Here is a 57,671-nt window from a genome sequence, read left to right on the forward strand (position 1 = left end):
CTTCGTCGAGCGCGAGCAGGCATATCTCAAAAGCGGCGGCAAGCTCGTCTTCCCCATGCCGACGCTCACCACCGTGACCGCCTGACCGGGCACCGGACACACCTCCGAGGGAAAGGGCCCCCGTGTCGATCGACACCTCGACCGCCGTCCCCAGTCTGGACAGCGATCTCTTCCACATCGACCAGTACGAGACCTACGCCGCCCTGCGCGAGCAGGGGCCGGTGAGCCGGGTCAGTTTCATCGGCCGGGAAGCGTACCTGATCACCCGTCACGCCGAGGCCAAGGCCGCCCTCGGTGACCTGCGGCTGAGCAACGACCAGAAGAAGCAGCCGCCCGAGGTGGAGCTGCCGACCTACCACGGCATCCCCGAGGACGTCCGGCCCTACTTCGCCAACAACATGGGCAGCAACGACCCCCCGGCCCACACCCGCCTGCGCGGGCTCGTCGCCCGGGAGTTCACCGCGCGCCGCGTGGAGTCGATGCGCCCCCGGATCGAGGAACTCGCCGAGCAGCTCCTCGACGGCCTCACCGGCAGGGACGAGGCCGACCTCGTCGAGTCCTTCGCCTACCCGCTGCCGATCACCGTGATCAGTGAGCTGCTGGGCGTCGAGGAGCGCTACCAGGGCGACTTCGGCCGCTGGAGCAACGAGTTCCTGGTCATCGACGCCGACCGCGTCGAGCAGCGCGAGCAGGCGGCCCGCGCACTGGTCGGCTTCATCCTCGACCTGATCGAGCGCCGGCGTGCCGACCCCGGCCCCGACCTCCTCTCGGCACTGATCAATGTGCACGAGGAGGACCAGGACCGGCTCAGCACCGATGAACTGGCCTCCGTGGTCCTGATCCTGCTCATCGCGGGCTTCGAGACCTCGGTCAGTCTCATCGCCATGGCCACCTACCTGCTGCTCACCCACCCCGGGGAGCTCGCCAAGGTCCGCCGTGACCCGGCGGTCCTGCCGAACGCCGTGGACGAGTCGCTGCGCTTCCTGGGCCCCGCCGAGATCACCACGCGCGGCTCGCTGGAGGACCTGGAGATCGGCGGCGTCCACATCCCGGCGCACAGCACCGTGCTCATCGCGGGCGCCGCGGCCAACCGCGACCCCCGCAAGTTCCCCGACCCGGAGCGGTTCGACGTCTCGCGCGACACCGCCGGGCACCTGTCCTTCGGGCACGGCATCCACTTCTGCGTGGGCGGCCCGCTGGCCCGCCTGGAGGGCGAGATCGCACTGCGCGCCCTGCTGCGCCGCTTCCCCGACCTGTCCCTGGCCATCGAGCCGCAGCAGGTGAGCTGGCGCCGGTCCTTCCTGCGCGGCATCGACAGCCTTCCCGTGAGGCTGGGCGGGTGACCTCCCATGGCCCCCTGGCACAGGCCTGGCTGCGGCGGCTGGGACCGCCGGTCGAGGGGGCGCTGCGGCTCGTCTGCTTCCCGCACGCCGGTGGTGGCGCGAGCAGCTTCCACCCGCTCGCCCGTGCCCTGGGCCCGCAGGTGGAGGTACTGGCGGTGCAGTACCCGGGACGGCAGGACCGGCGGCACGAACCGCCGCTGCCGCGGCTGAGCGAGCTGGCCGAGGGGGCCGCCGACGCGCTGCTCGCCTCACCCGGCGGGACGCCGTACGCCCTGTTCGGCCACAGCCTCGGGGCGCTCGTCGCCTACGAGAGCGCCCGGCGTCTGGACCGGGCCGGCGCCACCGCGCACCGGCTCTTCGTGTCCGCCCGCTGCGCGCCCACGACCGGGCCGGGGCCCACCGACCAACTGGCCGGTGACGCCGCGCTGCTGGCCGAGGTCCGCAGGCTCGGCGGCGGCGACGCGCTCGACGACCCCGAGGTGCAGACCCTGGCGCTGCCCGCGCTGCGCGCCGACTACCAGGCCCTGCGGTCCTACACCTGGCGGGACGGGCCGGGCCTGCGCTGCCCGGTCACGGCGATGACCGGCACCCAGGACCCCCTGTGCGCGCCCGGACAAGTGACCGACTGGCTGCGCCTCTCGGTCGTCCCCGGCCGCTCGCGGGTCTTCCCGGGAGGCCACTTCTATCTGCAGGACCGCGTCAGCGAGGTGGCCCGGGCCGTCCTGACGGACCTGGGACTCAGCACGTCGCACGCCGCCTTGGCCCACGCGACCGCCACCTGAGAAAGGGAAGCCCCGTGCGATTGCTCGTCACCGGCGCCGCCGGATTCATCGGGTCCACCTATGTGCGCCACCTGCTCGCCGGAGCGTACGGCGACCCCGGCGACGTGCGGATCACGGCCCTGGACAAACTCACCTACGCGGGCAACACCGCCAACCTCACCGACGTCGCGGGCCATCCGGGCCTGACCTTCGTCAGGGGCGACATCTGCGACGTGGCACTCCTCGCCGACCTCCTGCCGGGACACGACGCGGTGGTCAACTTCGCCGCGGAGAGCCATGTGGACCGCTCGATCGCCGGCGCGGACGACTTCGTGCGCACCAACGTCCTGGGCACCCAGACCCTGCTGTCGGCGGCGCGAGCGGCCCGGGTGCCCCGGTTCGTCCACATCTCCACCGACGAGGTGTACGGGTCGATCGAGACGGGCTCCTGGACCGAGGACTGCGCCCTGATGGCGAACTCGCCCTACGCCGCCTCGAAGGCCGGCGCCGACATCCTGGCGCGCTCCTACGCCCGTACGTACGGGATGGACGTGAGCGTGACCCGCTGCAGCAACAACTACGGGTCTCACCAGTACCCCGAGAAACTCATCCCGCTCTTCGTGACCAATCTGCTGGAGGGCAGGGACGTCCCGCTGTACGGCGACGGCCTGTGCGTCCGCGACTGGCTGCACGTCGACGACCACTGCCGGGGCGTACAGCTGGTCCTGGAGAAGGGCCGGCCCGGCGAGGCCTACAACATCGGCGGCGGCGAGGAGCTGACCAACGTCGCCCTCACCCATCAGCTGCTGCGGGCCTGCGGGGCGGGGCCCGAACGGATCACCTACGTGCCCGACCGGCCGGGCCACGACCGCCGCTACTCCGTCGACGACCGCAAGATCCGGGAGCTCGGGTACGCCCCGCGCGTCTCCTTCGCGGGCGGCCTGGCCCGGACCGTCGACTGGTACCGCGACAACCCGCAGTGGTGGAAGCCGCTGCGCCAGGAGCTGTCGGCCGCGGCCTGAGCAGCCGCATCGGAAGGCAACGCGAAACGGCCCGGGCAGAATCTGCCCGGGCCGTTTCGCGTGGGTCAACGGTCGCGACGGAGGCTGCGTCAGCGGCCGTCGAGGGTGAAGCGGTAGAGCTTGTTGTTGTGGCCGCTCAGGCCTTCGCCCACATTGGAGATGTAGTAGCCGGAGCCCCAGTAGACGCTGCCGTCGACCACGGCCGCCCCGCCCCAGACGGAACCGCCGCTGGCGAAGTCCCAGAGGATCTTGCCGGTCTTTCCGTCGAGCGCGTACATGTTGGTGCCGCTGGGCGCCGAGGAACCCCCGTACATGACGCCGTTGGCGCTGGTGATGAAGGAGCTGTCAAGCCACTTGCCCTCCTTGCCCTGCGGGTCGGCGGTCTGCCACTCGATCTTGCCGGTGGCGGCGTCGACCGCCGCGAAGAACCCGCTCTCGACCGTGGACTTGGTGCCGTCGGCCGCGGTGATCTTCCAGGGCAGGTGATCACCGTTGCTGATGCCGACGTAGATGCGCTTCCCGTCGGTGGCACTGCCCCACTGGATGCCGCCCAGCGCACCGCCGGGGCCGACCTGCGTCTCCCACACGACCTTGCCGGTGGCCGGTTCGAGGGCGTAGTAGACGCCGCTCTTCTGACCTATGCCGAGCAGGTCCTTCGGCTTGCCGTCGATCTTGGTGGTGTAGAGGTTGGGAGCGGAGCCGAAGTCGAAGTCCGGGGCCTGGTTCTGCATGTACATCATCCAGGTGTCGGCCGTCAGCGTGTGGTGGGCCCACTTGATCTTGCCGGTCTTCAGGTCCATGGCGATGACGCTGTCGAAGTGGTTGTCCTTGGACGGCGGCTCGCAGTCGGTCTGCTTCGGGTTGACGCAGACGCCCTCAGGCGAGGTGTAGTTGTTGCCCGAGCCCACGAACACCAGGCCGGTCTTGTGGTCGACCACGGGCTGGCTGCCCCACACGGCGGCGCCGGTGTAGCCCTTGGGGATGGTGTGGGTCTTCCACAGGATCTTGCCGGTGCGGGCGTCGATCGCCAGGACCGCGCCGCGGAACTTCGGCTTGTCGTGCAGGGTCGACGCCTTGGAGGACGTCCCCACGTAGATGATCCCGTTGTCCACGGTGGGGGAGGAGGTGATGACGGTCGTCGGGTCCTCGTCGACCTTGGTCATCCACTTCTTGTCGCCGGTCTTGGCGTCGACGGAGATGATGTAGGCGCTCTTCAGCGCGGTCGTCGTCAGTGTGCCGGTGCCGATGAAGAGGTCGCCCTTCCAGTACGCCGGGCTGGTGCGGGACATGTGCCCCTCGACGCCGTCGTAACTGGTGATGCTGCGCGACCAGACCTTCTTGCCGCTGTCGGCGTCGACGGCCCACAGCTTGCCGCCCCAGTCCGGCGCGTACACCGTGCCGCCCACGACGGTGGGGGTGGCGGAGACGTCACCGTCGGTGGTGAAGGTCCACTTCGGCGCCAGCTTGCCCACGTTCTTCGTGCCGATGGTGCGCTCGGTGGCGGCATGGCGCGTGTTGTGGTTGTTCTGGCCCGCGCTGACCCACTCGGGCTTCACGGGAACGCTTGGCGCCTTGGCGGACTCGGCGTGGCTCGCCGCCGGGGCGCCGGTCTCGGCGGACGCGACGGTGGCCAGCATGAGGGCGGCGCAGCCGGCGGCAGCGACGGACAGCCGCCCCCACAGCCTTCGGCCGCGCATGGGCCGTCGTCCCGTACTGGGGTTCATGGAGTTTCCCTCGTTCCTGTGTGGGGGCCGGCTGGAACACCGGCCACGTGTGGTGTGGTGCGACCGGGCGTGGTTACGGCGCGGCCACCGCGGGCGCCTCGGTCCAGTCGGCGACCGCCAGGCCGATGACGCCGGGGTCGTCGTCGGCGCCGATGACGCCGCCGGAGATCTCCGCGAGGAACTGGCGCGCGGGCGCGTTGCGCGGGGTGGGCCGGTAGGGCAGCCGCAGGGTGCGGCAGCCGGCCGCCGCGGCCCGGGCGCCGAGCATCCGCAGCATCCGCGTCTCCACCCGGCGGTTGAGGACCCGGCAGCTGAGCAGGAAGACCGGGACGTTCAGTACGTCACCGTCAATCTGGGCGAGGATGAGGCCGACGGTGCCGTAGTCGCCGAAGACGTCGCGGACCCGCACCGTCCAGCCGCGGCCGCCCTCGTCGAGCAGCCGCCGCAGCTGGGGCACCGTGAAGGCGGTGCCCGCCAGGGTGAACTGCGTGGTGCGGGAGGTCAGTTGGGCCGCCCGGTCCAGGGCGGAGTCCGAAAGCTCCTCCATCGAGACGTCGATGGCGCAGCGGGCCAGGAACTCCTCGTAGTCCACGAGGGACTGCTCCAGGGCCCGGCGCTCCGGCTCGGAGCTGTACCAGTCGGCCCGCAGCCGGTCCTCGTCCGTCACCGTGAGCTGGTCGAAGGCGGCCTCGTGGGCCAGCTGCCGCGGCGCCGCGTCCGCGTCCCGGGTCAGTTCCACCACGGCGACCTCGGGCAACGCCGCGCGCACCGAGGCGCATTCCACGGCGTCGTCGTCCACGAAGACGAACGAGTTGAGCGCGAGCCCCAGCTCCCGGGAGAGCTCGGCCAGATACTGGGCCTTGGGCTGCCAGCCGATCCGGTGGGCGGTGACGTCCTGCAGGGTGAGCACCATGGCGGGGTTCTCGGCGAACACGGCCCGCACGTCCGCCTCTTCGTTGCGGCTGCACAGGCACAGCAGCTTTCCCTGCGCCCGCTGGTCGCGCATGAACTCCTGGACCGCGCGCCGCCCCGGGCCGATCTCCACCCCGAGCGGCCCGTCCTCGCCGCACACCCCGGCCCACAGGGTGTTGTCGCAGTCCAGGACCACGACCTTGCGGGGCTTGTGCCACGTCGTGGTGGCCAGGCGCACCAGCCAGTCGGCCAGTGCGTCGAAGTACGCGTCGGTGTAGGGGAGATGAGCGATGCGGTCGGCGTACTCGTCGTGCGTCTCCGCCACCTCGTAGCGGCCGGTGAGGTCGTCCAGCGCCACGAGGTGCATGCCCGGCAGCGGGGCGACGGTCTCTTCGACCCGCCGGGCGGCGGCTTCGACCCACCGTGCGCGGGCGGGGTCGGCGAGGGTCCGCGGCGACGGCGGTGTCAGGGCCACCAGCCAGGTGGCCGCGGAGCGGTTGGGGGCGGCGGACAGCGCCGAGAGCAGCTCGTCGAGGAGCCGGTCACCGGCCGACGGGTCCGCGCCGCCGCGGAACAGGTCCTCGGCCCGCAGCAGCACGACATTCACCCCGGCATGGGTCAGCAGCACGCTGCCGGGGTCCAGCAGCGGCTCCAGCAACTGCCCGTAGGGCGCCGCCGCCAGCTCGCGCCCGGCATCCCGCAGCCGCCGTGCCATGGCGTCCGCGAGCCCGTCCGAGGTGAAGCTCGCGGCGACGGCGATGCCCGGCTCCTTCGCGTCGCTCATGCGGCCCGGCCGTCCAGGTGCGCGCCGATGGCCGCGGCGAGTTCGGCGGCGGTCGTGTCGTTGCCGAGCGCGTGCACGGGCAGCTCCACGTCCAGTTCGCGCCAGAGCCGCGACAGCACGCGCACGGCCCGCATCGAGTCCCCGCCCAGCGCGGCGAAGGGGACGTCCGGGTCGACCGCGTCCAGGCCCAGGATCTCGCGGAACACCTCGAGAACCGTGCTTTCCACGGATATGGCCTTTAGTTCGTTCGCTTCCATCTGGAGAACACCCTCGTTTCGGCCGAGAACGGCCAACGCATATGGCTGAAAAGGTGAACAGGGCCAGGCGGCCTTCACCGTGCGGGGAAAACGATGGATTCGGCAGCGTACCTGTTCAGGTTCTTACCGACAGCGTGCTCCCCGCCGGTCAGGCGGCACTCAAGCCGCACTCAAGTCCAGGTGCTGCAAGGGGAGTTGGTGCGTTACGATACCGCCCGCGGTCGTTGCACCCCCCACCGATCTACCGGGAGAAATACCCATGCGCAAAAGCGGGTTGGCCAGTCTCATCCCTCTTTACTTCATCATCCTGATCGACAACTTGAGCGTCAGCCTTATCATCCCGGTCCTGATTCCCATCTCCTATGACGCCGATATCGGCGTCATGAGCAGCGGCGGAACCAGTACCCGCGACCTGTTCTACGGAGTCGCGATCGGCAGTTATTCGCTGGCGATGTTCCTCGGCGCCCCGCTGCTCGGCGCGCTGTCCGACCACTTCCAGCGCAAGAAGACGCTGACCCTGTGTCTGCTGGGCCTGGCACTCGGCTACGCGCTGACCATCTGGGGGCTGGTGAGCCGGGACGTCGCCCTGTTCGTCGCCGGGCGTGTGGTCGGTGGTCTGTTCTCCGGCAGCCTGCCGGTCGCCCAGGCCGCGATCCTGGACGTCACGCCGAAGGAACGCCGCGTGAACTCCATCGGCGTGATCATGTTCTGTGTCTCGACCGGTTACGTCGTGGGCCCGCTCATCGGCGGCTACCTCAGCGACTCCACCCTGGTCTCCTGGTTCAGCCTGAAGACGCCCTTCATCTTCGTCGCGGGCATCACGCTGCTGAACCTGCTGGTGCTGCTGGTCTCCTTCCGCGAGACCCCGGCTCCCAGGCCCGCGGGGCGCATGGCCTTCCCCAACCCGGTCAAGCACCTCATGGAGTCCTTCACCTTCTCCGGGGTCAGGGTGCTCTCCGCGGCCCTGCTCCTGATGTCCCTGGGCTGGACGGCCTTCTTCCAGTTCATCGGCCTGTATCTGACGGCCAACGAAGGCTTCGACCAGCGCGGGGTCACCAACCTCATCTCCGTGGTCGGTGTGGGCCTCGCGGCGTCCTTCCTCTCCCTGGTGCCGCTCTCGATGAAGTACCTCAAGCCGCAGATCGCGGTGGCCGGCGCGCTGGCGGTGATGACCGTGTGCATCGCAGGCACCGCGCTGACCGGCTCGAGGATCGCGCTGTACGCCCTGTGCCTGGTCGGCGCGGCCACCTACGGCATCTCCTACAGCGGTCTGGTGGGCATGATGTCCGCCGCCGTGGACGACAGCCACCAGGGTTCCGTCATGGGCACGGCCGGTGCCATCGCCGCCATCTCCGCGGGCCTGTCCGGCGTCGTGTTCGGCATCATCGACGGCTCCAGCGCGCTGCCCATCTTCTCCGCGGCGGTCTTCGTCCTCCTCGGATTCCTGGTGTTCGCCGCGGCGCGGCCGGGCGCCGCCACCTCCCATGAGGAGCCGCAGGAGAGCGTGGAGAGGACCTCCGCGGTCTGAAGACGGACCTCAGCGGTCTGAACACAGACCTCAGCGGCCTGCGAGCCGCTCCTGGGCGCAGGCGCCCGACCGCGAGCAATTCCCGGGCCCGGTGACCGACTTCGGCACCGGGCCCTCCTCATGCCGGGCCCTTCTTCACACCCGCCCGGCCGGGGACGCCCCGACGAGCTCCTCCTCGCCGATCAGGTGCGCCACTCCGTCGGCGGGCGCGGGCTCCAGCAACCGGCTCACCAGCCGCGCCGCCACCGGCTCCACCGGCCCGGCCGTCTCCCGCGCGCCGGGCGAGTTCGTCTGCTCGGTCCACAGCATCCCCGGCCGCGCGAGGTGGAACGCCACACCGGGGCGGTGCCGGGCGGCCCAGTGGACCAGGCCCTCCACGGCGGACTTCGCCGCGACGTAGTGCGGCCAGTCGCGCGGCGGTTCGCCCAGGGCGGCCGAGGAGATCACCAGGCACTGGCCCCGCCCCGGCTCCAGGAGCGGGAGCAGCCCGGTCATCGGCGCGCTGACCAGCCGCAGCGAACCGGTGAGGAACGCGTCCATGCGCTCCAGGTCGGTGGCGGCCAGGCCCAGCGTGCGCAGGGGCGGGGCCGCGCTGCACACCAGGAAGCCGAGCCGGCCGTGCTCGCGCTCGACGCGGGCGCTCAGTTCGGCGCTCCAGCGCGGGTCCGCGGCATCGCCGGGCACGGAGTGCAGTCGCCCCGGCAGCCCTTCGGCCTCGGCGCACAGGGCCCTGGGCAGCGTGTCACGGTGCCCGACGAAGACCTCGGCGCCTTGCGACGCCAGGGCCAGCGACAGGGCCGCACCCAGGCCGCGGCTGCCGCCGACGACGACGGCCGATGCGCCCCGCAGCCGGGTGGAGGGACTCAGGTGCTCGCCCAGCGCGGCCGAGGTGGCCGGCGGCGCGGGCGTACGCACCATCGCCTCGATCTCGGCCTCGGCGACGACCTCGCCGTCCGCCGTGATCTGCCCGACGATCGACACCAGTCCAAAACGCCGGTCGGTGTGGACCACGCGGGCGCTGTACGACAGCCGCGCGGGCCCCCGCGCGGCGACCGGCAGGAAGCGCAGGCCCACCCGGCCGAGCAGGCAGTTCTCTCCCGGCAGGCTCATCCCGGCCACATAGCTCGACCACAGCAAGCAGGCCAGCGGCGTGCGCCCGAGCAGCCGGGCGGCGGCCGGGAACCGCCCCCGCAGCGCGTCGATCTCCTCCGGGCCGTACCGTCCGGACACCGCGGTGCCCGGCGGCAGGTCCGCGACCGAGTGCCGGGGCGCCGACCGGGCGGGCGGCACGGGCAGCGGATCCAGGTCCGGCGGGGTGCCGGGGCGCACGCGCAGGGTCAGGCAGGTGCGGTCCCCGTCGAGCAGCCGGTAGCCGATGCCGGTCCGGGTCTCGCCCAGCGCCTCGGAGCGGTAACGCACCCCAGGGAACACCGGGTTGCCGAAGTCGGCCTCGACCGCCGTGGCGCCCGCCCAGTCGTCCGCCGCCTGTTCGTCCAGCGTCGCCAGGGCCGCGAGGACGCCGTGGGCGACGGTCCGGCCGAAGGGGGTGCGGCGGGCATGGTCGGGCGAGCAGTGCAGCGCGTTCCGATCGCCGCTGACCCGCGCGAACAGCGCCACGTCGTCTTCCGAGAGCAGCACGTGTGAACCTCCGATGAGGGCGTCGAGTTGGGAGCGGCGGTGTCCAATTGCGGTTCGGAAGCAGTTGAACACCCGACAGCACAATGAGCCCCGTACACGCTGGTGACAAGAGATTCCCGCACGGGGCCACGGGCGCGCCGGAGCGCTGTCCTGCGGAGTCGACCGCAATTCGAGTGCAGGTGGACCGCAGCGGTGTACCAATTATGACGGTGTCCTGGGCGGTTGAAAGGTCTGTGAGCATGACGGAGCGTCAGGCAAGCGCCTATGAGCGCTTTCAGTGGAATCGGCATCAACAGAATCCCGATGACCCGGGACTTACCGTCGGCTATGTGTACGCGCTGACCGGAGACGTGGACACCGACCGTCTCGACGGCGCACTCCGGGAAGTGGTGTCCACCGTATTCCCGCGGCTTCTCAGCTATTTCACCGAAAGAGGCGCGGACCTGGTGGCGAAAAGCCGCCCCGTGCCCCGGCGGGTGCTGCGGCGCTGCGAGCGGCAGGACGACCTCCTCGACGCCGGCGGCATCGACCCCACCGGCCAGGAACTCTTCCGCTTCCGCTACTGGCGCGCGTCCGGCACGAAGCTGCTGCTGCGCCTGGAATTCAGCCATGTGGTGTTCGACGGCGGCTGCTACGCGCCGTTCCTCGCCGCCCTCGGTGCCTGCTGGCGGGGCGAAACCCCGGTCCTCGAAAGGTCGTTCGCCGCGGCGCCCCGGCCCGACGCCGCTCAGGACTCGGCGGCCTACTGGCGATCGGCGCTCGCGGGCCGCCCACTGCACCAGCCGCTCCCCTTCTCGGCCCCGGCGCCCCACGGGCAGGGCCGCCGGATCGCGGTCAAGGAGACGGTCACCGGCGACCAGGCGAAGGACATCCACCGGTTCCTGCGCCACCACGAGCTGAGCCTGCTCCAGTTCGTGGTGGGCGTCACCGGCGCCCTCGTGCATGCCTGCGGTGACGACGACCGCGACGTCGTGGTCGCGCACACCGTGGACACGCGCACGTACGGAGCTCCGTACGGCTGCCACACCAATCTGCTGCCGCTGTGGCTGGACGTCGCCGCACAGCCGTCCGCGCTGGCGTTGTTCGACCAGGTGCGCACGCAGCGCGAGGCGTTGCGCGACCACCAGGGCTTCCCGGCCCTCGACCTGCTCACCCTGGCCGCGGCCGAGCGGAGTGGCGCCGCGGACCGCGGCGGCAGCGTGCTCAACCTCGTGGTGAACTCCTCCTCCGCGATGCTGCCCACCGCGCTGCCGGACCTCGCGGGGGTGGACGCCTCCTGGATCCGCAAGCCCGACACCGGAAGTTCGAGCGAGCTGAGCGTCAACTTCAGCTCCGACGAGCAGGGCATCCACCTCTCCTTCGACTCCTCCACACACGTGCTGTCCCCCCAGGCCCTGTCGGCACTGGCGACCAACTTCCTGCGCCTGGCCCATTTCGTGACGGCCGAGCCGCACCGCCCGCCCGCGCAGTGCGACCTGTCGCGCCCGCTGGAACCGGTGGCCGAGGGGGCCGCCGGGACCGCCGGGTCCGGCAACGGCCTGGGCGCGGCCCTCGTCGAGGCCGCGGGAGCGGATCCCGGCCGGGTGGCCGTCGTGGACGACCACCGCTCGCTCACCTACGGCGAACTGCTGGGCGCCGCACACCGGCTCGGTCACGCCCTGGCCCCCGACGACACGCGGCCGGTCGGCGTCTTCCTGGAGCGGTCGGCCGCGATCCCCGTCGCGTACCTGACCGCGCTGGCCCTGCGCCGCACGTTCGTGCCGCTGGACCCCCGGCTGCCGGACAGCCGCCTCACGTACATGGCCGAGACCGCCGGCCTGGGCGTCGTCCTGGTGGACGCGGCGACCCGTGACCGGGCGGCCGAGCTGTTCCCCGGCATACCCACGCGGGAGGTGGACGGCGCGCCGCCCGCCTCCCCGCGGCACCAGCACGGCTGGCCTGCGGGCCCGGCCGATGCCGACCGCACCGCGTACGTGCTGTTCACCTCGGGATCGACCGGCACCCCCAAAGGCGTCGCGGTCAGCGAGGGCAACCTCGTCAACTTCCTGCACTCCGTGCGCCAGGACCCCGGGATGGGCCCGGACGACCGCATCGTCGCCCTGACCCCGATCGGCTTCGACATCTCTCTCCTGGAGATCCTGCTGCCGCTGCTGTGCGGTGCGACCGTCCAGGTGCTGTCCGAGGAGGCCAGGGCCAGCGCGACGCTGCTGGCCGAGCGCATCGACGCCGGCGGCGCGACCGTCGTCCAGGCCACGCCGTCCACCTGGCGCATCCTGGAGTCCGCGGGCTGGCGGGCCCGGCGGCCCATGACCCTGCTGTGCGGCGGGGAGGCACTGGACCACGACCTCGCGCGGTACCTGCTGAGCCAGAGCGCCGCCGTCTACAACATGTACGGCCCGACCGAGGCCACCATCTGGGCGAGCTGGCAGCGCGTGACCGACGCCGGGCGCATCCACCTGGGCGAGCCCGCGCTGGGCACCCGGTACTACGTGGTGGACGCCGACGGGCGGTCCGTCGCCCCGGGCATGCGCGGCGAGTTGATGATCGCCGGAGACTGCGTGGCCCAGGGGTACCTGAACGCCCCGGCGACCGTCTTCGGCCGTCTGCCCGACGGCACGCCCTCCTACCGGACCGGCGACCTGGTCCGCTACGACGGGACGCCGCACCTCACCTACGTCTCCCGCAAGGACGGCCAGCGCAAGGTCAACGGCCACCGGATCGAACTCGGCGAGGTGGCCGCCGCGGTGGCCACCCAGGCCCCCTCCGCGACCGTGATCGCCGTCGTGCGGCCGGAGCCCGAGCCGCACCTGCGCTGCTTCGTGCGGCTGGACGCCACCGAGCCCTTCGACGCCGACGCGGTGCGCGAGCGGTGCCGCGACACCCTGCCGTACTACATGGTGCCGCAGGCCGTGCACCGGCTGACCGAGATCCCGCTGACGCCCAACGGCAAGACCGACGTCAAGAAGCTCAGCGAGGCCCCGCTGTCCGCGCTCGACCTGTACCCGCAGGACGAGCCGCCCGCGCCGGCGCCCGACGGGCAGCAGGCAGCGGCGGACAGCGACGAGGGCGGACAGGACCTCATCGCCGAGCTGCGGCAGCTCGTCGCCGGTGAACTGGGCCTGCCCCGGCCGGACATCGACCGGCCCCTGGGCTACCAGGGCGTCACCTCGCTCGGCTACAACATCCTCGCCGCACGCATCAGCGAGCGGTACGGCGTCGTCGTCCACGCGCACGACTTCTACCGCATGAACACCCTGCGCACCGTCGCCGAGACCGTCGCGCGGCTCTCGAACGGCCGCGCCGGCCGCGCTGGCGGGCCCCAGAAGCAGCAGGGCGCCCGGCCGGAGGCCGCGCCGCGCCCCGCCGCGGCGCCGCAACGGCCCGGCAGCGACGGCCGCCTGGCCGTGGTCGGCCTCGCGGCGGTGCTGCCCGGCGGCCCGGATCCCGAGACGTTCTGGCAGACCCTGCTCGACGGCAGGGACTGCGTCGGGCCGGCCGGCAGCGAGCGTGAACTGCCCGGCGAGATGGCCGGATTCCTCCCCGGGATCAAGGGGTTCGACGCCCGGTTCTTCTCCATCTCGCCCCGGGAGGCGAGCTGGATGGACCCGCGCCAGCGGCTGCTGCTGCAATCCGTGTGGCACACGCTTGAGGACGCCGGGTACGCGCCTTCCGAGCTGAGCGGCTCACGCACCGGCTGCTACATGGCGGCCACCGGCAACGACTACGCGCTGCTCCAGGCCAGGGCCGGCGCACGGCAGATCCCGTACTCACTGGTGGGGCACTCCATGAGCCTCATCGCCAACCGCATCTCTTCCTGGTTCGACTGGCAGGGCCCCTCCACGGTCCTCGACACCGCCTGCTCGGGATCCCTGGTGGCGCTGGTCAAGGCGTGCCGCGACCTGCGCGCCGGGGTCTGTGACGCGGCCGTGGTCGGCGGCGTCAACCTCATCCTCGACTCCCAGATCAACGAAGGGCTCCACGCAGCGCGGTTCCTCTCCCCGGACCACCGGTGCGCGGCCTTCGACGCCGCGGCCAACGGCTACGTCCGCGGGGAGGGGTACGGAAGCCTCCTGGTCAAGCGACTGGAGGACGCCCTCGCCGACGGCGACGACATCCGAGCGGTCGTCGAGAGCGTGGCGGAGAACCACGGCGGCCGCGCCAACTCGCTCACCGCCCCGAACCCCAACGCCCAGTACGGCCTCCTCCTGGACGCCTACACGCCCGAACTCGCCGCCCGCACCGGCTACATCGAGACCCACGGGACCGGCACGGTACTGGGCGACGCGATCGAGATCGACGCGCTCAAGCGGGCCTGGGAGCAGCTGGTGCCGGAGCCCGCGGGGCGCCGTGTCCGGCTCGGCGCGGTCAAGTCCCACATCGGGCACCTGGAGCCCGCCGCGGGCATCGCCTCCGTGACCAAGGTGATCAAGGCGTTCGAGCACCGGACCCTGCCGGGCAACCTGCACTTCCAGGAACTCAACCCTGGCATCACCCTGGAGGGCACCCCCTTCGAGGTGGTGCACAAGACACGTCCCTGGGACGACGACGAACTCGTCGCCGGGATCAGCTCCTTCGGCTTCGGCGGCACCAACGCGCACGTCGTGCTCTCCGCGCCGCCGACACCTCCCGTCCGGCGCGCCACCCCCGCCCAGGCCCGCCTCGTACCGCTGTCGGCGCGCACCCCACGCGCGCTGCGCCGCCTGACGGCCGGGCTGCTCGACCACATCGAGCGGCGGGGGCCGCTGTCGGACGAGGACCTGCGCGACCTCTCCTACACCCTGTGCCGACGCGAGCACCTGGCCTACCGGCTCGCGTGGTGCCCGTCCTCCGGCGACGAACTGCTCCAGGCGCTGCGCATGGCGGGCGAACCGGTGCAGACACAGGCGCGGGACCAGGCGGGGGACGAGGGACAGCCGACCCCGGAGTCGGCCCGCGAGGCGTACCTGTCCGGTCGGCCGGTCGACTGGCAGGCCCTGTTCGCGCCGCACAGACCGCACCGGCTGCGGCTGCCCGGCTACCCGTTCGACGAGACGGAACTCTGGTTCACCGATGAGGGGCGTACGGCATGACGACCGAAGCCGACAGGACGGCCGGCCCCGCCGCGGTGGAGCCCATCCGGCTGCTCGCCACCGACGAGCCGGGCACCTTCCGGGCGCGCATCGACCCCGGCCACACCTACCTGAAGGAGCACCTGGTCGGCGGCCGCCGCGTCCTGCCCGGTGTCGCCTGCCTGGAGATGGCACTGCACGGAGCCGCTCGACTCCGCCCCGACGCCACGACGTTCGCCGTCAGGGACGCCGCCTGGCTGCGGCCGATCTCCGGTGAAGAGCCGCTGGACGAACTCGTCGTGGCCCTGCGCCCGGCACCCGGCGCGACGACGGTGGACTACACCGTCAGCAATCGCGGTGCGCTCTGCGGCATGGGCACGCTCCTCTTCGAGAAGCTGGACCGGGCCCCCGCGGTGGGCCTGGAGGTGCGTGACGAGATCTGCGCGAACACCACGTCCCACCTCACCCGACGAGAGCTCTACGAAGAGTTCTCGAACATGGGCATCGACTACGGCCCGTACTTCCGCCGCAATACCTATGTCCAGCGGTACGGACAGCGGTCCTTGGCCTGGCTCTCGCACAACGACGGAACGCGTATGGGGGTGGTGAACCTCCTCGACTGTTCCTTCCAATCAGGCATGGCGATCTCCATCGGAGAACACCGTGACAGCTTGATGCCTTTCTCCATGGGGCATATGATCTTTCACGCTCCGGCGCGATTTCCCGCCGACTCTGCTTTTGTCCTGACGGAGAAATTGTCTCCCTTCAGGACCAACTTCACGGTATTCGACGAGGATTACGGACCGCTTCTCTCGGTCATCGACCTCGGTGTGAAACCCGCTCTTTGAACCCGGCGTCCTAGACATAGGGGATTGTGTTGAGTCGCAACGAATGGCGAAGCGGGAATTCCGCGTCCGGTACAGCGCGCCCTGATGTCTCGCTGGTCCGCCGTGCCGCCGTGGACTCGATGGTGTTCGCACCGCAGTGGACGCACGGCCGACTGGACCCGCCGGGCCGCGCCGACCACGGCCCGCGGACCTTCCTGGTGCCGCCCGGACAGGCCGGCCTGTACCAGGAACTGACGGAGGGGTTTCCCGGCAGCAGGGTGCTGCGCCTGGACGCCGAGGCGGTGACCGCACTCGCGACTGCGCCCGCCGCCGACGAACACCTGGTGTTCGTCAGCCGCACCTCATGGGCCGACGGCATCCGCGACGCGGACCTCACGGCCTTCCTCGACCTCGTCCACGCCCTCGACCGGTGGCCGTCGGTCCGCCTCGACGTCTTCACCGACAAGGCGGTGCACAGCCCGCTGTTCACCGCCGCCACTCACCCCGTGGACGGTGTGTACGTCGGCCTGGCCCAGGCCCTGGCCAAGGAGCGGCCCGACTGGTCGGTGCGCTGCTTCTGCCTCGCCGACCTCACCGCGACGTCGCTGGCCGGCGCCCTGGACCGGACCCTGCCGTCCGTCGCGGGCGCGCCCGTCTGCGTCCGCGGCGACGAGTACGCCGTCGCGTCGATGGAGCCTGCGGCCCTCGCGGCGTGGCCGGACCGCTCGGCGTTCCGGGCCGGAGGCACCTACGTCATCCTCGGCGGCACCGGCGGACTCGGCGGCCTGCTCGCCGAGCACCTGGCCGCCACGTACCGGGCCGAGGTGGTCGTCATCGGCCGCCGTCCACCCGAGGACTTCGCCCAAAGGGCGGACAGCCTGCGGGAGTTGGGGGCCCGCGCGGTCCACTACCACCAGGTCGACCTGGCCGACGGTCCGGCACTGAGGCGCGCGCTCGACGCCCACGACGTCATCAACGGCGTCGTGCACTCGGCGCTCGTGCTCCAGGACGCCACCCTCGCCACCATGAGCGAGCGCGTGCTCGCCGACGTACTGCGACCCAAGCTGCACGGCACCCACCACCTGGTGGACGCGCTGCGCGGCAGGGACCTCGACTTCTGTCTCTTCTTCTCCTCCGTGCAGGCCCATATCGCCAGCGCCGGACAGGGCAACTACGCCGCCGCGTGCGTGGCCAAGGACGCCTACGCGGACCTCCTCCACCAGGCCCTGCTGATCGACGCCAAGGTCGTCAACTGGGGCTACTGGGGCGAGATCGGGGTGGTGGCGAAGCCGGAGTACCGGGAGCGGATGCAAGGGCTGGGGATCGGTTCGATCGAACCGGCCGAAGGGCTGGCGGTCATCGAGCGGTTCCTCGCGGCCGACGACCGACGGATCACATGTGTGAAAGGAACGGAAGAGGCGTTGGAACGCATGGGAATCACGCCGCACAAATCCGCAGCCCCCGCGGCGTCGCCCGCGGGCTCCCCGGGAGTCCTCGACGACGTGGTGCCGGCCTTGCGTGACGACGACGCCGACGTCGCCCGCAACCGGGACCTCTCCGAGCGGCTGGAGGCCTACACCCGGTGGCGGCTGCGCCAGGTGCCGCTGCCGGCGACGGCGATCGACAAGTACGCGCTGCTGACCGACGCCATCGGCGCGATGCCGCCGGCGCAGTCGCAGTCGCGGGCCGAACTCCTGCGGGAATACCCGGAGTTGACCGGCCACATCAGGCTCCTCGACCGGTGCCTGGACCATCTGCCCGACGTCCTGAGCGGCGCCACCGACGCGGTGGAGGTGCTCTTCCCGGACGGCTCCTTCGACCTCGTCGCCCCCGTCTACCAGAGCAATCCCATCGCCGACTACTTCAACCGGATCTGCGCGCAGGTGGTGTCCAACTACCAGCGCCGCACGGCGGGCCGCCCGCTGCGCGTCCTGGAGATCGGGGCCGGGACCGGCAGCACCACCAAGTTCGTGCTGCCGCTGCTCGACCCGAACGACGTGAGCTACCACTTCACCGACCTGTCGTACGCGTTCCTGCACAAGGCCCGTGACGCCTTCGGCGGCGATCACCCGTACGTCTCCTACGAGATCTGCAACATCGAGAACCCGCCGCAGGAGTACACCGGGTCCTTCGACATCGTCGTGGCCACCAACGTCCTGCACGCGACGTCGAACGTTCCCGGCACGCTCCGCAACGTGCGCAAGGTCCTGCGGGAGGGCGGAATCCTCGTCCTCAACGAGATCACCACCCGGCAGGACTACGCCACGCTCACCTTCGGCCTCACCGACGGCTGGTGGCTCAGCAACGACCCGTACCGCATCGAGCACAGCCCTCTGCTCAGCAGTGACCAGTGGCAACGGCTCATGCACGAGGCGGGCTTCGGCGCCGTGCGGACCCACGGCGGCGAGGGCCAGCAGGTCCTGGTCGCGCTGGCGGGATCGGCTGCCGAGACCGCTGACGTTCCTGACGTTCCTGGCGTTCCTGGCGTTCCCGATGTTCGGGGGCAGGTGGAGCTGTTTGTCCGTGAGGTGATTGCGGAGACGATGCGGCTGGATGTGTCGGAGGTCGAGCTGGATCGTCCGTTCAGGGACATGGGGATCGATTCGCTGATTTCCATGGAGTTGTTGCGGCCGTTGCGTGAGCGGGTGGGGTATGTGCCCGCGACGGTGTGGTTCGAGTATCCGACGGTGGCTCGGTTGGTGGAGTTCCTGGTCGTCGAGCACGCCGACACGGTGGCCCAGGCGTTCCCGGCCCCGTCTGCCGCTGCCACTGCTGTCGCCCCGGCCGTCGAGACCGCTGACGTTCCTGACGTTTCTGATGTTCCCGATGTTCGGGGGCAGGTGGAGCTGTTTGTCCGTGAGGTGATTGCGGAGACGATGCGGCTGGATGTGTCGGAGGTCGAGCTGGATCGTCCGTTCAGGGACATGGGGATCGATTCGCTGATTTCCATGGAGTTGTTGCGGCCGTTGCGTGAGCGGGTGGGGTATGTGCCCGCGACGGTGTGGTTCGAGTATCCGACGGTGGCGCGGCTGGTGGAGTTCCTGGTCGTCGAGCACGCCGACACGGTGGCCCAGGCGTTCCCCGCTCCGGCCGCTGTCGCCGCTGCCGCCGCTGTCGCCCCGGCCGCCGAGACCGCTGACGTTCCTGACGTTCCTGACGTTCCTGATGTCCGGGGTCAGACGGACCGCACCGAGCGCACCGAGCAAGTCGCCCCGCACACAGCCGAGTTCGTGCCCCGCCCCGACGACATAGCCGTCGTCGGTGTCTCTGCCCGGCTGCCCCGGGCGTCGAACGCCCAGGAGTTCTGGGACAACCTGTTCGAGGGTCTGGACTGCACGTCCACCGTGCCCCCGGAGCGCTTCAGCACGCGCCTCGCGCAGGGCCCCGAGCCCGTCTCGTACACCGACCGCGGCGCCTTCATCGACGGCATCGACGCGTTCGACCACACCTTCTTCAACATCACGCCCCGCGAAGCGGCGCGCATGGACCCCCAGGAACGCCTCGTCCTTGAGCAGACCTATCTGGCGATCCTGGACGCCGGTCACAGCCGCGCCAAGCTCGCAGGCAGCGACACGGGCGTGTTCGTCGGCGTCATGAACGGCGGATACGCCTGGCACACGACCACCGAACCCGGTGCCGAGCCGCCCACCTCGACGTTCTGGTCGATGGCCAACCGCGCCTCGTACCACTTCGACTGGCACGGCCCGAGCATGGCCGTCGACACCGCCTGCTCGGCGTCCCTGACCGCACTGCACCTCGCCTGCCAGTCCCTGCGCACGGGGGAGTGCGACCGCGCGGTCGTCAACGGCGTCAACCTCATCACGCACCCGCGCCAGTACCAGCTCCTGAGCGGCCTGGAGATGCTGTCGCGCACCGGCGAGTGCCGGCCGTTCGGCGCGGGCGCCGACGGCTTCGTGGACGGCGAGGGCGTCATCAGCCTGGTGCTCAGGCCCGCCGAGGACGCCCTGCGCGACGGCGACCGCGTCTACGCGGTCATCAGCGGCTCCGCGATCAACGCCGGCGGCCGGGCCAACGGCTACACCGCGCCCAACCCCGAGGCCCAGTACAGCCTCGTCACCAAGGCCCTCGCGGCGGCCGGAACCGCCCCCGAGGACGTGGGCTACGTCGAGGCCCACGGCACCGGCACCGCCCTGGGCGACCCCATCGAACTGCGGGCCCTGACCAAGGCGTACGCAGCGGCCGGCACCCAGCGGATCCGGCTCGGCTCGGTGAAGTCCAACATCGGCCACCTCGAGTCCGCGGCCGGCCTGAGCGGCGTGCTCAAGGCGGTGCTCCAGATGCGCCACGGCCACCTGGTGCCCTCGCTGCACGCGGAGCGCACCAACCCGCACCTGGACTTCGAGAACACCCCGTTCAAGCTCAGCACGCGGCGCGAGCGGTGGCCCGCGGGCCTTCCCCTGGTGTCCGCCGTCAGCTCCTTCGGCGCGGGCGGCGCCAACGCCCACGTGGTGCTGCGCGGCGTGCCCGAGCAGACGGCGGCCGCAGGACGCCCGCAGCGCGACACCTACGTCATCCCGCTCTCCCACCACACGGGCGCCGGGCTGCAGCTGGCCATGGACGAGCTGGCGCAGTGGCTGCGCGGGCGCAGGGTGGACATGGACGCGCTGGCCCATACGCTCGCGTGCCGCCGCGACAGCTTCACGCACCGCGTGGCGATCGTCTGCCGCGACCAGGACGAGCTCCTGCGCGGCCTCGAACAGGACCTGGGCCGCCGCCCCGCGCCGCGGGCCACGACGGCGGCCGCGGTGCAGGAACTGACCGCCCGCACCGCCCAGGACATCGCGGCCCTGTACGAGTCCGGGGGCTCCCCGCTCTGGGAGAGCTACTACCCGAGGACCAGCCCCGTCGAGCTGCCCGCCTACCCGTTCCTGCGCCACCGCCACTGGATCGAGTCCGCGGAATCCGGCTTCCACTCCCTGGACTCGCTGGTGTCCGCCCACCGCATCGACGGCGCGACCATGGCCCCTGGGGCCTGGGCGCTCGCGGTCCTCGCCGAGCGGGCAGCAGGCCGCGCCCTGGGCAACGTGCTGTGGCAGAAGCCGATCACCGAGCCCGACGCCGTCGAGGTCCGGGAGTTCGGCGCCGAACTGTCCCTGGTCGACCGCGCCACCGGCGTCGTGCACTGCACGGCAGAGGTGACGGCGCCGGCCGCGGTCGGCAGCCCGCCCGCCCCGCCCGCCGGTGCCCGCAGGCACCACAGGCGGGAGATCTACGACACCTTCCGGCGGCTCGGATACGACTACGGCGAGCCGCTGCGCGGCGTGCGCTGGGCCGAGGTCGGGCCCGACGCGGTACGGGCCTTCCTCCACGTCGACCGCGACTGGGGGTACGGCCTGTCGCCCGCGCTGCTCGACTGCGGGATGCAGCTGTCCATCCTGATGGCGGCCGAAGAAGCGCCGGGCGCACCGGTGTTCGTCCCCTATCACCTGGGACGGCTGACCGTCGTCCGGGCCCCGCGGGACGAGGCGGTGTACTGCCACTGCGTGGCCCGGCCCGGCGGCTCCCGGCGGACCCGTACGTACGACTTCTTCTTCACCGACGAGCGCGGTGAGGTCCTGGTGGCCCTGGAGGAAGTCGTGTCCGTGGCCGTCGACGGCAGCGCACCGGCGGCGCAGGCGGCCCCGGCCCCCGCGCCCGCCGCCGCGCCGTTCACCGTCTTCGAGCTGAACTGACGGGGGCGACGATGGCCAGCGATGTCCTGATGTTCCCCGGGCAGGGCTCACAGCGCCTGGGCATGGGCCGGGACGTGTTCGACGCCTATCCCGAGCTCTGCGAGAGGGCCGACGACGTGGTCGGCCACTCCCTGCGCGAGCTGTGTCTGAAGGATCCGCACGGACTGCTCAACGAGACCTCGTACACCCAGCAGGCGATCTACTTCGTCAGCTGCCTGATGTACCTGGCCCACGTCGAGGAGCACGGGGATGAGCCGGTGCGGTGCGTGACGGGCCACAGCCTGGGGCTGTACCCGGCGCTGTTCGCGGCCGGCGTCTTCGACCTCTTCGAGGGGCTGGAGATCGTCTCCAGGCGCGGCGCCCTGATGCAGGAGGCGCGGGGCGGTGCGATGGTCGCGGTCCTCGGGCCGCAGGCGCACGACATCGACGAACACCTCGTGCAACTGGAGGTCTTCGACGTGGACGTGGCCAACTACAACAGCCCGGACCAGGTCGTCCTCAGCGCGGCGAAACCGCGCCTGGAGGAGCTGGTGCCGCGCCTCGAGGAGATCGGCCACCGCTGTGTGTGGCTGCCGGTCAGCGGGGCCTTCCACTCCCGGCACATGGAGCAGGCCCGGCGCGCGTTCGCGGTGTTCCTGCAAGGCCGGGAGTTCGCGCCGCCCACCAAGGCCGTCGTCTCCACGACGAGCGGCCGGACGCTGGGCGCCGAACACCTGCTGGAGGAAATGGTCTTCCAGCTGGTGAAGCCGGTGCGGTGGTGGCAGACCGCGACGTATCTGGCCCGTACGGGACACAAGACCTTTCACGAGATCGGTCCCGGCACGGTGCTGACCAAATTGAGCGCACAGATCCTCGGCGACGAATCCGCGCCGCAGGCCGAGCCCAGGAAGTGATGACCGTGGAATCAGCAAACAGCAGGGTCGCCGTGATCGGTGGCGGCGGTTCAGGTGCCGTCGCGGCCTGGCAGTTGTCCCAGAAGTACGACGTCACGCTCTTCGAGGCGGGCGAGTACCTGGGCGGGCACGCCTACAGCCACCCGGTCGAGACGGACCAGGGAACGCTCCATGTGGACATGGGCGTGGAGCACTTCAACGAGAAGCTCTCGCCCAACCTGTTCCGGGTCCTGACCGACTTCGGCATCGGCACCTACGTCGCCCCGTCCTCCGTGCACGTGGACTTCCCCGGTGACGGACAGACGTGGAACAACCTCGACTTCCTCGGAGCGCTGCGCGAGGAGCTGCACGAGGAGTTCGACCGGTTCCACCTGGAGATGAACCAGCTGACCACCTCGGGCGACGACGCGTACAAGACCATGAGCATCGGCGAGTACCTGGACAAGAACGGGTACTCCAAGAGCTTCAAGTACCAGGCGATGAACCCCATCCTGAGCATCTACTCGGGCTGCCACGCGCCGTCGCTCGACTACAACCTCATGTACGTCGCGCTGTCGTTCAGCATGAACCTGCTCTCCTTCTTCGCCCCCGGCTACTGGCGCAAGGCGCACGGCGGCATCCACAGCTACCTGGCCAGGATCGAGAGCGAGCTGGGCGAGCGCATCCGGCTGAACACACCCGTCGAGTCCGTCGTCCCGACGGACGCGGGCGTGACGGTGGTGGCCGGCGGGCAGGAGCACCGGTTCGACCAGGTCGTGTTCGCCACGCACGCGGACGTGACGCTGTCGCTGCTGCGCACGTCCGACCCGCAGTACCAGGAGCTGCTCGGCGACTTCGCGTACGTGCCGGTCGAGAGCGTGCTGCACCAGGACGAGAGCTGGCTCAGCACGGTGGGCCGGGACGCCTACTGCCAGTTCCGGATGCCGGACGACTTCGAACTCGCCCGCGCCGAGGACCAGATGGGCAGCCTCACCCGCAACTGCAACGTCCTCCACCCCTACCGCAACGTCGAGGCGCCCATCCTGATCACCTTCGACCCGCAGGAGGAGGTCGACGCCGAGCAGGTCATCGTGCGGCGCAAGTGGAAGCTGCCCCAGCTCCGTCCGGCGGACGTGGGCCGCAAGAAGCAGCTGAGCCGCATCCAGGGCCGCAACAACCTCTGGTTCTGCGGCACCGACACCAGCGTCACCGGGCACGAGGGAGCGATCGTCTCCGGCATGGTGATCGCCGACCGGCTGGGTGTCGCGTACCCCTTCCCGGACGATGCGCCGGCCCTCGGCCAGTTCCGCGGCATCAAGGAATTCATGGGCGTATGAGCGAACACCCGCCAGCCTGTCCCGACCTCACTTTCTCTCACGGGGATGACCCATGGAATCGCTAGCCCCTCGGTACACGGACCTCGCTGCCCCGGACGCACCCGGCGAGCCGGCCGGCACCACTGCGGTGGTCACCGACCGGGAGGACATCGCGGCGGCGGCCCGTTCCCTCGGCGCCGAGTGCTGGTACGCCGACCCCGCCACCCAGGGCGAGGAGAGGCTCGGGCAGGAACTGCGGCGGCTCGCCGCCCATGCCACCACCCTGGTGGTGGCATGGGGCGACGGGCCGTCCGGCGGCCCGCTTCAGTACGGTCCAGCGGTGCGGTTCGCCCGCGCCGGGCTCGCTTTGCTGCAGGCCGTACGCGCGTCGGGGCGCCCGATCCGGCTCGTCACGCTCTCCCGCGCCGGTGACGCGCTGCCCGCGCTGCTCGACGGCATGGCCCGGAGCGCCGCGCTGGAGTGCCCGCTCGTCCACACGGCGGTCGAGTACGACGGCCCCGTCACCGAGGAGCGGCTGCGCGCGTGGATCGCGGCCGGTGCCCGCAGGCCGGGGGCGAGGCTGCGGGCCGACGGCGAGCGGATCGCGCTTCTCGAGTACGCGCCGCTGCCGCTGGAACCGGCGGGGCCGCAGGCGGTGTTCGGCGCCGGTGACCGCGTCGTGGTCATCGGCGGCTCCGGGGGCATCGGGCGGCATCTGTGCCGGTATCTGAGCCGGCACTGCGGCGCCGAGGTGTTCGTCCTGGGCCGCGGCACCCCCGGCCCGCAGGCGCAGGAGGCGTTGAAGGAAGCGGGAGTACGCAGCTATCTCAGCGCCCCGGCCCACGACCCCGAGGCGCTCGACGGCGCGCTGCGCTACCTCCACGACCAGTTCGGGCCCGTCAAGGCGGTGTTCAACCTCGCCGGAGCGCTGGACGACAGCCTGCTGTACAACCTGACGCCCGAGCGCCTGGAGAACGTCCTGCGGCCGAAGGTGGCCACCGCCCTCAACCTGGCGGCCCTGACCGGTCCGCACCGGCCCGGCACAGTGGTGCACTTCAGCTCGCTGACGAGCGTCACCGGAAATGTCGGCCAGGCGGCCTACGGAGCGGCCAACGCGTTCCTCGACCGGCTCTCCGCGACCCGGCCCGACTGGTACAGCGTCAACTGGGGCCTGTGGGAGACCGACGGCATGCAGATGCCGGACGCCGGCTCCGGGCTGCGGGCGATGTCCCCCGAGCGGGCCTGCGAGGCGCTGATGTCGGCCCTCGCCACCAAGACGCGTCAACCCGTCCTCTACGACGGGGAGGTGAGCCTCGGCCTCGGCCCGCGCGCCGACGCCTCACCCGAACCCGAACAGCGGGCCGCCGCACCGGGCGTCGCACCGGCCGTCGCCGCGCCCGGATCCGCCGCCGGTGACCTGCCCGCCCGCACGGTCCAGTGGCTGCGGGACCTCGTCGTCCGGCACAGCGGCCTGCGGCGCCTGCGCGACGACGACAACCTGCTGGACCAGGGGCTGGACAGCGTCGGCAGCATCCGCATCAGCAGGGACATCGAGACCCGCCTGGGCATCGCCGGGTCGTCCCGGCTGAGCCGCGCGGTCCTCTTCGAGTACCCGACGGTCGCGACGCTCGGGGCGTACCTCGTCGAGACCTTCCCCACCGAGCTGGAATCCTTCATCGCCCGGGAGCACCCGGCCCCGGCCCCGGAGGCCACCGCGGCCCCGGCAGTTGTCACGGCGCCCCAACCCGCGCCAGAACAGAGGGAGTTGGCGTCACCGGCCCCCGAGCCCGAGGCCGAGCCCGAGCCCGAGGCCACGCCGCCGGCGGACGCCTACCGACCCGACGACATCGCCATCATCGGCATGGCGGGGGAGTTCCCCGGCGGCGCCGACACCGAGGCGTTCTGGCAGGCGCTGCTGAGGGGCGACGACGCGGTCCGCGTCATACCCGGCGACCGCTGGGACTGGCGCGCGGACCACTCCTTCGCGCGGGACGAACCAGGCACGTCCTACGGCCGCCACGGCGGATTCCTCGACCACGCCCTGGACTTCGACCCCGTCTTCTTCAACATCGCGCCCCGCGAGGCGCAGTACATGGACCCGCAGGAGCGCCGCTTCCTGCAGTCCGTCTACCACGCCCTGGAGGACTCCGGGCACTTCGCCCGGCCCACCGACGACGTGGGTGTCTTCGTCGCCGCCATGTTCGGCCACTACCAGGACCTCACCGCCCCCGACCGGGTGATCGGCAGCTCGTTCGCGGCCCTGGCCAACCGGGTCTCCTACGCCTTCGACCTGCACGGCCCCAGCATCGCCCTGGACACCATGTGCTCCGGCGGGCTCACCGCCCTGCACCTGGCCGTCCGCAGCATCCGCGCCGGGGACTGCGCCATGGCCGTGGCCGGCGGCGTCAACCTCATGACGCACCCGGGCAAGTACCGCCTGCTGTCCGAGGGCGAGTTCCTCAGCCCCACCGGCCACTGCCAGGCCTTCGGCGTGGAGGCCGACGGCTACGTGCCCGGTGAGGGCACCGTCGCCGTGGTCCTCAAGCGGCTCTCCGACGCGGTGCGGGACGGCGACCGGGTGCACGCCGTCATCCGGGCGACGGCCGTGAACTCCGGAGGCAGAACGGCCGGCTTCACCGTGCCGTCCGAACGCGCCCAGCACCGCGTGATCACCTCCGCCCTGGCCCAGGCGGACATCGAACCCTCCGCGGTGACCTACGTCGAGGCGCACGGCACGGGCACCCGGCTCGGCGACCCGATCGAGGTGCGCGCGCTGCGCCGGGCCTACGGCGGACCCGAGCACGGCCGCGCCCACCTGGGCTCGGTGAAGAGCAACATCGGGCACCTGGAGTCCGCCGCGGCGATGGCCGGGCTCGTCAAGGTCGTCAAACAGCTCGCCCACCGGACCCTGGCACCCACCCTCCACTGCGCACTGGAGAACCCCGACCTGCACCTCGACGACTCGCGCTTCGCCCTGGTCAAGGAGGAACTGCCCTGGACCAGGGGCAGCGAGCCCACCCGTTTCGCCGGCCTGAGCGCGTTCGGCGCGGGCGGCTCCAACGGGCACGCGATCATCCAGGAGTTCGTGGCACCGGACCCCGGACCGGCCCCCGCGTTCCCGCGCTACTTCGTCCCGCTCTCCGGGCGGGACGAGGCCGCCGTACGGCGACGCGCCGACGACCTGCTCGCGGCGCTGGAGGACGCGCCCGACACGGCGGCGTACCTGTACGGGCTGAGCTACACCCTGTGCCGCGCCCGCCAGCACCACCGGGTCCGGCGCGGCTACTGGGCCGCGAGCGTGCCGGAACTGGCCGCCGCGCTCCGCGGCACGGACGGCGCCCGGCCCGCGGCACCACCGGCGAACGACCCCTGGGCCCAGGCGGCAGCGGTCTACCTCGACGGCGAGAACCCCGACTTCGCGGCGCTGTTCCCGGTCCGGATGCTGGTGGACGCCCCGCTCTACCCCTTCGCCGACGAGCGGTACGTGGCCGACGCGCTCGACCACACCAACCGGGCCCCCCGTGCGGCGCTGGCCGCACCGGTCTCCCGCGCCACGGCCGCCGACGCCGGCGAACTGCTGCTCACCCCGGTGTGGCGCCCGCACCCGGCGGACGGCCCCGCCCAGACCCCGGTGCCCTGCGTCCTGGTCCTCACCGACCGCGGCCAGGAGCACCGGCTCCCCGACCCTCCCGCGGGGACCCGGCTGATCCAGGTGGCCCCCGGCGACGAAGCGGAACACCTCACCGGTGAGCCGGGCCAGGACCACCTGTACTGGGTGGACCTGAGGCGCGAGGTGACGGTGGAGGCGGAACTGTCCTTCGCCAGGGCCCTCCAGGGCTGCCGCACCCCCTCCACGATCGTCGGTGTGACCCACGAGGACGACCCGGCCGAGGTACGGGCCAGGGCCGGGTTCCTGCACGGCCTCGCGGAGGAGAACCCGCACATCCGCACCGTCCAGGTGCGCCGCTGTGGCCCCGGGGACGCGCTCGCCGACGGCTGGGGACCGCTGCTGGACGAGTTGCGTGCCGCCCGCAGGCCGCTCACCGAGGTCCGGTGGTCGGACGGAGCGCGCCAGACACGCGAGCTGACGGAACTCGGCCTCGCCGACGGCACCCGGCTGCGCACGCGGGGGACGTACCTCCTCACCGGCGGCCTGGGCAAGGTCGGCCGGGCCATCGCCGAGCTCCTGACCGAACGGCACGACGCCACGGTGATCGCCGTCGGCCGCTCCGCGCCGGACGAGGCGCAGCGGCAGTGGATCGACTCGCGGCCCGGACTCCACTACGAGCAGGCGGACATCGTCTCCTCGGCCCGGACCCGGGAACTGATCGAGACGGTCCGCGAACGCTTCGGCGGCCTCGACGGTGTCATCCACTCCGCGGGCGTCGTCAAGGACGCCCTGGTGCAGAACAAGTCGGCGAAGGACGCGGAGGCGGTGCTCGCCCCGAAGGTGCGGGGCACGCAGAACCTGGACCGGTACACCGCCGGGCTGAACCTGGACTTCTTCTGCGTCTTCTCCTCCATCTCCAGCGTCATGGGCAACACCGGGCAGAGCGACTACATCGCCGCCAACCGCTTCCTCGACGAGTTCGCGGCCGAGCGCGCCCGGCGCGTGACCGACGGCGAGCGCAGCGGACTGAGCCTGTCGCTCAACTGGCCGCTGTGGCTGGATGCCGAGGACGAGCGGCGCGAGCAGTACCAGGCGCTCGCCGCCTTCCTGCGCGGCCAGTTCGGGATGGAACCGCTCTCCTCGCGGCGCGGCGCCGAGCTCTTCCTCGACCTGCTCGACGGCCTGCCGCAGACCTGCCACCAGGTCGTGCCGTGCGTCGGCGACGCGGAGCGGATGCGGCAGCGGCTGCTGCCCGCCGCCGCTGCCCCGGCCGTGCAGCGCCCGGCCACGGGCTCCGGCGCGACGCTGGAGGACATCGGGGCACGGCTCGTGGAGCTGGTGCGCGCACAGACCGGCCTGCGGGCGGAGGACATCCCCGTCGACCGTACGTGGGGCGAGCTGAGCTACGACTCGGTGATGCTCCGGAACCTGGCCCAGGAGCTGGGGCCGCGGTTCGGTGTGGAGACCCCGCCCAACGCACTCTTCAAGTACAGCAACATCACCTCGCTGAGCGCCTATCTGAGGGACCAGGGCGCACCGGCCCAGGAGCAGGCGGCCACCGTGCCGCAGCCGGCGGCCGCCCCTGCCCCTGCCCGCGCTTCTGGCCCCGCCTCTGCCCCCGCCCCTGCCCGGACGCAGGGCACCGGGCGCGGCAAGTACGCCGTGGTCGGGATGAGCGGCATCATGCCGGGCGGTGCGGATCTGGCGGACTTCTGGCAGCTGCTCGTCGAGAACGGCAGCGCCATCCGCCCGGTCGACCGCTGGAAGGACCGCGACAAGCAGTACTTCGCGGGCACCATCGACGCCTACGACGCGTTCGACCACTCCTTCTTCGGGATCTCCGCCCGCGAAGCGATGCTCATGGACCCGCAGCACCGGATCTTCCTCCAGAGCGCCTACAACGCCCTGCTGGATGCCGGGTACGCGCCCGGGGCGCTGCGGGAGGTGGGCGTCTTCGCCGGCGTGCAGTTCAGCGAGTACCAGACGGCGCTGCAGCACAGCGAGGACCGGGATCACCCGTACGCCGTCACGGGCAACGCGCACGCCATGCTCGCCAACCGCGTCTCCCACCTGCTCGACTTCACCGGCCCGAGCCAGACGGTCGACACCGCCTGCTCGAGTGGTCTGGTGGCGCTGAACCGGGGCGTGCTCTCGCTCGCGGCGGGGGAGTGCGACGTCGCTCTCGTGGGCGCCGTCAGCGTGCTCGTCGACCCGGCCGCCACCGACGCGGCGAGCAAACTCGGCGTTCTCTCCCCGGACTTCCGCTGCGCCACGTTCGACAAGGACGCCAACGGCTATGTACGGGCGGAGGGCGTGGGTTGTGTGGTGGTCAAGCGGCTCGACGACGCCCGGCGGGACGGCGACGCCGTGCTCGCGGTCATCGAGGGGGTGGCCGAGAACCACGACGGCCGCTCCAACTCGCTGACCGCCCCCAACCCGGAGGCGCAGGTCGCCCTGTTGAACAGGGTCTACACACCGGAGCTGGCCGCCCGCGTCTCCCACATCGAGGCGCACGGCACCGGCACGAATCTGGGTGACCCGATCGAGATCAGCGCGCTGCGGGCCGCGTTCGAGGAGCTGGCCCCCCACCGTGAACCGGGCAGCATCACCCTCGGCGCGGTGAAGACCAACGTGGGCCACCTGGAGCCGGCCGCGGGAATGGCGGGGCTGCTCAAGCTGCTGCTGTGCCTGCGCCACCGGCGGCTGCCTGCCAACGTCAACTTCAAGGAGAGCAACCCGCTGATAGAGCTGGCCGGTTCGCCTTTCCGGCTGCTGCTGGAGAACGAGGGGTGGGAGCGGAGCACACCGCTGGTGGCGGGCGTCAGCTCCTTCGGGTTCGGCGGGTCCAACGCGCACGTGGTCCTCGCCGAGGCGCCCGCCGCGCCACCGGCCCGCGGGGAGTCGCGGCCGCACTGGATCGTCACGCTCAGCGCCCGGTCCAGCGCCTCGCTCACGCGCATGCGGGACAGCCTGCTGGAGTGGCTGGACGGCCCCGAGGGCAAGCACGCGGACCTCGGGGACATCGCCCACACCCTGACGGCGGGCCGCGACCACTTCGAGTACCGCATGGCCTGGATCGTGGCCGACACCGCTCAGCTGCGCCTGCGGCTCCAGGAGGCGCACCCCGACGACGTGGCCAAGAGCCGCCTCCAGCGGCTGACCACGCACCCGGTGACGCTGCCGGAGGCGGCGGATCCCGGTCACCGCGCGGCGCTGGAGGACCTACGGGACCGCTATGTGGCGGGGGAGGAATTCGCATGGGAATCGATGTTCGGCGACGGGCAGTACAGCCGGCTGCATCTGCCGGGCTACGCGTTCGAACAGAACCGGTTCTGGTTCGAGTGACCGGCACCGGCATCGGCACCTGCAAGGCAACGGCGCGCCACGGAATCGGGAGTGGGCATGGACGAGCTGCTTGAGGATGACACCCCGGTCGTGGTCGGCATGTCCTGCCGCTTCGCCGGCAGCGACGGCCTGGAGGAGTACTGGGAACGCCTGCGGCTGGGCCGCAGCGCCCTGGGCACCACCGGGCGCTGGGCGGGGGAGGGGGAGGAGGACGGCGCCGCCTTCGTCGGCGGCTTCCTGGAGGGGCACCAGGACTTCGATGCCCGGTTCTTCCGGATCTCACCGAACGAAGCGCAGTGCATGGACCCGCAGCAGCGGATCCTGCTCCAGTCGGTGCAGCACGCCGTCGACGACAGCTACCTGACGCCCGCGGACCTGCGCGACCTGGACTCCGGCGTGTTCGTCGCCGGGCTGCCCGGCGACTACCGCTCGCTGATGGCGCAGCGCAGCGACCTCGTCCACGGCACCCACAGCTTCCTGGGCAACGCGCCCTCGACGCTGTCGGGCCGCATCTCCTACTTCTACGACATCACCGGCCCGTCGATCACGCTGGACAGCGCGTGCTCCTCGTCGCTCGCGGCGCTGCACGAGGCGGTGCTCAACATCCGGGCCGGACAGTGCCGTTGTGCGGTCGTCGGCGCCGTCTCGGTCTTCAGCACCCCGGAGGTGCTGCGCTTCGCACAGCGGTCCCGGATGAGCTCCCCCGAAGGCACGTCGCTGCCCTTCACCGACGCCGCCGACGGATTCGTCCCGGCCGAGGGCGCCGCGTCACTGGTCGTCATGCGGTACGACGAGGCCCGCGCCCGGGGACTGCGGATCTACGGCGCGATCCAGGCGACCGGCACCAACCACAACGGCACCACCAACGGCCTGATGGCGCCGAGTTCGCAGCCGCAGGCCCGGCTGATCGCCGGTCTCTACGAGCGCGAGCAGATCGACGTCTCGCAGATCGCCTATCTGGAGACGCACGGCACCGGGACGCCGTTGGGCGACCCCATCGAGCTGGAGGGCCTGCGGTCCGCCTTCCGCAAGACCGGCGGCGAGGGCTGCCACCTCGGCGCCGTGAAACCGCTCATCGGGCACACCCTGGTGGCCTCCGGCCTCGCGAGCGTCGTCAAGGCGCTGCTCGCCTTCCACCACGAGACGATCCCGCCGGTGGCCACCACCGGCGATGCGGCCTCCTACCTCGACGTCGCACCGTTCAGGGTCAACGAGGAACCGTTGCCGTGGCCGCAGGACAAGCCGCTGTGCGCCATCAGCGCCTTCGGCTTCACCGGCTCCAACGGGCACGTGGTCCTGCGCAAACTGCCCGGCGGTCCGGCGGTCGGGAAAGCGGTGGACCGCCGCCCCGGGCGGGCGCTGCCCTTCTGCCTGTCGGCCGCGTCGCGCGACAGCCTCGCGGCGCTGGCCGGCCGCACCCGGGCACTGGTCGCCGAGCTGCCCGACGACCGGCTCTGGGACCTCTCCCAACTGCTGCTGCGCCGCCCGCGCCACACGCACGAGCAGGTGCTCGTGGCCCGTACCCGGGACGAACTCCTCACCGCCCTGGACGCGTCGACGCAGCCCGGCCAGGGCGACCGGGCACCCCAGGCAGCGGACATCGACCGTCTCGACGACACCCTGCGCGACCTCGTCGTCCTGTGGCGGGCGCAGGACACCACCTCCGCCCTCGGCCGCAAGCTCGAGGCCCCGGCCGACCTGGCACGGATCGCGCTGCCCGCCTACCCGTTCGAGAAGCGGCGGCACTGGGTGCTCGAGGAGAACCCCGTACCCGAACCCATACCCGTACCCGAACCCGAACCCGAACCGGAAAGGGGGCCGGAACCTGTGGACGACGGCCTCGTCGACCAACTGTGCGCTCAACTGTCGGACCTGCTGGGCTTCGAGGAAGGATCGGGCGAGGTCGTACCCGGCACCAGAATCGTCACGCTCGGCCTGGACTCACTCTCGGCCGTCCAACTCCTGAGCCCCTATCAGAAGGCCGGAAGCCCCATCAAGGCGCACGACCTCTTCCGCCACGAGACGGTGGCCGACCTCGCCGCCGCCATCGGCGCCCGGCCCGCCGGGCAGCGGAAGGAGGCACCGGCCCCGGCCCACGCGGCGGCGGAGCCGGCCCGCCGGGCCCGCCGGACGGAACCGCTGACCCGGTGGGAGCGGTACGGCGACACGGGGCGGCCCACCCTGCTGCTCCCGCCGCTCAACTGTGACCAGCGGGCGTGGACCCAGCAGATCCCGGCGCTGCTCAAGGAAGGGCGCCAGGTCTACGTCCCGGAGTATCCGGGGCACAAGGACATCCCCTTCGACGAGGAGAGCTTCTCCTTCGAGGCGCTCGCGGACGAGGTGGCCGAGTTCCTGCGGGACACCGTGGGCGGCCCGGCAGACCTCGTCGGCTGGTCCCTGGGCGGCTGTGTGTCGACCCTGGCCGCGCTGCGGCACCCGGAGAGCGTCGCCTCGCTGACCCTCGTCAGCTGCGCGCCGCGCTACGGCGAGGACGCCTTCGAGCGGACCCTCGACCTGCGGGAGGAACTGCGCGTGCACGGGGGCCTGCTGGAAGCGGTGTTCGGCGCGGGCGGCAACCTGGCCGAGCGGTTCAGCACCCAGGCCTCCATGGACATCCTGCGCTGCTACTACGCGGCCCTGACGGAGTTCGACGTCGTCGACCGGCTCGCGGACATCACCACGGACTGCCTGGTGGTCCGCGGACTGGGGGACTGCGTCCTGGACGAGGAAGCCGTCGCCCAGTACGCCAAGGTCCCCGGGGCGCGGGTGCGCGAGTTCGGGGACCACGGGCACTACGTGCCGCTCACCGCGGCGCGGGACTTCAACAGGACGCTGACGGAGTTCTGGGCCGAGCGCGCCTGACGCGCGACGCGGTACGGCGCCGTACGACTGCCTCACACATCACTTCACCACCCCACCACTTCACCAAGCCACCACTTCACCAAGCCACCACTTCACCACTCCTCACGAAACGGATCGGTTGCGGGACATGCTGGTAAGCGCGGACAAGGCCTCGGTCGTCCTCTTCGACATGCAGTTGGAGCTCGTCCCACTGCTGATCGAGGGCACCCAACTACTGCACAACACCTGCTGGACGGCGGAGGTGGCGCGGGAGTTCGACCTCCCGGTGCTGCTCACCGAGCACAAGAAGCTGGGCGGGCTCTCCCTGTCGCTGCACGAGGCAGCGGAGGGCGCGACCCGGCTGGAGAAGGAGCACTTCGACCTGCTGCGCGAGCAGCCCATCGCGGAGTACGTGGCGGCCTCCGACCGGGACCAGTACGTGCTGGCCGGCGCGGAGACCCACGTCGTCATCCTCCAGTCGGCACTGAGCCTGCTGGAGCAGGGCAAGACGGTGTTCGTACTGGCCGACACCGTCTCGGCCCGCAACCAGGCGGACCAGGAGCTGGGCCTGGACCGCCTGCGCCGGCTCGGGGTGCACCTGATCACGCGGGAGATGTTCTTCTTCGAGCTGATCCGCAACTCCGAGGACACCCGCTACCTCGACCTGGCCAAGAAGTACCTGGACGGCCGCTACATCCGCTAGGGCCGCTCCAGCCGCCCGTCGGACAGCTCCAGGAGCCGGTCGCGGTGGCGCTCGCGCAGGGCCCGGTCGTGGGTGACGGTGACGACCGGGCCCCTGAAGCGCTCCACCGCCTCCAGCAACTGCTCCACCAGCACCAGACTGAGATGGTTGGTAGGCTCGTCGAGCAGCAGCAGATGCGGCCGCCGGGCGAAGAGCAGCGCGAGGTCCAGGCGCCGCCACTGGCCGATGGAGAGCCGGTTCGCGGGAGTGCCGAAGTCCTCGGGGCCGAACAGACCGAACCGGGTCAACTCGGCTGCGGCGTCCTCGACATGGACCGCGCGCCGCGCGGCGAACGCGTCGAGGAGAGCACGCCGCTCCGCCCCGAAGTCGCTGTCCTGCGGCAGATAGCCGATGCGCAGCCCCGGCGCCCGCCGCACCTCGCCGGCGTCCGGGGCCCGCTCGCCCACCAGTACCGACAGCAACGTCGACTTGCCCGCGCCGTTCGGACCGCTGATCACATACCGGCTGCCGGCGGCCAGTTCCAGGTCCGCGTCCCGCAGCACCTGCCCGACGGTCAGGCCGGTGCCCCGCAGCAGGATGCCGTCGGCCGGCTCCACGACCTCGTCGGCCGCCTCCGCGTCCTGCGGGGGAGCGAAGTCGAGAGGCTCCGGCGGCCGCGGCACCGACTCGTCGAGCAGCCGTCGCAGATGCATCTGGGCGGCGCGTCCCGTCCGGGCGACGGCCCGTTCGGCGCCGCTGCCCGCGGCGTCGTAGGACAACTTGTCGTTGTCGGCCCTGCCGCTGTAGACGCGCCCGCTCGTGGCGGCCCGGTGCACCCGCCGCCGGGCCTCGGCCAGCTCCTTGCTCCACTCGCGGTACCGCTGCCACCAGCGCTCTCGCGCCGCGGCGCGCTCGGCGAGGTAGTCGCGGTAGCCGCCGCCGTAGCGGACGGTGGCACCGCGGGGTCCGTCCAGGTCGACGATGGCGGTGACGGCCGCATCCAGCAGGGCCCGATCGTGCGAGGCGATCAGACACGGACCCTGGTACGCGGCGAGCCACTGGACGAGCCAGTCCACCGCCCGGTCGTCGAGGTGGTTGGTGGGCTCGTCGAGCAGCAGCCCGGCCGGTTCGTCGAGAACCAGCGCGGCCAGGGCGAGACGGGCCCGCTCGCCCCCCGACAGGGTCCGCAGGCCGCGGTTCCGGTCGAGCCCGGACAGGCCGAAGACGTCCAGCACCTCGCCGACGCGGGCGCCGAGCTCCCAGCCGCCGCGCCGGTCGAACTCCTCCTGGAGACGGCCGTACTCCTCCATGACCGCGTCGAGATCGCCCGGGTCGCTCGACATGCGCTCCTCCGCGGCACGCATCCGCTCGGACAGTTCCTCGAACTGCGCGGTCGCCTGTGCCAGCACGTCCTCGATGGTGAAACCGGCCGGGAAGTCCGGCTGTTGGGGCAGGAAGCCCACCCGGCCCGTCACCGCGCGCAGCACCTCGCCGCGCTGCGGGGTGAGTTCGCCGGCGAAGGCGCGCAGCAGGGTGGACTTGCCCCGGCCGTTCTCACCGATCAGGCCCACCCGCTCGCCGTGCGAGACCTTGAGCGAGACGTCGCGCAGCACCACGCGGTCGCCCAGCACGCAGTGCAGGTTCTCGGCGAGCAGGTGTGCGGAACGGTGGTCGGCGGACAGGATGTCCTGCCCGCCGGGCAGGTGTGAGGAGGCGTCACTCATCGTCGGGAGCCCCCGTCTCCTGCAGGCGGCCGTCGGACATCCGCAGCCAGCGGTCCACCCCGATCTCCTTGACGAACCGCGCGTCGTGGCTGACCACGATGAACGCGCCCTCGTAGGAGTTGAGGGCCCCCTCCAGCTGCTCGACGCTGTCGAGGTCGAGATTGTTGGTCGGCTCGTCCAGGAGCAGCAGCTGCGGCGCCGGTTCGGCGCCCAGGACACACGCCAGGGTGGCGCGCAGCCTCTCGCCCCCCGACAGGGACCCGATCGGCAGATGCGCCGCGGCCCCGCGGAAGAGGAAGCGGGCCAGCAGGTTCAGCCGCTCCGCCTCGGGCTTGTGCGGCGCGTAGTCGGCCAGGCACTGGGCGACGGTGCGGTCCAGCGGCAGCGTGTCGAGGCGCTGGGAGAGATAGGCGATACGGCCCTCCGCCCGCTTGAACGCCCCGTGTTCCGCCTCGAGTTCACCACTGATCACGCGCAGCAGGGTGGACTTGCCGACGCCGTTGCTGCCGGTCAGCGCGATCCGCTCGGGCCCCCGGATGGTGAGGTCGACCCCCTTGCCCCTGAACAGCTCCCGCTCTCCGTACCGGACATGGATGCCCTCGCCGAGGAAGACCGTACGTCCCGCCGGCACATTGGTGTCGGGCAGGTCCAGGGTGATCCTGCGGTCGTCACGGAGCATCCGGCTCGCCTCGTCCAGCCGGTTCTTGGCGTCGGCGAGGCGCTGGCCGTGCGTGTCGTTGGACTTGGCAGCCGACTCCTGGGCGCGCCGCTTGAGCGTGCCCGCGGCCATCTTGGAGATGCTGCCCTTCGCGGCGGCCCGCGCTCCGACACCGGCCCGGCGCTGCGCCCGTTCACGGGCCTGCTGCATCTCCCGCTTCTCCCGCTTGACCTGCTGCTCGGCGGTACGGATGTTCTTCTCGGCAGTCTCCTGCTCGGAGCGCACCGCCTCTTCGTAGTCGGTGTAGTTGCCGCCGTACAACCGCATCCCACCCGAGTCGAGCTCGGCGATGGCGTCCATGCGGTCGAGCAGCTCACGGTCGTGACTGACCACCAGCAGACAGCCGTTCCAGCTCTCCAGCACCTGGTAGAGCCGGTGGCGGGCGTCCAGGTCGAGGTTGTTGGTCGGTTCGTCGAGCAGGAGCACATCGGGCTGTTTGATCAGCTGGGTGGCAAGGCCCAGGGAGATGACCTGGCCGCCGCTGAGGGCGTGCAGCCGCTGGGTCAGCGGGATGCCGTCGAGCCCCAGGCGGTCGAGCTGGACACGGCTGCGTTCCTCGATGTCCCAGTCGTCGCCGACCGTGGCGAAGTGCTCCTCGGCCACGTCCCCGGACGCGATGGCGTCCAGCGCCTCGATCACCGGGGCGATGCCGAGCACCTCGGCCACGGTCAGGTCGCCGGTCAGGGGCAGGGTCTGGGGGAGGTAACCGAGCAGGCCCTTGACCGTCACGGACCCGCGGTTCGGGCTCAGTTCGCCCGTGATCAGTTTGAGCAGGGTGGACTTGCCCGCACCGTTCGGTGCGACCAGCCCGGTGTGGCCGTCGCCCACGGTCCAGGACAGGTCCTGGAACACCGGGGCGCCGTCGGGCCAGGAGAAGGAGAGATTCGAGCAGACGATGCTGGCGTCGGACATATGCGCATGCCTCGCAGATGATGCGGGCGCACCAAGGCGCGCCCAGAGGGTGTGGTGGTCAGAGCACGTGAGAGCGGGCCACGCGGCCGCACACACTCAGTGCGCAGCGGTGGCAGTCGACATCCGGGTATCACCCGGTGATGTCGTCGTCACCCGCGATCACCACGGCTACCTCTCCTTCGGGTTACACCATCAGCGCTTCACGCTACCAGAAGGGGAAGTCGCCGCCAGTTGAATCGCGTCACGGACCAACTGCCGCCGGGGACAAGGACGTACGCACTCTTCTGTCGCTCGACAAATACTTGAGCGGAACTCGAGCTCCTGACATTGCCGTCCCTTCACGTGCATCGTTAGTGTCGCCATCGATCATTCGGAAAACACCATTCTGTGAAAAGGAGCGTCGCATGCGAACTGGCGACAAGGAAACCCGTACCAAGACGGCATGGATCCGTCCCGATTTTGTTTCCTTCGACACCGGCATGGAAGTCACCGCCTACTTCAGCCGCGACTGACCCACTGCCGCAGGAAAGGACGCAGGCATTTCGATGTCCGTGACGCATGAGGTAGATGCTCCCTGGAGCGAGGCCGATTTCCGGCGGGAACTCCACGCGCTGGAGTCGTCGTACTGGGACCGCCACCCGTTCCACCAGCGGATGCACGAAGGCCTGCTGGACAAGGACGAGCTGCGGCTGTGGGCGGCCAACCGCTGGTACTACCAGCGGTGCCTGCCCCAGAAGGACGCCGCGATCGTGGCCAACTGCCCGCTGCCCGAGGTGCGGCGGCAGTGGCTGTCCAGGATCGTCTACCACGACGGCACGGACGTCTCTCCCGGCGGTGCGGAGAAATGGCTGCGTCTGGGCGAAGCGGTCGGACTGCGGAAGGACGAGGTGCTCGACGAGCACCTCGTCCTTCCCGGCACACGCTTCGCCGTGGACGCCTACGTGGACTTCGCCCGGCGCCGCCCCTGGCTGGAGGCGGCCGCATCAGGGCTGACCGAGCTGTTCTCCCCGGGCCTGCTCGCCCACCGCCTCGGCCGTCTCCGGGAGCACCACCCGTGGATCGCGGAGGAGGGGTTCGAGTACTTCACCGCACGCATCGCGATGGTCGGCCCCGAGGGCCGCTCCCTGCTGGACCTGGTGGCACAGCACGCCGTCACCCGGCAGCAGCAGGAGGCCTGCGTCCGGGCACTGGCGTTCAAGTGCCAGGTCCTGAACGCCGTTCTGGACTCGCTCGACTACCACACGGGAAACGGAGCCCCACGGTCATGACCAGTCTTCCCGAGCCCACCGTCCCGCGCCTTCGGCCCGGCGTCCGGCTGGCCAGCGATCCGGTCCGCGGCGAGCTGGCCCTGCTGCCCGAACGCGTCGTGGTCCTCAACGACACCGCGGCGGCCGTACTCACCCACTGCGACGGCACCTCCACCGTCGGCCGCATCGTCGAGCACCTCGCACAGGACTACGAAGGCGTACGCACCGAGGACGTCAGCGAGCTGCTCCTGCGCCTCGCGGAGCGCCGGGTGGTGGACCTCGATGGCTGAGCCGACCGTCGGAGCGCCGCTGGGGATGCTGCTCGAACTGACCCACCGCTGCCCCCTGCACTGCCCCTACTGCTCCAACCCCCTCGAACTCGCCGCCCGCTCCGAGGAACTGACCAGCGAGCAGTGGACGGACATCCTCACCCAGGCCCGTGAACTCGGCGTCGTGCAGATGCACTTCTCCGGCGGCGAGCCGCTGGCCCGCCCGGACCTGCCCGAACTGGTCGGCCACGCCCGGCAGCTCGGCGCCTACGTCAACCTGGTCACCAGCGGCGTCGGCCTGACCGCCGACCGCGCACAGGACCTCGCGCAGCGAGGGGTCGACCACGTCCAGCTCTCCCTCCAGGACGCCGATCCCAGGCTCGGCGACCAGATCGCCGGAGCCCGTGTCCACGGGGCCAAGCTCAAGGCCGCCGAGGCCGTCACCGCCACCGGGCTCCCGCTCACCGTCAACGTCGTCCTGCACCGCAGGAACATCGACAGGGTCGAACAGATCGTGGACCTCGCCGTCGACCTGGGCGCCGACCGCATCGAGCTGGCCAACACCCAGTACTACGGCTGGGGGCTGCGCAACCGCACCGCACTGATGCCCACCGCGGACCAGCTCACGGCCGCGCGCCAGGCCATGCAGCGTACCCGCGCGAAGCACGCGGGCGGCCCCGAACTCGTCTACGTGGCGGCTGACTACTACGACGACCGGCCCAAACCCTGCATGGACGGCTGGGGCAACACCCAGCTGACCGTGACCCCCACCGGCGACGTGCTGCCGTGCCCGGCGGCGTACGCCATCACCACCCTGCCGACCGAGAACGTGCTGCGCCGCCCCCTGTCGGAGATCTGGTACGCCTCACGGGCCTTCAACGCCTACCGGGGCACCGGCTGGATGCGCGACCCGTGCCGGACCTGCCCCGAGCGCCACACCGACCACGGCGGCTGCCGCTGTCAGGCCTTCCAGCTCACCGGCGACGCCGCGGCCACCGACCCGGCCTGCGGCCTCTCCCCGCACCGCTCGCTGGTCGACGCGGCGCTCGCGGAAGTCCCCGAAGAGGCGCCACCGCCGTTCGTCCCGCGCCTTCCGGTGGCGCCGTGAAGGTGGTCCTGCTCGGCACCGCAGCGGGCGGCGGCTTCCCGCAGTGGAACTGCGCCTGCGCGCTCTGCGCCCGCTGCCACCGGGGCGAACTGCCGGCGCGCTCCCAGGAGTCGGTCGCCGTCAGCGGCAACGGACGCGACTGGTGGCTGCTCAACGCCTCCCCCGACATCCGCACCCAGCTCCTGGCCGCGCCCGCGCTGCGTCCGGGACCCGGCCCGCGGGACACCCCCGTGCGCGGGGTACTGCTCACCGACGCCGAACTCGACCACACTCTGGGGCTGACCATCCTGCGCGGCGGCCAGGACCTGACCGTGCACGCCGGGCCCCCGGTGCGCGACGCGCTCACCGCCGACCTGCCCCTGCACGGCCTGCTTGACCGCTACGCGCCGTGGGACTGGCACGACAGCACCGTGCCCGGCGGCTTCGCTTTGGCAGGCGGGCTCACCGTCACCGCGCACCCCGTCAGCTCCAAGGCCCCCAAGTACGCGGGAAACCCGGCCCCACACGCCCCGTGGGTCGTCGCCTACCGCATCGAGGACGCGGCGACCGGCGGAGCGCTGGTCTACGCCCCGTGCCTGGCGGCCTGGCCGGAGGGGTTCGACGACCTGCTGGCCTCGGCATCCTGCGTCCTGCTGGACGGAACGTTCTTCAGCGCCGACGAGCTGGGGACGGCCGTGCGCTCCCAGGACCGGGACGCCGGGCAGGCGCTGATGGGCCATCTGCCCGTCAGCGGCCCCGGCGGCAGCCTGGCCGCCCTCGCCCGCCATCCGGGGCTGCGCCGGATCTACACCCACCTCAACAACACCAATCCCCTCCTTGACTCCTCCTCGCCCGCCGGTGGAGCGGTGCGAGAGGCAGGTGTCGAGGTTTTGCCTGACGGCAGTGAATTCACCCTGTAATCCTGAGCCGTTCTCCAGCGTTTCTCCAGCGTTTCTCCACCCATTGTGGCTCGCAGCTCAACGGCATCCGTAACCGGCGAAGGCCGAATCTGTGTACCGTGCAGAACTCGGACAGGCAGTCATGGAGCCGAAATGGTGGGGAGCTGAGTGAGTCACATGCCCGATTCCCGTGCACTTCTTTTCGATTCGGCGCGAGAGGAATCCGAGGTCCCGGCCATGACGGCGGTTTCCGCGGGGACCCTCGACCACGACATCGCCTCCGTACCGGTCGCGTCGCTCGTACCCGGCTACTCACCCCGCCTGCAGGGGGAGGACGCCGCGCACGTCGCCCGGCTGGCAGAACTCGACGAGCCGCTCCCGCCGATCCTCGTCGAGCGGTCCACGATGCGGGTGATCGACGGCATGCACCGCGTCCTGGCCGCGTGCGCGAAGGGCCGCACGACCATCGACGTGCAGTTCTTCGACGGCGCGGCCGAGGAGGCGTTCCTCCTCGCGGTCCGGTCCAACATGGCGCACGGTCTTCCCCTGTCCCGGCAGGACCGCAGGGCAGCCGCGCAGCGCATCCTCGCCCAGTGGTCGCACCTGTCGGACCGGGCCGTGGCACGCACGGCGGGCATCGGCGCCAAGACCGTGGCGGCACTGCGGTCCGCCTCGGCCGACGCGACGCCGCCCCCGCAGGCCCGCAGGGGCAGGGACGGCAGGGTCCGGCCGCTGGACGGCACGGGCGGCCGCCGGAAGGCGGCCGAACTGCTGGCGCAGCGGCCCCAGGCCTCACTGCGCGAGGTGGCCCGGCAGGCCGGCATCTCACCGGCGACGGTCAGCGACGTCCGCAAACGACTTGCCTCCGGCCGTTCCCCCGTACCGGAACGGGACGTGCCGCAGCTGCGGGCGACCGGCGGCACCAAGAGCTGTGCACAGCCGCGGGACAGCGCGGCCGGGGACACCGCGGGCGTGGTCCGCCCCCTCCACCCGGTCGACGTCGCGCCCATCGACAAGCTCCTGCGCGACCCGTCACTGCGGCACAAGGAGAGCGGCCGCCAACTGCTCCGCCTGCTGCAACGCAGCGCCATGGAGCCACGCGACCTGCTGAAGATGGCCGAAGTGGTGCCCACGCACTGCACGGGCCTGGTGGCCGACCTGGCGCGCAAGTACGCGGGCATGTGGGCGGAGTTCGCGCGCGAGGTCGCCGAGTCCGACTGACCCTGCCCGGCGGACCCGCGCCGCCCCGGCCGCGCGGCTGAACACCGGACGGCCCAGGCCATCTCCCCACGGCCGCCCACCCACCACCTACCCCCCCCACCCATCCACCCCAGAAAAGGAATTGCGCCCCATGCGCAGACACATACGCGCACTGCTGAGCCTGCCCCTCACCGCGCTCATCGCCGCTCTCGCCCCGGCGCCCGCCGCACACAGCGCCACCGACACGTTCATCGGCACCTGGGCGGCCCCGCCCACAGCCGTGCCCGCCGCCGACTCCACGGTGTACGAGAAGCAGACGCTGCGGCAGAGGGTGCACCTCTCGGCCGCCGGAACCAGCGTGCGCGTGCGCTTCACGAACGAGTTCGGTACGACGCCGCTGGCGATCGGCGAGGCACACGCCGCCCACCCGGTGGCGGGCGGTCCCGCGACCGCCATCGACGCCGGCACCGACCGGGAACTGCGCTTCGACGGCAGCCCGTCGACCACACTCGCGCCCGGCACACAGCGCTGGAGCGACCCGGTCGAGCTGCCCACGACCGCGGGCGGGGACCTCGTGATCAGCCTGTACCTGCCGCAGGCCACCCCCGCCGACACCACCCACTCCGCGGCGTACCAGAGCAACTTCGTCGCGGACGGCGACGTCACCGGCAAGCCCGACCTGACACCCACCGCGACCACCACGTCGTGGCACTTCCTGTCGGGCGTGTCCGTCAACAGCGCCGAAGGGGCCGCGGATTCGGCGCTGGTGACACTCGGCGACTCCATCACCGACGGCGAACACACCACCGTGGACGCCAACCACCGCTGGCCCGACCTGCTCGCCGAACGGCTGCGCGGAGACGGACAGCTGGCCTCCACGGGAGTCGTGAACGCCGGTATCGGCGGCAACCGGCTGCTGCGCGACCCGAACCCGGTCCCGGGATCGCCCGCCGAGTCCTTCGCGGCGTACTTCGGCGAGAGCGGTCTGAAGAGGTTCGACCGGGACGTGCTGGGCCAGCCCGGGGCACGGGCGGTCACCGTGCTCCTGGGCGTCAACGACCTGGGCACACCGGGCATCGTCGCGCCCGCCTCCGAGGAGGTGACGGCGCCCGAAATCATCGAGGGGTACCGGAAGTTGATCCAGCGCTCCCACGAGCGCGGCCTGAAGATCATCGGAGCGACGATTCTGCCCTTCGAGGGCGACACCGTCGGCTACTACACGCCGCAGCGGGAGTCGGTCCGCCAGAGCGTCAACGAGTGGATCCGCACGAGTGGTTCCTTCGACGGCATCGCGGACTTCGACGCCGCGGTCCGCGACCCCGACCGCCCCGGCCGCCTGCTGCCCGCGTACAACGGCGGAGACGGCCTGCACCCCAACGACGCGGGCATGGCCGCGATGGCCAAGGCGTTCCCGCTGGGGCTGCTGCGCTGAGCCGGGCCACCCCGAACGACAAGGGGAGGCAGTCATGCCAACTCCGGTGTCCGGTAACCCCGTTGCAGGTCTCCTCCCCTGGTGGGAGTTCGGGTTTCGACCGTGGGCGGATGACCGGGAGATCGCCGCATCGGAAGCTTCGGGCATGACTTCTTCACGCACATTGGCTGGAGACCCGGCAGCCATCAGGGTCGAAGGGCTGACCAAGCGATATGGCCGTAGAACGGCAGTCGACGACCTGTCGTTCACGGTCGGGCCCGGAAGGGTGACGGGGTTCTTCGGCCCGAACGGGGCAGGGAAGACCACCGCGCTCAAAGCGGTCGTCGGACTGGCGCGGCCGACCGCGGGCCGGGCGTTCGTACGGGGCACGTCAGCCACGAAGATCAGGCCCGACGCCCGCCTGCTCGGCGTGCACATCGAGCCGTGCGGCGCCCATCCCGGCCGGACCGGTCGGGCGCACCTGCGGTCGCTGGCCGCGCTGGCCGGGCTGCCCCGCCGCCGGGTCGGTGAGGTCCTGGAACTCGTCGGCTTGGAGGAGGCGGCCCGGGGCAGGGTCGGGAAGTATTCGATGGGCATGCGGCAGCGGCTCGGGCTCGCCGCGGCGCTCCTGGGCGATCCGGAGATCCTGGTCCTTGACGAGCCGGTGAACGGCCTGGACCCGCAGGGCATCCGCTGGCTGCGCACGCTGCTGCGGGACCGGGCCGCGAACGGTGGCACGGTCCTGCTGTCCAGCCACATGCTGGGTGAGGCGGCCCAGACCGTCGACGACGTGATCGTGGTCGTCGCACGTACCGCCGAGGCCGAGCGCCTGTCGGGTCTTGTGGACCGGGCCGGTGGCCGCACCAAGCGCGAGGACGGAGACAGGCTGCTGGTCGAAGGGCTCGGCGCCGCGGAGGTCGCACGGCTGGCCCACCGCGACGGCGTTCTGCTGGAGGAGATCGTCCGCCGGACCGCGTCGCTGGACTCCTTGCGGTGTCCTGGTGGCCAGGGGCCTGTCGAACCCGGAGACCGCCGCGCACCTGGTCGTGACCGAGGCGACGGTGAAAAGCCACACCGGCAGCATGTTCGCCAAGCTCCATCTGCGTGACCGCGCCCAAGCGGTGGTATTCGCCTACGAGAACGGCCTCGTCCTCCCAGGCAGCTCAGGCTGAGCCCGCAACTGCTCCGGCAGACGCCTGACTGACTTGCAGGCCGTCAATTCGCCCAGCCAGCGCGCAGGTCGCCGTCGATGAGGCAGGCAGGGGCAGCGCCAGCGGCGAGCCGACGCCGTCATCGAGACCGGTGCCAACCTGGCCCAGCTCGTCGGCATGTCGCCGCCCGCTCAGGGACACCGCCAGCCTGTTGCCCTCCGCGCAACCGGGTGCCGAGCTGCTCCGCGAGCGCGAGCAAGGCGCGCCGGTGCTGGTCGCGTTCGGTCCGGTGCGGGGGACGTATCGCGGAACGCGGATGTGATCTTCGCTTACTCGGTTCCAGTGATCTAAATCCCTTCGATGACATGATCAATGCGGCTTATGTCCATGGAATGATCCTTCATGACCTACCGTCACCTCTCGATCGCAGTGACGGCTGAACATCCCATGGGGGACACGATGAAGCTTTCCGTTGACAAAGCATCGGCGCTGGCCGGTATAGCGGCGGTGGCCGCCTCCGCCATGCTTGTCACCACGGTTCCGGCGTTCGCCGGCACGGGCCGGCCCGTGCCCACGACGGACGCCGCGGCGTCCGTCGTGGAAAACGCCACTGGCACCACCAACCTGACCACCCCGCGGACAGGTGAGGGCAACCTGATCGCGGACGTGGCGGGAACGCGCGTGGAGATGCCTGCCACCAGCTCCGGCAAGATCGCCGTGACTGACCCTGAAGGGACTCGGGTGGCCATCGGCCTGCCGGGCTCGGCTGCCGCATCGGCAAGCGCCACGGCCAACGGCACCGTGATGTACACCCAGCCCGACGGCCCCGTCGACATTGCCGCTCAGGTCGGCCGGGACGGCAGCGCGAGTGCTCTGATCACGCTGAAGAACGCGTCGGCGCCCACCGAGTACCGCTTCCCGCTGGACCTGCCCAGTGGCGCCCACGCCGCGCTCCTGGAAGAAGGCGGCGTCGTGGTGGGCGACAGTGCCGGTGAGGTGGTCGGTCTCTTCGGCACCCCCTGGGCCAAGGACGCCAACGGCAAGCCGGTGCCCACCACCTACCGGCTCGAGGGGAACACCCTCATCCAGACCATCCAGACGGACAAGTCCACCGCCTACCCCGTCGTCGCCGACCCCAAGTGGTGGGACAAGACCAAGGAGATCGCAGGCGGCATGGTCAGCGACACCTGGAATTCCATGAAGTGCGGTGCTGCGCTCGCCGCGGCATTCGCCCCAGGAAAGGCCGCCTTCAAGGTGATCAAGAACGCCGGTGGCGTCAAGAAGGTCCTTGCCACCCTCGCCAGCGTGGACACCAAGAAGGGCGCCATGGCCGCACTCGGATCCGGCGGGTCGACGCTGTTCGGGATCAAGTCCATCAAGAAGGCCTGCTATGACGGCCTGAAGTAGACGTCATCTCTTCCCTGATTTCTTCCCCTGAGGGATTGCTGTGAACACCCAGAACACTGACGCCGCGGGCCGACGGACCGTCCCCTGGCGCGGGGCGGCGATGCTCGCCTTCGGCTACGCCGTCTTCTACATGCCTCTGGCCTACTTCATCGACCACCCGATCAGCCTGCACTGGTTGATATGGCCTGCTGTGGCAGTGGCCGGCCTGACATTCGCCGCCGACTGGAAGGGCATCGGCGACCGCCCCTGGTTCGTCAGGACGATGTTCCTGCTCATCGTCGTGGTCGCGATCATCGGCGCCGTCCTGTCCTGACATCAGACCGCTTCCTGCGGCAACTCCACTGCCGAGTGCGCCGGCTCGGAGGACGGACTCGGGGCAGCAGCAACTGTGGCGGGGCCGGACGCCGCCCCGCCACCCCTGCTACTGAGTACGGGTCTCAGTAGCCGCCCTTCCCGCAGCGGAGTTGGGCTTGGGGAGGCGAGCGTCGCCGTGCCGTCGCAAGCCGCAAGCGGGGCCGCACCTGACGGAGTCACCCGCACCCGCCGCACCCGCCGCCAAGACCCCAGGTGGGGGTGGCTCAACGCGAGTCGCAGCAAATCCCGTTGCACGATCCCGGCAGCGGCCTGACTGTGCTTCTACGGCCGCAGCCACAGCCTGAACGGTCGTTGGCCTATCGAGAAGGACCTCATGCCAGCCGTTGTCGTTGTCGGTGCGGGAATCGTCGGCTCCTCAGTGGCCTACCACCTGGCACGTCGGGGAGTCCCGGTCACCTTGCTTGAGCAAGGACCTGCACCGGCCACCGGGGTGACCGGAGACTCCTTCGCCTGGGTACGCGGCGCGGGAGGCCACTGGCCCGGCGGAGCACAAGACCTTCGCGAACACATCCTGGCGGACTACCGACGCCTGGAGAACGAACTGCCCCACATCACCGTCCGCCGGACCGGCTCGCTGACCTGGACCGGCACACCGGCGCAGGACTCACGGCCGGGGCCAGGCCAGTTCCGCATCGGACGAAGTGACATCGCAGCCCTGGAGCCCAACCTCCGACACCCACCGGACCAGGCCATCCACACTCCGAGCGACGCAGGCGTCGACCCAACGGCCCTGACCCAGGCTCTCGTAGCAGCCGCCGGCGCCCACGGAGCAACCGTGCTCCACAACACCGCGGTCACCTCTTTGCAGGTGACAGGCGGACGCGTCAGGGGAGTGCTGACCGCGACCGGACTCCACGCCGCCGCAACCGTCGTACTCACGGCCGGAACAGGGGTCCCCAAGCTCTGCGAGCCGCTATCGGCCAACCTGGCCATTGCCGCCTCCCCGGCCACCCTCGCGCGGGTCACAGCACCGCCTGGCCTGGTCAAGGCCATCGTGGCCGGCCCTGGTTTCGAGGTCCGAGAGGTACGGGACGGTGACCTCTTGCTGGTCGTGCCGCACGTAGAAGGCACAGCAGCGTTGGAGCAGGCGGCGCAAGACGCGCTCCGGCAGCTGAAGACGACCTTCCAAGGAAGCGACCAGTGCCGCCTGCTGGGCTACAGCACCGGCCAACGCCCCATGCCCGCGCACGGACCCGTCATTGGATTTGTGACCAACGACCGATCCGTCTACGTCGCCGCCATGCACTCCGCCATCTCCCTGGCGCCCACCGCCGGACGGCTCATCGCAGACGAACTCGTGACCGGCAGTCCAGCCCACGAGCTACGACGTTGCCGCCCGCGCGCCCACTGACATCACTTCTCAACGAAATTGATCAAGAAGGTAGGAGTTCAGTGACTCCAGTCAGTGGGGCCAGGCCGTTTCCTTCGGATCACGAAGCGGGGGCCTCCGTCCTGAGCCCGGAGGGGGCGATCGGTGCAGCTAGCCTGGCGGTATGTCCATCTCCTGGCGGTCCAGCGCCGCAGCGTTCGAGCAGATACTGGGTCGGCATGGCGTCGCCGCTGGTGCTTGCTCTATGGAGGCGGCGTGGGCTGCCTTTGAGGAGTTCGTGCAGGTGCCGGTCGAGGGCATTGTGGGGCCTGAGGGCGACGGGGACGGCTTCATCGTTGAGTGGGGCGTCTGGGGCTGGACCGGGACCGGGAACCGGCCCGCGCTGTCTCTTGGACGACTGCTGGCAGTCAACGAGGACGGCGATCGGCAGGATCCGTACTGGCAGCCCCAGTACTGGAAGGTTGAGTTCCAGGCATGCTTTGCCGAGGACCCCGCCTGGGCGGACCTGCACACCAGCGGTGGCGGAGACAGCGGTTTCGATCACACTGCCATCGGCGAGCCCAGAGCGGATGCGCTCACGGCCACACGCCGTTTCATCGATCAGGACCCGCTCCTCGGAGCGATGTGGCGGTCCGCTCCGATCGACAGCGAAGTCACCCTCTACCGGGCAGACTAGCCGCGACTCCGGGTCATCCGTCCGACCAGATGAAGATCCCTGCGAGGTGGAGTCCGGCGAGAAGGACGGCGGACGGCCGCCGAGCCTTCCACGACGTTTGCGGTGCACGGCCTGGCCGGCGGCCGCCGGGTCGAGACAGGCCAAGAAACAGTGAGACAGGACTGTTGGGCTGCAACCGGTGAACGTCGTCCTGGGCAAGAGATCTCCAGGATCATACGGCCGTCCAAACTGTCATGCATGATCGCGACGTTGCGTCCCATCCGCTAGCGCGATGACCACCAGGCGGCCCCGGTACCGGCAGCTGTGGATGTGAGCATGACCAGCCATGCAGGGATGCGCTGGATGGATATGTGCAGGCCGCCCCAGCGTAGTTCAACCTGCGGCGGAGTTCGGCGAGTTGGTGCAGACGGCATGGCGGGCTCCCTGACGTTGAGAAGAGCTGTTCGTGTGCCGTCCGTTGTACCCACTCAGCGCTACGGATCAGAACTATCCGTACCAACGCATTGATCCGCGCACCGGGTTGACGCGACGCCGTCACCAGGGGTGCCGGCCCTGTCGGCGCCGATGTCCACGGCGTCGACCAGCAGGTGGATGAAGCTGCGCACGGTGTTCTTCGACTGCTCCGCGGCGGTGTGGTCGCGGGTGGGCACCAGGGTGCCGTCCACGATGAGCACGGTGTCCTTGCGGGAATCGCTCACGAGGGCTGGAGGACAAGCAACTGGCCGAGGTGATCGATGATCCGGTCCGCGGCCGGCCTCGAGATGCCGAAGAGCGGGACCAGCTGGCGCACCATCCAATTTGTGGGCCAGTAAGCCGTTACCAGGAGGATGCGGTCCTCCAGAGGAAAGCCCCACGGGCGTCCGCGTTGCGGATCCTCCGCCGTGGTCAAACCTGCCATGCGGCGGATCATTTCAGTTGGCAAGGTTCCTTCCGGCAAGTGATCCTGGCGCCATATTGATTGAGGGTCCAGACCTACACTCTGGTCCGGGAGCAGGACGGCCAGTGGCGCATCGCGGCCTTCCACAACACCAAGCGCAAGCCGCTCATGGAGGCCATCTCCTTCAAGGCCGCCCCCGCTCTCGTCCCGGCATCCCAGAAGTGACCGGTGACGCCGCAGAAGACCGACAGCGCGCAGCGACACGACACAAGGGTCACCCCCGGACGGTGTGTCGTCCCACGACGTGACGTCATTTCCCATGACGGTGCACATCTCCCGACAGTTGTCATGCGGCTCCGGCGGCCAGCTGAGGGTCGGAAGGCCGACGTACGACATCAATCGTGCGCAGTCGCATCAGCCCAGGCGCATTCCGTCACCCCAGGAGATGCATTTCGTCCGTCCCCCTCCCGTTGGGGCGGGCCTCATGACGCGCAGTCCACCCCGGATCCGCCGTCGTGAAAGGTGCTGTTGCGAACCCAGCCGTACCGGACGTCGCTGCCGTTGAAGAACCTGGTGTAGGTGTAGCGACGGCCGTCGCCTCCTTTCCTCGAGCAGTGGTAGTCGGCGGTGTGGTCCGGGCCGATGTAGCTGTGGGTGCAGGCGCTGTTCGGGTTTCCGTAGATCTTTGAGCCGGACGGGAGGGGGTTCTTGATGTAGCTCTGGCCGTCCTTGTCCCTGGCGCCCATGACGTTGCACGCCAGGGCTTCGTGGTCCTGCGCTTGTGGTCCATCGCTGTAGCCCGACGCTGGTGCAGCGCTCAGCCCCAGCGCCAGTGACGCTCCGGCCACCGCCATGATCGTGGCCTTGATTCCGCTGTGCATGTGTCTTCCCCCGTTCGTATCCCATTCCATTGGGCAGAGCCAGCGATCGACGTTGGTCCTGCCTGGACGCCTCGCAGGCTAGGGGGGTGTTCGAGACTTCGGACCCTCGCAAGTCAGAGGGAGGTCGCCCCAGGGGCTACCAGTGCACCGGGCGCGGGGGCGCTTACAGGTCGTGGAAGTCCTTGGCCGTGGGGTAGGTGACGTGGGTGCAGCCGCGTCGGGTGGTGATGTCGTCGACGTAGGCGTGGAACAGGGAGCGTCGTGCCTTGTGGCCGAGGACGTCGCTGTAGAGGCGATCGGCGGTGAGGGCGTGCAGGGCGGGTTTGCCGTTGCAGATCGAGGACGCCCACCAGATGCCGTCGCCGCCTCCTGCCGTCCCCGGCTTGAGCCTTAGGTCGTCGCCCGTCGCGTCGTAGCCCACGGAGTTGGCGTCGACGCCGAAGTAGGACACCGTGCGCAGCCACCAGGGCGAGTAGGTGAGCGCGCCCTCGGCGTAGTCGCGCTGATCGCCGTCCAAGCCGCCGGCAATGGCCCGGACCCGGGCGGGGCCGACCGCCAGCAGGCAGCCTTCGGCGGGGTTCGCCGCACGGGCGGGGATCGTCAGAGCGCGGTCGGGCAGTCGGCCTGGCCCCTGTTCCTTGCCCAGTTGGCCGGCCCAGCGGCAGGAGCCGGTGGCCGAGGCGGCCGGGCGCAGCTTCAAGGGGACCGCGGTCATCTGATCGGGCAGGGGCGGTAGTTGGGTCCGGCAGCCAATCCGTTGGGTGAGCTGCTGTGTGGCCGAGCGCGCCAGGCGGGCCAGGCGCTGGCGGTCCTCTGCGGAGACTTCTGGGTACCGGCCCACGGCGGTCACGTGCAGCAGCCTCGGTACCGCTTTGCCACTGCCGGGCCGGCACTCGGCACGGACGGTGGTGCGGATGTTCGTGTAGGAGCCCAGCGTGCCGTCGCCCAGCGGCCACGCTTCAGGCTCGCGGTCGGCGGCCGCGGTGACGTCATCCTTCGGGTAGGAGCCCTCGCGCGTGAGGAAGGGGGAGCCGTCGCCGATCATGTTCACCGGCTCGGCATCGTCGCTGCTCTCGACGATCAGCCGGAACAGATCGGTCTTGCGCGAGCCACTCACCTTGTAGATGGTGCAGGCGCTGGGCAGATGCCGTGCATCGAGCCGGTATGCGTCATCGTCGTCGGACCGCGCTCGGACCATTCCGCCCTGCAGATCCATCACCTGCGGCCCCGACACCAAGTGGTCGCAGGCCGCGGCGATGTCCCGTTCGCTGGAAGCCCGGTCGCGGAAGTCGTCGACGGTCAGCCAGAGCGCGTACAAGCTCAGCCCGATCCCGCCCACGGCCATCGTCAGCCACAGCCTGCGCCGGCCCGCACCCATCATGTTGTCCCCCGTCACTCCCGGCCGCAGCAGCTGCCGCGTCGATCATCGAGCGTAGAGAGGGTGCGCCTGAGCGCCATCGTCGGCATCGCTGTAAGGGGACGTCACTTACCTGCATCGGCATCCATCCGTTCAACCCACTCGCGCACGGTCACTGCTCGTTCGATGCGGCTGACGATGCCCTTCTTGGACGCCGTGTCCAGGGTCTCCGGGATCTTGTCGAAGGTGCCGGGAAGGATGTCGAGGAGACCCCAGATCTGCTCGCCGGTGCTGACGGTCATCAGCTTCTGGCACCTCCACTGCAGCGGTGTCTCGGGACGGTGCGTGAGCCGCTGCACGAGCGTAGGGAACAGGTAGTGCGTCGCCTCTGTGGCGAGCTGTTCTTGGAGCCAGTCGACTGGAAGGCGCTGGCTGAAGCCGTGCAGGGCGGCCTCCTGGGCCAGGTCCAGGAGCTGAGCGGTGTCGACGGCTCGGACGGTGCGGGGAAGGGGCGGGGGCATGCCGAGATGATGCCAAGAAGCCTCTGTGGAGGTACATCATGCCCCGCCCTGTCTGGTCCGGCGCGATCTCGTTGGGCTGGTCACGATCCCGATCAAGGTGCTGGCCGCCACCGAGGACCCTTCGATCGGCTTCCACCAGTACCACCTGGAGGACGGCGGCCGGGTCCGCACGCGAAAGACGTGTGTGCACTTGAGATCGCCATGGCGGCATCAGCGCCGCTGGTATCGCCAACGGCCGTGAGGCTACGGATGGCGGATGGCGGTGCTTGCTGACGGGCATTCAGCAAGACCGCCGTCGTCATCACCGCGAGGTCTGCCGGGCGCAAGGTCTTCGGCCTCGCCGCCACCGCAGGCGTCCGTCTCGCTTGACCTCTTGCGCGTCAGTCCGGCAGCCAGTGCAGCTCGTGCGCCAGGGTTTTGGCGACGGCACGGATGCGGCGGTGCAGCGGCGACTGCTCGCGGGGGAGGACCAGGTGGATCGTCAGGCTGGGCGCGCCCCGCAGCGGTCGCCAGGTGAGACCGGCCGGTTGCGCCGTGGCCGCGGCTTCTCCGGCCGGGGCGAGGGTGACCCCGTCGCGCAGGTCGCGCTGAGACATGTCGAAAGAGACTGCGGGCGTGTGGAATCGGGGGTGTGGTCGGGTGTCTCGGAACAGTGCGGACAGCTGATCGTGGATCACGGGGTTGGCCGCACGGTCCGGGAGTCGCAGCGGATACGCGGCCGCGTCGGCGATCTCGATCTCCGGGTGCTCGGCCAGCGGATGGTGCTGCGCCAGCTGGACCCCGACGCGCGCACGCCGCAGCAGGAACCGGCGCACGCCACGGCCCGGCTGTTCACCGCGGGTGATCCCGGCATCGATGCGGCCGTCGGCGACCGCGGGGGAGATCTCCGGTGTCGCCATCGGGACCGCGCCGACCTCGAGTCCGGGACTGCTGCGAATCAGCCTGTCCACCAGGGCCGGTGCCGTCTCGGCCCCGGTGCTGAGGCTGTATCCGATGCGCAGCGTGCCCAGTTCACCGGCCGCCGCGCTCCGGGCGGTGTCCCATGCCCGGTCCAGCGCCGCCAGCGCGGGCGGCGCGGAGTCCGCCAAAGCCGCACCGGCCGTGGTCAATACGACGCTTCGCGTGTTGCGGACCAGCAGGGCCGTACCGAGTTCCGTTTCCAATCGGCGCATCCGGGCGCTGAGTGCGGGCTGTGCGATACCGATCCGTGCGGCCGCGCGGGTGAAGTTCAACTCCTGTGCCAGCACCAGGAAGTACCGCAGGCTGACCGTGTCCGGAGCCACGTACCCTCCCCGCCGATTGATAACGATCCGTTCTGAGTCTATTCCGTACCGGTCTTTCCCTCGACGGCACATCAAGTCCTAGCCTGCGCATATGGCGATCCAAGTGACCGCAGTACCCGTCGCCGGGATCGATCGATCTGAGTGTCAATTCGAAGTCGGACGTGTCCGGCCCAACGCAGGAGGTTTCCATGGCTAAGGGCTACTGGGTCAGTGTCTACCCCGCCATTTCCGACCCTGAGAGGCTGACTGCCTACGACAAGCTGGCCGGTCCGGCTGTCCAGGCTGGGGGCGGGCGCGTCCTGTCCCGGATCCCGTCCCGTGGCGGTCGAGTCGTCGCCCACGAGGCCGGAATCACGCAACGCGTCGTTCTGATCGAGTTCGACAGCTTTGAACAGGCCGTCGCGGCATACGAGAGCGAGGCTTACCAGAAGGCGCTGGTGGCCCTCCCCGACGGCGTCGAGCGCGACTTCCGCATCATCGACGGCATCGACGGCATCGACTGACCGGCGGGCCCAGCCATCGCTGAGCATCCGTCACCCGCTGGATCCACACCCGTGAGACGTGTGAGCTGGACGCGAAGCAGCTGACCAATTCAGAGATCGGGAGGGGCGGAAGGGCGGGCGCGCAGGGACAACGCCCGGACCCGAGCGCGCTGCAGGCCCAGCGCGGGGCAGTGGGCAGGAAGAAGCGACGGGTTCCATCAACGGGAGCCGTCGGCATCCGGGGGACAGGACCTGCCTCCGGGTCCTGCGAGCGTGCGGTGAGTCCCTTCATGGGGAGATGGGCGCGCGGATTCGTCCGAGCCAGGCGACGGCGGGTGGGCCCGATGCGGGGCGTCCCGCCGTCGCAGGGGCCCTCGTTCGGGGCGCGGGGGTGTTACCAGTTCTGGCGGGTGGGGGAGATGACGAGGTCGTTGACGGTGACGTCGGCGGGCTGGTCGAGGGCGTAGACAACGGCGTCGGCGATGGCTTCGGGACTGATCGCGATGGCGTTGAGCTCTTGGGCGGCCTTGCGTCCGGCGGGGTCGGTGACCTTGTCCGCCCAGCCGGTGTCGATGACACCGGGGCTGATCGTGGATGCCTTGATGCCCTCGCGGACGCCGAGTTCCCTGCGCATGGACTCGGTCATGGCCTGCACGAAGAACTTCGTCGCGCTGTAAACGCCTGCGCCGTCACCGACCTGGTGACCGGCCACCGAGTCCATGTTCAGGATGTGGCCGGACTTCTGACGGAGCATCACGGGCAGGACGGCGTGGACACCGTTGAGGTAGCCGCGGATGTTCACGTCGAGCATCCGGTTCCAGTCGTCGAGGGCGAGGTCCTTCCAGTACGAGAAGAGCATCAGGCCCGCGTTGTTGACGAGGACTTCGATACGCCCGTAGGTGTCGACGGTGAAGTCGGCCAGCGCCTGCATGTCCGCGGCGTCGGTGACGTCGGTGAGCCTGGCGGTGGCGGTGCCGCCGGACTTCTCGATGTCGGCGACCAGCTGGTCGAGGTCTTCCTGGCCGCGGGCGGCAGCAACGATCTTGGCGCCGCGGGCGGCGAGGGCCTTGGCGCTGACGGCGCCGATGCCGGAGGAGGCGCCGGTGACGACGACGACCTTGTCCTGCAGGTGGTTCATGGGGATCTCCCAGTGCGGTGGTGCAGTGCGCCTTCCGTAGTTGGGTCAGCGCGGCGGAGGCTGTAGCTGTACGGGGTGGAGAGGTCAGTGCTTGCGGCGCTTGACGGCGTAGGCGTACTGGTCGGGCCAGGTCGGCTCGGCGTCGAGTGCGAGCGCGGCGTGCTGGGCCCAGTAGGGGTCGCGGAGCAGTTCGCGGCCGAGGAAGACCGCGTCAGCCTGCCCGCTGGTGAGGATCTCCTCCGCCTGCTGTGGCTCTGTGATGATGCCGACAGCGGCCGTGGGGATGCCGGTGGCCTGGCGGGCCTGGGTGGCGAAGGGGACCTGGTAGCTGGGCCCGGCGACGATCTTGGCGTCGCGGACCATGCCGCCGGTGGACACATCCAGCAGGTCGACGCCACGGGCTGTCAGTTCCTTGGCCAGGCGCACGGTGTCGTCCCCGGTCCAGCCCTCGCGCTCGTCCTCGGGGTTCTCGGTCAGCCAGTCGGTGGCCGAGGTGCGGAAGAAGACCGGCAGGTCCTCGGGCCACACGGCGCGGACGGCGTCGACGACCTCCAGGGCGAAGCGGAGCCGGTTCTCGAAGCTGCCGCCGTAGGCGTCGGTGCGGTGGTTGGAGGCCGGGGAGAGGAAGGAGTTGATCAGGTAGCCGTGGGCGCCGTGCACCTCGACCACTTGGAACCCGGCGGCCAGCGCGCGCCGAGCGGAGTCGGCGAAGTCACCTACGAGCTGCTGGATCTCCTCCACGGTCAACTCGTGCGGGACAGCAAGGCCGTCGTAGGCGATCGGGCTGGGGCGACGGGCTGCCAGCCGTTCTCGTCCTCGGTCAGGTAGCGGTCGGACAGCCAGGGCTTGTCCACCGATGCCTTGCGTCCGGCGTGGGCGAGCTGGATGGCGGGGACGGCGCCGTGGGCCTTGATGGCCGCGGTGATGCGGGTGAACGCCTCCTGCTGGCGGTCGTTCCACAGGCCCAGGTCCCAGGGGCTGATGCGCCCGTCGGAGCGGACACCGGTGGCCTCGGCCATGACCAGACCCACACCACCGGCGGCGCGGGAGGCCAGGTGGGCCAGGTGGAAGTCGGTCGGTACACCAGTCTCCGGGCCTTCGGGGGCGGCGGAGTACATGCACATCGGGGACATCCAGACCCGGTTGGGTATCTGAAGGGACCGCAGGGTGAGGGGGGTGAACAGGGAACTCATGCGGGGGGTGCTTCTTTCGTGGTCAGTGATCGATGTCAGTGATCGATGTCGGTGATCGATGACAGCGCGGGGGCCTGCTGCTGTCGGAGGTCAGGCGATGATCGTGTGGAGGCCCGCGATGGCCGGGGCGGCGTAGGCCGCTTCGAGGACCGTGGTGGCTTCCTGGGCGGTGGTGCCTTCGGCCGAGTCGAAGGTGGCGTGCCAGCTGAGGAAGGCGCCGCCGGTGTCGGCGACGGGCTGGACGTGCAGCGTCGAGAGGTAGCCGCGGACCGGCAGCGGTGCCTCGACGATCTCGTACGTCAGCTTCCGCTCGGCATCGTCCAGCGCCACGAGCCGTTCCCGGTAGGTGCTGCCGTCCGCCCCGGTGAGGAGGCGGACCGCACCGGGGTGAGCCCGTCGCCGCCCTCGGTGATCTCGCTCGCCCGGATGGCCGGGTGCCAGTCGGGCAGGCCGTTGAACCGCCGGACGACGGCCCATGTCTGGTCTGCGGAGCTGGTGAAGACTGAGCTCCAGTACGCCTGTGCCGTCAGGCGGGCAGACGGGTGTCGATGACGAAGTTCGTCTCGATGAGCTGGCCGGGGAAGAACAGCGAGGCGACGCCGATGGTGCTGCTGGTGGGGCGGTGGTCGCCGAAGTAGGCGAGATTGGCGGCCGCCATCGCGTTGTTGTACTGCGGCAGGTCAACGATGTACTGGGTCTCGGAGACGACCTGGTTGCGGGTGGCGCCGTAGTGGGCGAGGACCTTCTCGAAGTTGGTGAAGACCTGCGCGCTCTGGGCCTCGAAGTCGTCCGCGTAGAGGAAATTGCCCTCTTCGTCGTGGGAGAGCTGGCCCGAGACATGGATCGTGTGCTCGACCCTGATGGCCTGGGCGAAGCCGAACTCGCGCTCGCCCGAGACGCCGTGGCTGTAGGAATCTATGGCAGTCATGGTGGTTGTCCTTTTCTGATGAGGGATGCGGAGGTACGTGGGGGCGCCGGGCTCAGGCGGCCAGGCGGGCGACCGCGTCCGCGACGGGAGTCTCGCCGGAGGTCAGCTCGACGACGATGCGGCTCAGGCGCGGCTCGTGCAGGGCGGCGTCGATGAACGCGGCGACATCGTCGCGGTGCACGTCGCCGTACTCCACGGCCGGGCCCGCCGTGATCCGGCCGCTGCCGGGGGTGTCCAGCAGGGTTCCGGGACGGACGATCAGCCAGTCGAGATCCGTGCGCGTCAGGTACACGTCGGCGCTCTTCTTGACCTTGATGTAGTGCTCGAAGCCCTCACCGGCCTCGCCGCCGCGCAGCGCGTCGGGGAACACCGAGACCAGCACGAATCGCGTCACCCCGGCGA

41 protein-coding genes and 4 pseudogenes (1 of these 45 running past the window's edge) are annotated in these 57,671 nt (G+C 70.6%); 28 read left to right on the top strand and 17 right to left on the bottom strand.

Features of this window, described 5'->3' with window-relative positions; translation table 11 throughout:
- Positions 1-122: 122 nt before the first annotated feature.
- Genes ABZ833_RS42735 through rfbB form a run of 3 tightly spaced genes read left to right on the top strand, consistent with a single transcriptional unit; the run spans position 123 to position 3,126 of the window.
- A complete protein-coding gene (locus tag ABZ833_RS42735) occupies positions 123-1,343 on the top strand; it encodes a cytochrome P450 (protein WP_361058818.1) in 1,221 nt (406 codons plus the stop codon).
- Positions 1,340-2,125 carry an alpha/beta fold hydrolase gene (locus ABZ833_RS42740; protein ID WP_361058820.1) on the top strand — a complete coding sequence of 262 codons (786 nt, stop codon included), beginning with the start codon at positions 1,340-1,342 and terminating at the stop codon, positions 2,123-2,125. The genes ABZ833_RS42735 and ABZ833_RS42740 overlap by 4 nt, the downstream gene beginning before the upstream one ends.
- A 14-nt stretch (positions 2,126-2,139) precedes the next feature.
- Positions 2,140-3,126, top strand: a complete 987-nt coding sequence (rfbB, locus tag ABZ833_RS42745; protein ID WP_361058822.1) for a dTDP-glucose 4,6-dehydratase — start codon at positions 2,140-2,142, stop codon at positions 3,124-3,126.
- A gap of 89 nt (positions 3,127-3,215) precedes the next feature.
- On the opposite strand, the gene ABZ833_RS42750 is transcribed toward rfbB, so the two are convergent.
- The 3 genes from ABZ833_RS42750 to ABZ833_RS42760 all read right to left on the bottom strand — a co-directional run bounded on the left by ABZ833_RS42750 (position 3,216) and on the right by ABZ833_RS42760 (position 6,773).
- Positions 3,216-4,850: a PQQ-binding-like beta-propeller repeat protein gene (locus ABZ833_RS42750; RefSeq protein ID WP_361058824.1), complete on the bottom strand. Its 1,635-nt coding sequence runs from the start codon at positions 4,848-4,850 to the stop codon at positions 3,216-3,218.
- A gap of 73 nt (positions 4,851-4,923) precedes the next feature.
- Positions 4,924-6,546 (bottom strand): HAD-IIIC family phosphatase, encoded by a 1,623-nt coding sequence (locus tag ABZ833_RS42755; RefSeq protein WP_361058826.1) that lies wholly within the window; start codon positions 6,544-6,546, stop codon positions 4,924-4,926.
- Entirely contained in the window at positions 6,543-6,773 is a 231-nt protein-coding gene (locus ABZ833_RS42760) for an acyl carrier protein (protein WP_361058828.1), read from the bottom strand. Before ABZ833_RS42760 ends, ABZ833_RS42755 begins: the two co-directional genes overlap by 4 nt.
- 289 nt (positions 6,774-7,062) lie before the next feature.
- On the opposite strand from ABZ833_RS42760, the gene ABZ833_RS42765 reads away from it, so the two are divergent.
- A complete protein-coding gene (locus tag ABZ833_RS42765) occupies positions 7,063-8,331 on the top strand; it encodes an MFS transporter (protein ID WP_361058830.1) in 1,269 nt (422 codons plus the stop codon).
- A 135-nt stretch (positions 8,332-8,466) separates the two neighbouring features.
- On the opposite strand, the gene ABZ833_RS42770 is transcribed toward ABZ833_RS42765, so the two are convergent.
- Positions 8,467-9,969 carry an SDR family NAD(P)-dependent oxidoreductase gene (locus ABZ833_RS42770; RefSeq protein WP_361058832.1) on the bottom strand — a complete coding sequence of 501 codons (1,503 nt, stop codon included), beginning with the start codon at positions 9,967-9,969 and terminating at the stop codon, positions 8,467-8,469.
- A gap of 239 nt (positions 9,970-10,208) precedes the next feature.
- Here ABZ833_RS42770 and ABZ833_RS42775 point away from each other — a divergent pair, with 239 nt between their 5' ends.
- From ABZ833_RS42775 to ABZ833_RS42810, 8 genes are all read left to right on the top strand, one after another.
- Positions 10,209-15,038, top strand: coding sequence for a beta-ketoacyl synthase N-terminal-like domain-containing protein (locus ABZ833_RS42775; RefSeq protein WP_361058834.1), 4,830 nt, complete (start codon positions 10,209-10,211; stop codon positions 15,036-15,038).
- Entirely contained in the window at positions 15,035-15,865 is an 831-nt protein-coding gene (locus tag ABZ833_RS42780) for a polyketide synthase dehydratase domain-containing protein (protein WP_361058836.1), read from the top strand. Before ABZ833_RS42775 ends, ABZ833_RS42780 begins: the two co-directional genes overlap by 4 nt.
- 119 nt (positions 15,866-15,984) lie before the next feature.
- Positions 15,985-21,537 (top strand): beta-ketoacyl synthase N-terminal-like domain-containing protein, encoded by a 5,553-nt coding sequence (locus tag ABZ833_RS42785; protein WP_361058953.1) that lies wholly within the window; start codon positions 15,985-15,987, stop codon positions 21,535-21,537.
- 11 nt (positions 21,538-21,548) lie between these two features.
- On the top strand, positions 21,549-22,430 hold the full coding sequence (locus ABZ833_RS42790; RefSeq protein WP_361058838.1) for an ACP S-malonyltransferase: 882 nt from the start codon (positions 21,549-21,551) through the stop codon (positions 22,428-22,430).
- A gap of 5 nt (positions 22,431-22,435) precedes the next feature.
- Positions 22,436-23,746: an FAD-dependent oxidoreductase gene (locus tag ABZ833_RS42795; protein ID WP_361058840.1), complete on the top strand. Its 1,311-nt coding sequence runs from the start codon at positions 22,436-22,438 to the stop codon at positions 23,744-23,746.
- Positions 23,747-23,798: 52 nt separating this feature from the next.
- A complete protein-coding gene (locus ABZ833_RS42800; protein ID WP_361058842.1) occupies positions 23,799-30,680 on the top strand; it encodes an SDR family NAD(P)-dependent oxidoreductase in 6,882 nt (2,293 codons plus the stop codon).
- Between the two features lie 57 nt (positions 30,681-30,737).
- A complete protein-coding gene (locus ABZ833_RS42805) occupies positions 30,738-33,542 on the top strand; it encodes an alpha/beta fold hydrolase (protein ID WP_361058844.1) in 2,805 nt (934 codons plus the stop codon).
- Between the two features lie 127 nt (positions 33,543-33,669).
- A complete protein-coding gene (locus ABZ833_RS42810) occupies positions 33,670-34,224 on the top strand; it encodes an isochorismatase family protein (RefSeq protein WP_361058846.1) in 555 nt (184 codons plus the stop codon).
- Here ABZ833_RS42810 and ABZ833_RS42815 read toward each other — a convergent pair.
- Together ABZ833_RS42815 and abc-f are read right to left on the bottom strand one after the other, a co-directional pair.
- Entirely contained in the window at positions 34,221-35,927 is a 1,707-nt protein-coding gene (locus ABZ833_RS42815; protein WP_361058848.1) for an ABC-F family ATP-binding cassette domain-containing protein, read from the bottom strand. The two genes, ABZ833_RS42810 and ABZ833_RS42815, sit on opposite strands and share 4 nt — an antisense overlap.
- The gene (abc-f, locus tag ABZ833_RS42820; RefSeq protein ID WP_361058850.1) at positions 35,920-37,557 is read right to left on the bottom strand and encodes a ribosomal protection-like ABC-F family protein; all 1,638 of its coding nucleotides are present in this window, start codon (positions 37,555-37,557) and stop codon (positions 35,920-35,922) included. Before abc-f ends, ABZ833_RS42815 begins: the two co-directional genes overlap by 8 nt.
- 404 nt (positions 37,558-37,961) lie before the next feature.
- On the opposite strand from abc-f, the gene pqqA reads away from it, so the two are divergent.
- From pqqA to ABZ833_RS42885, 13 genes and pseudogenes are all read left to right on the top strand, one after another.
- Complete coding sequence (gene pqqA, locus ABZ833_RS42825) at positions 37,962-38,069, top strand: pyrroloquinoline quinone precursor peptide PqqA (protein WP_361058852.1); 108 nt, start codon at positions 37,962-37,964, stop codon at positions 38,067-38,069.
- A gap of 33 nt (positions 38,070-38,102) precedes the next feature.
- Positions 38,103-38,825, top strand: a complete 723-nt coding sequence (pqqC, locus tag ABZ833_RS42830; protein WP_361058854.1) for a pyrroloquinoline-quinone synthase PqqC — start codon at positions 38,103-38,105, stop codon at positions 38,823-38,825.
- Positions 38,822-39,094 carry a pyrroloquinoline quinone biosynthesis peptide chaperone PqqD gene (gene pqqD / locus ABZ833_RS42835; protein ID WP_361058856.1) on the top strand — a complete coding sequence of 91 codons (273 nt, stop codon included), beginning with the start codon at positions 38,822-38,824 and terminating at the stop codon, positions 39,092-39,094. The genes pqqC and pqqD overlap by 4 nt, the downstream gene beginning before the upstream one ends.
- The gene (pqqE, locus tag ABZ833_RS42840; RefSeq protein ID WP_361058858.1) at positions 39,087-40,181 is read left to right on the top strand and encodes a pyrroloquinoline quinone biosynthesis protein PqqE; all 1,095 of its coding nucleotides are present in this window, start codon (positions 39,087-39,089) and stop codon (positions 40,179-40,181) included. Before pqqD ends, pqqE begins: the two co-directional genes overlap by 8 nt.
- Positions 40,178-41,080, top strand: coding sequence for a pyrroloquinoline quinone biosynthesis protein PqqB (pqqB, locus tag ABZ833_RS42845; RefSeq protein WP_361058860.1), 903 nt, complete (start codon positions 40,178-40,180; stop codon positions 41,078-41,080). The genes pqqE and pqqB overlap by 4 nt, the downstream gene beginning before the upstream one ends.
- A 216-nt stretch (positions 41,081-41,296) precedes the next feature.
- The gene (locus ABZ833_RS42850) at positions 41,297-42,280 is read left to right on the top strand and encodes a transcriptional regulator (protein ID WP_361058862.1); all 984 of its coding nucleotides are present in this window, start codon (positions 41,297-41,299) and stop codon (positions 42,278-42,280) included.
- Positions 42,281-42,410: 130 nt separating this feature from the next.
- Positions 42,411-43,691, top strand: a complete 1,281-nt coding sequence (locus ABZ833_RS42855) for an SGNH/GDSL hydrolase family protein (RefSeq protein ID WP_361058864.1) — start codon at positions 42,411-42,413, stop codon at positions 43,689-43,691.
- A 145-nt stretch (positions 43,692-43,836) separates the two neighbouring features.
- Positions 43,837-44,778, top strand: coding sequence for an ATP-binding cassette domain-containing protein (locus ABZ833_RS42860; RefSeq protein WP_361058866.1), 942 nt, complete (start codon positions 43,837-43,839; stop codon positions 44,776-44,778).
- Positions 44,729-44,842: pseudogene (locus ABZ833_RS42865) on the top strand (DNA-binding response regulator); the annotation flags it as partial. The gene ABZ833_RS42860 and the pseudogene ABZ833_RS42865, both read left to right, overlap by 50 nt.
- A gap of 438 nt (positions 44,843-45,280) precedes the next feature.
- Positions 45,281-46,228 carry a hypothetical protein gene (locus ABZ833_RS42870; protein WP_361058868.1) on the top strand — a complete coding sequence of 316 codons (948 nt, stop codon included), beginning with the start codon at positions 45,281-45,283 and terminating at the stop codon, positions 46,226-46,228.
- Positions 46,229-46,268: 40 nt separating this feature from the next.
- Positions 46,269-46,541 carry a hypothetical protein gene (locus ABZ833_RS42875; protein ID WP_361058870.1) on the top strand — a complete coding sequence of 91 codons (273 nt, stop codon included), beginning with the start codon at positions 46,269-46,271 and terminating at the stop codon, positions 46,539-46,541.
- 375 nt (positions 46,542-46,916) lie between these two features.
- Complete coding sequence (locus tag ABZ833_RS42880) at positions 46,917-47,954, top strand: FAD-dependent oxidoreductase (protein ID WP_361058872.1); 1,038 nt, start codon at positions 46,917-46,919, stop codon at positions 47,952-47,954.
- A gap of 142 nt (positions 47,955-48,096) precedes the next feature.
- On the top strand, positions 48,097-48,609 hold the full coding sequence (locus ABZ833_RS42885) for a hypothetical protein (protein ID WP_361058874.1): 513 nt from the start codon (positions 48,097-48,099) through the stop codon (positions 48,607-48,609).
- A 575-nt stretch (positions 48,610-49,184) separates the two neighbouring features.
- Here the strand turns inward: ABZ833_RS42885 and ABZ833_RS42890 are convergent.
- Positions 49,185-49,489 (bottom strand): annotated as a pseudogene (locus tag ABZ833_RS42890) (IS5/IS1182 family transposase); the annotation flags it as partial.
- Positions 49,490-49,567: 78 nt separating this feature from the next.
- Here ABZ833_RS42890 and ABZ833_RS42895 point away from each other — a divergent pair.
- A complete protein-coding gene (locus ABZ833_RS42895; protein WP_361058876.1) occupies positions 49,568-49,711 on the top strand; it encodes a hypothetical protein in 144 nt (47 codons plus the stop codon).
- Between the two features lie 257 nt (positions 49,712-49,968).
- Here the strand turns inward: ABZ833_RS42895 and ABZ833_RS42900 are convergent, their stop codons facing one another.
- From ABZ833_RS42900 to ABZ833_RS42910, 3 genes are all read right to left on the bottom strand, one after another.
- Positions 49,969-50,367, bottom strand: a complete 399-nt coding sequence (locus ABZ833_RS42900) for a hypothetical protein (protein WP_361058878.1) — start codon at positions 50,365-50,367, stop codon at positions 49,969-49,971.
- 163 nt (positions 50,368-50,530) lie between these two features.
- On the bottom strand, positions 50,531-51,748 hold the full coding sequence (locus ABZ833_RS42905; protein WP_361058879.1) for a hypothetical protein: 1,218 nt from the start codon (positions 51,746-51,748) through the stop codon (positions 50,531-50,533).
- Positions 51,749-51,849: 101 nt separating this feature from the next.
- Positions 51,850-52,245, bottom strand: coding sequence for a hypothetical protein (locus ABZ833_RS42910; RefSeq protein ID WP_361058881.1), 396 nt, complete (start codon positions 52,243-52,245; stop codon positions 51,850-51,852).
- 38 nt (positions 52,246-52,283) lie between these two features.
- Between ABZ833_RS42910 and ABZ833_RS42915 the strand changes: the two are divergent.
- A pseudogene (locus tag ABZ833_RS42915) lies at positions 52,284-52,429 on the top strand (Ku protein); the annotation flags it as partial.
- A 196-nt stretch (positions 52,430-52,625) separates the two neighbouring features.
- On the opposite strand, the gene ABZ833_RS42920 reads toward ABZ833_RS42915, so the two are convergent.
- Positions 52,626-53,528 (bottom strand): LysR family transcriptional regulator, encoded by a 903-nt coding sequence (locus ABZ833_RS42920; protein WP_361058883.1) that lies wholly within the window; start codon positions 53,526-53,528, stop codon positions 52,626-52,628.
- A gap of 188 nt (positions 53,529-53,716) precedes the next feature.
- Here ABZ833_RS42920 and ABZ833_RS42925 point away from each other — a divergent pair, with 188 nt between their 5' ends.
- On the top strand, positions 53,717-54,031 hold the full coding sequence (locus ABZ833_RS42925) for a DUF1330 domain-containing protein (RefSeq protein WP_361058885.1): 315 nt from the start codon (positions 53,717-53,719) through the stop codon (positions 54,029-54,031).
- A gap of 373 nt (positions 54,032-54,404) precedes the next feature.
- Here ABZ833_RS42925 and ABZ833_RS42930 read toward each other — a convergent pair whose 3' ends face one another.
- From ABZ833_RS42930 to ABZ833_RS42955, 6 genes and pseudogenes are all read right to left on the bottom strand, one after another.
- Positions 54,405-55,148, bottom strand: coding sequence for an SDR family oxidoreductase (locus ABZ833_RS42930; RefSeq protein ID WP_361058887.1), 744 nt, complete (start codon positions 55,146-55,148; stop codon positions 54,405-54,407).
- 84 nt (positions 55,149-55,232) lie between these two features.
- Positions 55,233-56,341: pseudogene (locus ABZ833_RS42935) on the bottom strand (NADH:flavin oxidoreductase/NADH oxidase).
- Between the two features lie 90 nt (positions 56,342-56,431).
- Positions 56,432-56,671 carry an SRPBCC family protein gene (locus ABZ833_RS42940; protein ID WP_361058889.1) on the bottom strand — a complete coding sequence of 80 codons (240 nt, stop codon included), beginning with the start codon at positions 56,669-56,671 and terminating at the stop codon, positions 56,432-56,434.
- Entirely contained in the window at positions 56,641-56,871 is a 231-nt protein-coding gene (locus tag ABZ833_RS42945) for an SRPBCC family protein (RefSeq protein ID WP_361058955.1), read from the bottom strand. Before ABZ833_RS42945 ends, ABZ833_RS42940 begins: the two co-directional genes overlap by 31 nt.
- A complete protein-coding gene (locus tag ABZ833_RS42950; protein ID WP_361058891.1) occupies positions 56,868-57,269 on the bottom strand; it encodes a RidA family protein in 402 nt (133 codons plus the stop codon). Before ABZ833_RS42950 ends, ABZ833_RS42945 begins: the two co-directional genes overlap by 4 nt.
- Before the next feature lie 52 nt (positions 57,270-57,321).
- Positions 57,322-57,671 carry the 3' portion of an NAD(P)H-binding protein gene (locus tag ABZ833_RS42955; protein ID WP_361058893.1) on the bottom strand. 301 nt of this gene lie beyond the right edge of the window, so the window shows 350 of its 651 coding nt (coding positions 302-651); the start codon falls outside the window, past its right edge — the gene reads right to left on this strand; its stop codon occupies positions 57,322-57,324.

It is taken from the genome of Streptomyces sp. NPDC047525, assembly GCF_040643025.1.
Lineage (GTDB): Bacteria > Actinomycetota > Actinomycetes > Streptomycetales > Streptomycetaceae > Streptomyces > Streptomyces durmitorensis.

Excerpts from the sequence above, each read along its gene's own strand:
- ABZ833_RS42930 (WP_361058887.1), bottom strand. The coding sequence starts at position 55,148 with ATGAACCACCTGCAGGACAAGGTCGTCGTCGTCACCGGCGCCTCCTCC.
- ABZ833_RS42860 (WP_361058866.1), top strand. The coding sequence starts at position 43,837 with ATGACTTCTTCACGCACATTGGCTGGAGACCCGGCAGCCATCAGGGTC.
- ABZ833_RS42925 (WP_361058885.1), top strand. The coding sequence starts at position 53,717 with ATGGCTAAGGGCTACTGGGTCAGTGTCTACCCCGCCATTTCCGACCCT.
- pqqD (WP_361058856.1), top strand. The coding sequence starts at position 38,822 with ATGACCAGTCTTCCCGAGCCCACCGTCCCGCGCCTTCGGCCCGGCGTC.
- ABZ833_RS42950 (WP_361058891.1), bottom strand. The coding sequence starts at position 57,269 with ATGACTGCCATAGATTCCTACAGCCACGGCGTCTCGGGCGAGCGCGAG.
- ABZ833_RS42880 (WP_361058872.1), top strand. The coding sequence starts at position 46,917 with ATGCCAGCCGTTGTCGTTGTCGGTGCGGGAATCGTCGGCTCCTCAGTG.
- ABZ833_RS42780 (WP_361058836.1), top strand. The coding sequence starts at position 15,035 with ATGACGACCGAAGCCGACAGGACGGCCGGCCCCGCCGCGGTGGAGCCC.
- ABZ833_RS42790 (WP_361058838.1), top strand. The coding sequence starts at position 21,549 with ATGGCCAGCGATGTCCTGATGTTCCCCGGGCAGGGCTCACAGCGCCTG.
- ABZ833_RS42755 (WP_361058826.1), bottom strand. The coding sequence starts at position 6,546 with ATGAGCGACGCGAAGGAGCCGGGCATCGCCGTCGCCGCGAGCTTCACC.
- ABZ833_RS42905 (WP_361058879.1), bottom strand. The coding sequence starts at position 51,748 with ATGATGGGTGCGGGCCGGCGCAGGCTGTGGCTGACGATGGCCGTGGGC.
- ABZ833_RS42910 (WP_361058881.1), bottom strand. The coding sequence starts at position 52,245 with ATGCCCCCGCCCCTTCCCCGCACCGTCCGAGCCGTCGACACCGCTCAG.
- ABZ833_RS42900 (WP_361058878.1), bottom strand. The coding sequence starts at position 50,367 with ATGCACAGCGGAATCAAGGCCACGATCATGGCGGTGGCCGGAGCGTCA.
- pqqA (WP_361058852.1), top strand. The coding sequence starts at position 37,962 with ATGCGAACTGGCGACAAGGAAACCCGTACCAAGACGGCATGGATCCGT.
- ABZ833_RS42870 (WP_361058868.1), top strand. The coding sequence starts at position 45,281 with ATGAAGCTTTCCGTTGACAAAGCATCGGCGCTGGCCGGTATAGCGGCG.
- ABZ833_RS42855 (WP_361058864.1), top strand. The coding sequence starts at position 42,411 with ATGCGCAGACACATACGCGCACTGCTGAGCCTGCCCCTCACCGCGCTC.
- ABZ833_RS42785 (WP_361058953.1), top strand. The coding sequence starts at position 15,985 with ATGGTGTTCGCACCGCAGTGGACGCACGGCCGACTGGACCCGCCGGGC.
- abc-f (WP_361058850.1), bottom strand. The coding sequence starts at position 37,557 with ATGTCCGACGCCAGCATCGTCTGCTCGAATCTCTCCTTCTCCTGGCCC.
- ABZ833_RS42810 (WP_361058846.1), top strand. The coding sequence starts at position 33,670 with ATGCTGGTAAGCGCGGACAAGGCCTCGGTCGTCCTCTTCGACATGCAG.
- ABZ833_RS42765 (WP_361058830.1), top strand. The coding sequence starts at position 7,063 with ATGCGCAAAAGCGGGTTGGCCAGTCTCATCCCTCTTTACTTCATCATC.
- ABZ833_RS42775 (WP_361058834.1), top strand. The coding sequence starts at position 10,209 with ATGACGGAGCGTCAGGCAAGCGCCTATGAGCGCTTTCAGTGGAATCGG.
- ABZ833_RS42885 (WP_361058874.1), top strand. The coding sequence starts at position 48,097 with ATGTCCATCTCCTGGCGGTCCAGCGCCGCAGCGTTCGAGCAGATACTG.
- ABZ833_RS42750 (WP_361058824.1), bottom strand. The coding sequence starts at position 4,850 with ATGAACCCCAGTACGGGACGACGGCCCATGCGCGGCCGAAGGCTGTGG.
- ABZ833_RS42850 (WP_361058862.1), top strand. The coding sequence starts at position 41,297 with ATGACGGCGGTTTCCGCGGGGACCCTCGACCACGACATCGCCTCCGTA.
- pqqC (WP_361058854.1), top strand. The coding sequence starts at position 38,103 with ATGTCCGTGACGCATGAGGTAGATGCTCCCTGGAGCGAGGCCGATTTC.
- pqqE (WP_361058858.1), top strand. The coding sequence starts at position 39,087 with ATGGCTGAGCCGACCGTCGGAGCGCCGCTGGGGATGCTGCTCGAACTG.
- ABZ833_RS42805 (WP_361058844.1), top strand. The coding sequence starts at position 30,738 with ATGGACGAGCTGCTTGAGGATGACACCCCGGTCGTGGTCGGCATGTCC.
- ABZ833_RS42815 (WP_361058848.1), bottom strand. The coding sequence starts at position 35,927 with ATGAGTGACGCCTCCTCACACCTGCCCGGCGGGCAGGACATCCTGTCC.
- ABZ833_RS42800 (WP_361058842.1), top strand. The coding sequence starts at position 23,799 with ATGGAATCGCTAGCCCCTCGGTACACGGACCTCGCTGCCCCGGACGCA.